49 protein-coding genes and 1 riboswitch (2 of these 50 cut by a window edge) are annotated in these 57,671 nt (G+C 38.6%); of the genes, 42 read left to right on the top strand and 7 right to left on the bottom strand.

Annotation, left to right across the window (positions count from 1 at the left end):
* The 10 genes from QDN89_RS19320 to QDN89_RS19275 all read left to right on the top strand — a co-directional run.
* Positions 1 to 1,602, top strand: the 3' portion of a protein-coding gene (locus QDN89_RS19320; protein WP_280771812.1) for a DUF3427 domain-containing protein. The gene continues 1,572 nt to the left of window position 1, outside the view; the window shows 1,602 of its 3,174 coding nt (coding positions 1,573-3,174); its start codon lies off the left edge, out of view; it ends in the stop codon at positions 1,600 to 1,602.
* A gap of 35 nt (positions 1,603 to 1,637) precedes the next feature.
* On the top strand, positions 1,638 to 2,036 hold the full coding sequence (locus tag QDN89_RS19315; protein ID WP_280771811.1) for a (deoxy)nucleoside triphosphate pyrophosphohydrolase: 399 nt from the start codon (positions 1,638 to 1,640) through the stop codon (positions 2,034 to 2,036).
* 500 nt (positions 2,037 to 2,536) lie between these two features.
* Complete coding sequence (locus QDN89_RS19310) at positions 2,537 to 3,370, top strand: NAD(P)-dependent oxidoreductase (RefSeq protein WP_280771810.1); 834 nt, start codon at positions 2,537 to 2,539, stop codon at positions 3,368 to 3,370.
* A 399-nt stretch (positions 3,371 to 3,769) separates the two neighbouring features.
* A complete protein-coding gene (locus QDN89_RS19305; protein WP_280771809.1) occupies positions 3,770 to 4,375 on the top strand; it encodes an endonuclease NucS domain-containing protein in 606 nt (201 codons plus the stop codon).
* Between the two features lie 595 nt (positions 4,376 to 4,970).
* Positions 4,971 to 5,423: a DoxX family protein gene (locus QDN89_RS19300; RefSeq protein ID WP_280771808.1), complete on the top strand. Its 453-nt coding sequence runs from the start codon at positions 4,971 to 4,973 to the stop codon at positions 5,421 to 5,423.
* Positions 5,424 to 5,948: 525 nt separating this feature from the next.
* Positions 5,949 to 6,767 (top strand): DUF899 domain-containing protein, encoded by an 819-nt coding sequence (locus QDN89_RS19295; RefSeq protein WP_280771807.1) that lies wholly within the window; start codon positions 5,949 to 5,951, stop codon positions 6,765 to 6,767.
* Between the two features lie 520 nt (positions 6,768 to 7,287).
* Positions 7,288 to 7,692: a (deoxy)nucleoside triphosphate pyrophosphohydrolase gene (locus QDN89_RS19290; RefSeq protein WP_280771806.1), complete on the top strand. Its 405-nt coding sequence runs from the start codon at positions 7,288 to 7,290 to the stop codon at positions 7,690 to 7,692.
* A 314-nt stretch (positions 7,693 to 8,006) separates the two neighbouring features.
* Positions 8,007 to 9,065, top strand: a complete 1,059-nt coding sequence (locus tag QDN89_RS19285) for a hypothetical protein (protein ID WP_280771805.1) — start codon at positions 8,007 to 8,009, stop codon at positions 9,063 to 9,065.
* Positions 9,058 to 10,107, top strand: a complete 1,050-nt coding sequence (locus tag QDN89_RS19280; protein ID WP_280771804.1) for an amidohydrolase family protein — start codon at positions 9,058 to 9,060, stop codon at positions 10,105 to 10,107. The genes QDN89_RS19285 and QDN89_RS19280 overlap by 8 nt, the downstream gene beginning before the upstream one ends.
* Positions 10,108 to 10,633: 526 nt before the next feature.
* Positions 10,634 to 11,881, top strand: a complete 1,248-nt coding sequence (locus QDN89_RS19275) for a DUF418 domain-containing protein (RefSeq protein ID WP_280771803.1) — start codon at positions 10,634 to 10,636, stop codon at positions 11,879 to 11,881.
* Between the two features lie 68 nt (positions 11,882 to 11,949).
* Here the strand turns inward: QDN89_RS19275 and QDN89_RS19270 are convergent, their stop codons facing one another.
* Positions 11,950 to 12,126 (bottom strand): hypothetical protein, encoded by a 177-nt coding sequence (locus tag QDN89_RS19270; protein WP_280771802.1) that lies wholly within the window; start codon positions 12,124 to 12,126, stop codon positions 11,950 to 11,952.
* 301 nt (positions 12,127 to 12,427) lie between these two features.
* Between QDN89_RS19270 and QDN89_RS19265 the strand changes: the two genes are divergently transcribed.
* From QDN89_RS19265 to QDN89_RS19240, 6 genes are all read left to right on the top strand, one after another.
* Positions 12,428 to 14,674, top strand: coding sequence for an McrB family protein (locus tag QDN89_RS19265; protein WP_280771801.1), 2,247 nt, complete (start codon positions 12,428 to 12,430; stop codon positions 14,672 to 14,674).
* Positions 14,649 to 16,121, top strand: coding sequence for a DUF2357 domain-containing protein (locus tag QDN89_RS19260; protein ID WP_280771800.1), 1,473 nt, complete (start codon positions 14,649 to 14,651; stop codon positions 16,119 to 16,121). Before QDN89_RS19265 ends, QDN89_RS19260 begins: the two co-directional genes overlap by 26 nt.
* 33 nt (positions 16,122 to 16,154) lie before the next feature.
* Positions 16,155 to 16,694 (top strand): NUDIX hydrolase, encoded by a 540-nt coding sequence (locus QDN89_RS19255; RefSeq protein ID WP_280771799.1) that lies wholly within the window; start codon positions 16,155 to 16,157, stop codon positions 16,692 to 16,694.
* A gap of 117 nt (positions 16,695 to 16,811) precedes the next feature.
* Positions 16,812 to 17,522 carry an SAM-dependent methyltransferase gene (locus tag QDN89_RS19250; RefSeq protein WP_280771798.1) on the top strand — a complete coding sequence of 237 codons (711 nt, stop codon included), beginning with the start codon at positions 16,812 to 16,814 and terminating at the stop codon, positions 17,520 to 17,522.
* Positions 17,523 to 17,613: 91 nt separating this feature from the next.
* Positions 17,614 to 17,877: a hypothetical protein gene (locus QDN89_RS19245; protein WP_280771797.1), complete on the top strand. Its 264-nt coding sequence runs from the start codon at positions 17,614 to 17,616 to the stop codon at positions 17,875 to 17,877.
* 942 nt (positions 17,878 to 18,819) lie between these two features.
* Entirely contained in the window at positions 18,820 to 19,626 is an 807-nt protein-coding gene (locus QDN89_RS19240) for an SEC-C metal-binding domain-containing protein (RefSeq protein ID WP_280771796.1), read from the top strand.
* A gap of 308 nt (positions 19,627 to 19,934) precedes the next feature.
* Here the strand turns inward: QDN89_RS19240 and QDN89_RS19235 are convergent, their stop codons facing one another.
* Entirely contained in the window at positions 19,935 to 20,924 is a 990-nt protein-coding gene (locus tag QDN89_RS19235; RefSeq protein ID WP_280771795.1) for a 4Fe-4S binding protein, read from the bottom strand.
* A 442-nt stretch (positions 20,925 to 21,366) separates the two neighbouring features.
* Here QDN89_RS19235 and QDN89_RS19230 point away from each other — a divergent pair, with 442 nt between their 5' ends.
* Positions 21,367 to 21,978: a TetR/AcrR family transcriptional regulator gene (locus QDN89_RS19230; protein ID WP_280771794.1), complete on the top strand. Its 612-nt coding sequence runs from the start codon at positions 21,367 to 21,369 to the stop codon at positions 21,976 to 21,978.
* 189 nt (positions 21,979 to 22,167) lie between these two features.
* On the opposite strand, the gene QDN89_RS19225 is transcribed toward QDN89_RS19230, so the two are convergent.
* On the bottom strand, positions 22,168 to 22,551 hold the full coding sequence (locus QDN89_RS19225) for a hypothetical protein (RefSeq protein ID WP_280771793.1): 384 nt from the start codon (positions 22,549 to 22,551) through the stop codon (positions 22,168 to 22,170).
* A 432-nt stretch (positions 22,552 to 22,983) separates the two neighbouring features.
* On the opposite strand from QDN89_RS19225, the gene QDN89_RS19220 reads away from it, so the two are divergent.
* The 10 genes from QDN89_RS19220 to QDN89_RS19175 all read left to right on the top strand — a co-directional run bounded on the left by QDN89_RS19220 (position 22,984) and on the right by QDN89_RS19175 (position 35,181).
* A complete protein-coding gene (locus QDN89_RS19220) occupies positions 22,984 to 24,597 on the top strand; it encodes a glutathione ABC transporter substrate-binding protein (protein ID WP_280771792.1) in 1,614 nt (537 codons plus the stop codon).
* Between the two features lie 376 nt (positions 24,598 to 24,973).
* Complete coding sequence (locus QDN89_RS19215) at positions 24,974 to 25,444, top strand: peptide-methionine (S)-S-oxide reductase (RefSeq protein WP_280771791.1); 471 nt, start codon at positions 24,974 to 24,976, stop codon at positions 25,442 to 25,444.
* A gap of 552 nt (positions 25,445 to 25,996) precedes the next feature.
* Positions 25,997 to 26,101: riboswitch (TPP riboswitch) on the top strand.
* Positions 26,102 to 26,241: 140 nt separating this feature from the next.
* The gene (locus QDN89_RS19210; RefSeq protein ID WP_280771790.1) at positions 26,242 to 26,844 is read left to right on the top strand and encodes a YkoF family thiamine/hydroxymethylpyrimidine-binding protein; all 603 of its coding nucleotides are present in this window, start codon (positions 26,242 to 26,244) and stop codon (positions 26,842 to 26,844) included.
* A gap of 18 nt (positions 26,845 to 26,862) precedes the next feature.
* Complete coding sequence (locus tag QDN89_RS19205; RefSeq protein ID WP_280771853.1) at positions 26,863 to 27,462, top strand: ECF transporter S component; 600 nt, start codon at positions 26,863 to 26,865, stop codon at positions 27,460 to 27,462.
* Complete coding sequence (locus QDN89_RS19200) at positions 27,446 to 29,074, top strand: ABC transporter ATP-binding protein (RefSeq protein WP_280771789.1); 1,629 nt, start codon at positions 27,446 to 27,448, stop codon at positions 29,072 to 29,074. The genes QDN89_RS19205 and QDN89_RS19200 overlap by 17 nt, the downstream gene beginning before the upstream one ends.
* Positions 29,058 to 29,837: an energy-coupling factor transporter transmembrane component T family protein gene (locus tag QDN89_RS19195; protein WP_280771852.1), complete on the top strand. Its 780-nt coding sequence runs from the start codon at positions 29,058 to 29,060 to the stop codon at positions 29,835 to 29,837. Before QDN89_RS19200 ends, QDN89_RS19195 begins: the two co-directional genes overlap by 17 nt.
* Before the next feature lie 330 nt (positions 29,838 to 30,167).
* The gene (locus QDN89_RS19190) at positions 30,168 to 32,564 is read left to right on the top strand and encodes an ABC transporter permease (RefSeq protein ID WP_280771851.1); all 2,397 of its coding nucleotides are present in this window, start codon (positions 30,168 to 30,170) and stop codon (positions 32,562 to 32,564) included.
* 19 nt (positions 32,565 to 32,583) lie between these two features.
* Positions 32,584 to 33,336 (top strand): ABC transporter ATP-binding protein, encoded by a 753-nt coding sequence (locus QDN89_RS19185; RefSeq protein WP_280771788.1) that lies wholly within the window; start codon positions 32,584 to 32,586, stop codon positions 33,334 to 33,336.
* 313 nt (positions 33,337 to 33,649) lie between these two features.
* Positions 33,650 to 33,925, top strand: a complete 276-nt coding sequence (locus QDN89_RS19180) for a hypothetical protein (protein WP_280771787.1) — start codon at positions 33,650 to 33,652, stop codon at positions 33,923 to 33,925.
* A 398-nt stretch (positions 33,926 to 34,323) separates the two neighbouring features.
* Positions 34,324 to 35,181: an alpha/beta fold hydrolase gene (locus tag QDN89_RS19175; protein ID WP_280771786.1), complete on the top strand. Its 858-nt coding sequence runs from the start codon at positions 34,324 to 34,326 to the stop codon at positions 35,179 to 35,181.
* Positions 35,182 to 35,509: 328 nt separating this feature from the next.
* Here QDN89_RS19175 and katG read toward each other — a convergent pair whose 3' ends face one another.
* On the bottom strand, positions 35,510 to 37,693 hold the full coding sequence (gene katG / locus QDN89_RS19170; protein WP_280771785.1) for a catalase/peroxidase HPI: 2,184 nt from the start codon (positions 37,691 to 37,693) through the stop codon (positions 35,510 to 35,512).
* Between the two features lie 532 nt (positions 37,694 to 38,225).
* Entirely contained in the window at positions 38,226 to 39,212 is a 987-nt protein-coding gene (locus QDN89_RS19165; protein WP_280771784.1) for an aldo/keto reductase, read from the bottom strand.
* Between the two features lie 658 nt (positions 39,213 to 39,870).
* On the opposite strand from QDN89_RS19165, the gene QDN89_RS19160 reads away from it, so the two are divergent.
* From QDN89_RS19160 to QDN89_RS19120, 9 genes are all read left to right on the top strand, one after another.
* Positions 39,871 to 40,206 carry a PadR family transcriptional regulator gene (locus QDN89_RS19160; RefSeq protein WP_280771783.1) on the top strand — a complete coding sequence of 112 codons (336 nt, stop codon included), beginning with the start codon at positions 39,871 to 39,873 and terminating at the stop codon, positions 40,204 to 40,206.
* 1 nt (position 40,207) lies between these two features.
* Positions 40,208 to 40,546, top strand: coding sequence for a DUF1048 domain-containing protein (locus QDN89_RS19155; RefSeq protein ID WP_280771782.1), 339 nt, complete (start codon positions 40,208 to 40,210; stop codon positions 40,544 to 40,546).
* Positions 40,547 to 40,993: 447 nt separating this feature from the next.
* Positions 40,994 to 41,371, top strand: coding sequence for a VOC family protein (locus QDN89_RS19150; RefSeq protein ID WP_280771781.1), 378 nt, complete (start codon positions 40,994 to 40,996; stop codon positions 41,369 to 41,371).
* Positions 41,372 to 41,673: 302 nt separating this feature from the next.
* Positions 41,674 to 42,225 carry an alpha/beta hydrolase gene (locus QDN89_RS19145; protein WP_280771780.1) on the top strand — a complete coding sequence of 184 codons (552 nt, stop codon included), beginning with the start codon at positions 41,674 to 41,676 and terminating at the stop codon, positions 42,223 to 42,225.
* 447 nt (positions 42,226 to 42,672) lie between these two features.
* Entirely contained in the window at positions 42,673 to 43,608 is a 936-nt protein-coding gene (locus QDN89_RS19140) for an aldo/keto reductase (RefSeq protein ID WP_280771779.1), read from the top strand.
* Between the two features lie 416 nt (positions 43,609 to 44,024).
* On the top strand, positions 44,025 to 45,449 hold the full coding sequence (locus tag QDN89_RS19135) for an aldehyde dehydrogenase family protein (protein ID WP_280771778.1): 1,425 nt from the start codon (positions 44,025 to 44,027) through the stop codon (positions 45,447 to 45,449).
* Between the two features lie 413 nt (positions 45,450 to 45,862).
* Positions 45,863 to 46,621 (top strand): TetR/AcrR family transcriptional regulator, encoded by a 759-nt coding sequence (locus QDN89_RS19130; protein ID WP_280771777.1) that lies wholly within the window; start codon positions 45,863 to 45,865, stop codon positions 46,619 to 46,621.
* Positions 46,622 to 46,712: 91 nt separating this feature from the next.
* Positions 46,713 to 49,334, top strand: a complete 2,622-nt coding sequence (locus QDN89_RS19125) for a PEP/pyruvate-binding domain-containing protein (protein ID WP_280771776.1) — start codon at positions 46,713 to 46,715, stop codon at positions 49,332 to 49,334.
* Positions 49,335 to 49,336: 2 nt separating this feature from the next.
* Positions 49,337 to 50,611, top strand: coding sequence for an MFS transporter (locus tag QDN89_RS19120; protein WP_280771775.1), 1,275 nt, complete (start codon positions 49,337 to 49,339; stop codon positions 50,609 to 50,611).
* Positions 50,612 to 50,773: 162 nt separating this feature from the next.
* Here QDN89_RS19120 and QDN89_RS19115 read toward each other — a convergent pair whose 3' ends face one another.
* Positions 50,774 to 51,226 carry a staygreen family protein gene (locus tag QDN89_RS19115; protein WP_280771774.1) on the bottom strand — a complete coding sequence of 151 codons (453 nt, stop codon included), beginning with the start codon at positions 51,224 to 51,226 and terminating at the stop codon, positions 50,774 to 50,776.
* Between the two features lie 265 nt (positions 51,227 to 51,491).
* Between QDN89_RS19115 and QDN89_RS19110 the strand changes: the two genes are divergently transcribed.
* From QDN89_RS19110 to QDN89_RS19095, 4 genes are all read left to right on the top strand, one after another.
* A complete protein-coding gene (locus QDN89_RS19110; protein WP_280771773.1) occupies positions 51,492 to 51,986 on the top strand; it encodes an RNA polymerase sigma factor in 495 nt (164 codons plus the stop codon).
* Entirely contained in the window at positions 51,976 to 53,139 is a 1,164-nt protein-coding gene (locus QDN89_RS19105; protein ID WP_280771772.1) for an anti-sigma factor, read from the top strand. The genes QDN89_RS19110 and QDN89_RS19105 overlap by 11 nt, the downstream gene beginning before the upstream one ends.
* A gap of 124 nt (positions 53,140 to 53,263) precedes the next feature.
* Positions 53,264 to 53,728, top strand: a complete 465-nt coding sequence (locus tag QDN89_RS19100) for a hypothetical protein (RefSeq protein WP_280771771.1) — start codon at positions 53,264 to 53,266, stop codon at positions 53,726 to 53,728.
* 404 nt (positions 53,729 to 54,132) lie between these two features.
* Entirely contained in the window at positions 54,133 to 54,687 is a 555-nt protein-coding gene (locus QDN89_RS19095; protein WP_280771770.1) for a GNAT family N-acetyltransferase, read from the top strand.
* Positions 54,688 to 55,229: 542 nt separating this feature from the next.
* Here the strand turns inward: QDN89_RS19095 and QDN89_RS19090 are convergent.
* Positions 55,230 to 56,006, bottom strand: a complete 777-nt coding sequence (locus tag QDN89_RS19090; protein WP_280771769.1) for a hypothetical protein — start codon at positions 56,004 to 56,006, stop codon at positions 55,230 to 55,232.
* A 352-nt stretch (positions 56,007 to 56,358) separates the two neighbouring features.
* Between QDN89_RS19090 and QDN89_RS19085 the strand changes: the two genes are divergently transcribed.
* Entirely contained in the window at positions 56,359 to 57,039 is a 681-nt protein-coding gene (locus QDN89_RS19085) for a class I SAM-dependent methyltransferase (RefSeq protein WP_280771768.1), read from the top strand.
* 253 nt (positions 57,040 to 57,292) lie between these two features.
* Positions 57,293 to 57,671 carry the start of an aminotransferase-like domain-containing protein gene (locus QDN89_RS19080; RefSeq protein WP_280771767.1) on the top strand. Its footprint extends 821 nt past the window's final position, so only the first 379 of its 1,200 coding nucleotides appear in the window; the start codon lies at positions 57,293 to 57,295; its stop codon lies off the right edge, out of view.

Raw genomic sequence — 57,671 nt, 5'->3', positions numbered from 1 at the left:
AAACTGCAGTGGAGTAAACGTGGGTATGACTTAAAAGAGTTGGAAAATGTTTATACGCACAACACGAGACGCAGCACCCAAGTGATTAAAAGTATCGAAACGTACGTGACGGATGTTGATGAAGTGAAAGGTCTTGGCTTTTGTGTCGGGATTGAACATGCCAAGTATATGGCTGACTTTTTTAACATGAAAGGGATTCCTTCTGTGGCTCTTTATGGCCAAACGGATAAAGAGACGAGAGATCAAGCAAAAGCCAAGTTAAAGTCTGGTGAGCTGCGTTTTATCTTTGTCGTCGATTTATATAATGAAGGTGTGGATATTCCTGAAGTAAATACCGTGTTATTTTTGAGGCCGACAGAGAGTTTAACCGTATTTATGCAGCAGTTAGGTCGTGGGCTTCGTTTAGCAGATGGGAAAGAATGCTTGACTGTGTTGGATTTCATCGGTCGAGCCCATAAAAACTACAAATTCGAGGACAAATTTCGTTCATTGATCGGAAAAACAAAGCATTCTGTGAAGCACTTTGTCGATCATGGCTTTTTCAATTTACCGAAGGGGTGTTTTATTCAGTTAGAGAAACAGGCTAAAGAGTATGTGTTGCAAAACATCAGTCAGTCGGCCAATACGAAGGCTCATTTGATCAGCAAATTGGTTCATTTTACTAACGATACAGGTTTAGCGTTGACGTTATCAAACTTTCTTTCATATGAAGGAATCTCTATCTTTGATTTTTATGGGAAAAGTCGAAATAGAACGTTTGAAAGAATGAAGGTTGAAGCAGGAGTGGGAGACGACTTTACGAGCAATCATGAAGACGTCGTTACGAAACGATTGTCTGGCCTTTTTCATCTTAATTCAGAAAGGTTTTTGGCATTTTTACTTGAGTATATGAAAGGGTTGCCAGGGCGAATGGTTAACGTTGATTCAGATGAAGAACGAAAAATGGAATTAATGCTTTACTATACTTTTTTTGACCGAGAATCGCCACTGAAAGCGGGCTATGATTCCGCTCATGACGCTCTTAAAACCATTTTTTCACATGAACGATTGATTAAGGAAGTCGTTCAAGTGTTGGAGTATTTGTATGAAACGTTAAAGACGGTGGAAAAGCGAAGTTATCTGCATGATCAAGACCCGTTAGGCGTGCATTCAACTTATTCCACGGCACAAGTGATGGCAGCGCTCGGACTTTATACAGAGGAAAGCTGTCCGAATTTCCGTGAAGGGGTGAAACACTTCCCTGAGAAAAACTTAGATATCTTTTTTATCACGTTAAATAAATCAGAAAAGGATTTCTCACCGTCCACACTCTATGAAGATTATGCGATTAACGATCGTTTGTTCCATTGGCAGTCGCAAAGTCGCGTTTCTGATACGAGCGACACAGCGAAACGATATCGGACGCATCGAAGTTCGGGGCATCAGATTGCTTTATTCGTGAGAGAATACAAGAAAGAACAGGGCTTAACGGCACCGTTTACTTTTCTTGGAACGTGTAACTATGTGAGCCATTCAGGAAGTAAACCTGTCAGCTTCATCTGGAAACTGGATGAACCGATCGCACCGTGGCTCGCTCCAAAGGCGAATAAGAGTATATTATAGGACATTGCTCGTGTTGAATGGAAGTGGAGGCTGTTATGAAAAAAGTGATTCATGTTGTAGGTGCTGTGATCATGGAAGATGGAAAAGTTCTTTGTGCACAACGAGGATCAGAAGATAAGATATTACCGTTGATGTGGGAGTTCCCAGGTGGAAAGGTAGAATCTGGTGAGAGCCCTGAAGTGGCCTTGAAAAGAGAAATTCATGAAGAGATGCGTTGTCACATAGATGTTGGCGACCAGCTAGAACGGACCGTTTATGAGTATGATTTCGGTATCGTTGATTTGACAACGTTTCACGCTACGTTGGTTGAAGGCGAACCAGTATTGACGGAACATGAAAGAATAGCGTGGCTTTCACCGGGAGAGTTGAAGACACTTGAGTGGGCACCGGCGGATATACCGGCTGTGGAGAAGTTGGTAAAGGTGATGCCGTGAGAATAGTATTGCAATTACAATGAAAAGAAGAGTTTTAACGTTGATGTTTTGTGGGGGGAGATTGTGGAATAACTCTTTTATTGGGGAAGTAGACCATTAATGTGCAAAAAATGGGCCATTACCTTGAAGACTTGAATTCGAGATAATTTCATAATAGATCTAAATTAATTTTGGACTAAAGAAACATTATTTCTGTAAGGCTAGAAGACTCGAACGGTTCACCGGGCTATTACAATCGAGTCAGGAACCATATCAATTGTTCCTTAAGCTGAATTCTTGATAATATTGAATAAAATAGCTGGGATCAGAATAAGTGTTACCCTGAGATTTCTATAGCCCTTGTTGTCGTCATGATTTCTTCTAGGGTTAGCTTAATAATTCCTAAGGTCATAACCTTAACACGATTGTGTCGACTTATCATACAAAAACAAAGCCAATCAACTTTTTATAGAGTTAATGATGTGATAGATTATAACTTTTTTGTAATAGGAGGAATTTTAATGAGTAAAAAAATTGGATTTGTTGGACTAGGAGCGATAGGCTTTCCAATGGCAGTTAATTTAAAGAAAGCCGGTTTTGAAGTGATAGGTTATGACGCTTTCAAAGGGGTATATGAAAAGGCAAATGGTGCTGGAATAAAAATGGTAGAAACTTTAAAAGAGGTAGCAGAACAAGCTGACGAAGCGATCATTTCAATGGTTCGTGACTATGAACAAAATGTTGACATCATTTTTGGAGAAGATGGTCTATTATCTGCCCAGCCAAAAGATAAAACAATTATTGTCATGAGTACTCTCGCCCCTGATAAAATGAATGATTTAAGTAAGAAAGTCGATGAAGAAAGTGAATTAAAAATAATTTCAGCTTCGGTAAGTGGTGGTATTTCAGGTGCTCAAGCTGGTACATTATCAATTATGACATCAGGTTCTAAGACAATCGTGGATAATTTAAAGGGATACTTTGATGTGATAGGGTCCCATACGTTCTACTACGGTAATAAGCCAGGTAACAGCGAGGCAGCAAAATTAATTAACAATATGATTTTGGGTATTAACATAAATGCAGTAGCTGAAGGACTTAAATTAGCGAATAAATATGACTTGCCTGAGGAAGAGATATTAAACTTACTTCAAGTAAGTACAGGTGATAGTTGGGTAGTTCGAAACTGGAACGATATTTCTGAATGGACTGCAGATACCGAATTAGGCGTTCTAATTACAGACTTAAAAGCATCTTACAACGAAGGACTTAAACACAATGTCACATTACCTTTCAATGATTTATCATCTAAACAGTTATTTGACTCTATGGGAAAAGAAAAACCAAAAGCCTAAGAGGGTTCACCTTTAACCCAGAGCTTTACGATTACTTATCTGCTTATGATAATTTACAAAATTTAGTTAGCAAGTGCCGTCCCCATTTACCTAAGGGTATTAATTATAAAGAAATAACAACTAACAAAACAAAGTCGTTTACTACTTAGTACAAGGGTACTGTGCAATGGTAAAGTAAAAAAAGATTTGTAAATAACATTTGCAGAAAAATATTTACTGTTTGTTCAATAAAATGAAACTTTAATATATTTTCCTAAGTAAGCCTTGAAGGACATGTTCTTCAGGGCTTATATTTTTAATGTTTTATTCTGATAAATAATCTACCATCTACCTCCCCTGATTTTTTGTTTTGTCTGTACTTATTAAGTGAGAAACAAAAATTAGAGGAGGATGAGAATAATGAATGAATTAGCACTACATGATCTACTGATTGCGAATCCATACTTAATTGAAGAAGGGTTAACGTTTGTGAAGCGAGAAGTGGATATAAAAGGAACAAAGTGTGATCTGCTTTTTCTGGACAAAAATGGAACCTATTTATATTGCGAAGTGAAAATTAAGGCAAATGAGCATGGAGTTGGGCAGTTGGTTAAGTATGATGGATTAGCAAATAATGCGGAGGCACGATTTATGCTCGTTGGGTTGTCCTTTAAAGAGGGAATAAAAGAAGGTTTACATAAAAAAGGCTACGAATATAAACTAATTGAGGAGACTGATATCCAGACATTTGATTTAGATGCAAAGACGAAAGTGAAAGTCGATCCCAAAATACATGTTCCGCTTACCAAACTAGAAAGTATGGAACAGCAGCATCAATTTATCTTGAATGAAAACGTGAAATTGAAAGCCAGAATGAGTAAACTTAAGAAGAGTTTAGAAGAAAATGTTGCGGCAATGTTTGGTTATATAAAAGACCAAAGGAATAACACTAAAGGCAATTCTTCAAGAAATGTAGCAGATCTAATCGATAGTATTATAAAGTTTAAAGAAGTAGGAATTATTTAGTAATCGTATAGATTCTTTGAAGTAGAGTTAACTAAATGTTTTAATCTTTAATCCTTGACATCATTGTTAGGGATTTTTTAGTGACCAACCACATCAAACCATAAGAGAATTTTTCGATTTCATCTAAACAATAATAAAGCACTCTTGTTGTCTTAGCTAATTTAGTCATAGGGTACAGGAAATGATGTAACTGGTGTTCAACCGGAAGAACCGTCCCCTTGGTTTAGGGTAAAGGAAATGATGTAACTGGTGTTTAACCGGAGGAACCGTCCCCTTGGTTTCGATGCTTTATTGCCAAAAATAGAATATTGTTATCGAAGAAGGTATATATATAGCAATTGAGAAGAAATGTTATCAAACCTTTCGTGATAAAATTTATTTTCTATCAACAGTTCATCGAAATTAATTCTTAACCTCAGTTGTCAGGTAAGTCAGGGTTTCGTGACTTGATATAATGTTTGAGTTTATTCCTGCTCGTTTCATTAGGAAATAACCTGCTTGTCATATAAAGATTTGCTGGTTGTTTATTGGTCTGTTGATTAAGCATACAAAAAATTAATCATCAACAAGATAGTTCAAAAGGAGAGATATAGAATTGATTACTATTATAGTTTTATTAGGCAGTTTTGCTTTATTTCTAATTTTATCTCGTTCAGGCCTTGCTTTTCGTCATCAATCAAAAAGGGAGTTAGCAGCCTATGCGATGGCTGTTTTCCTTGTTTTTTTCGGAACCAGTCACTTTTTCCTTCAAGAAGAATTGGTCGCAATGGTTCCTGACTTTTTACCTTACCCAGTATTTATCGTCTATCTGACTGGAATCATTGAGATTGTATTGGCAGCAGGTTTGATTATACCAGGAACGCGCAGGTGGTCAGGCATTTTGTTAGCAATTTACTTCGTTGCCGTTTTCCCTGCTAATGTAATTAAAGCGATGAGCGACATTGAAATTGGAGGCACTTTTAATTCCCCAGCCATGTCATGGGTCAGGTTACTTTTTCAGCCCATATTTATTGTATGGGCGCTGTATTGTAGTAAGGTGGATCGATGATTCCTCCGGAAACTGACGTGAAGGATAAAACATAAATCGTTATATCTAGGCTATTCCTTTAAGGAAGATAAAAGAGACTCGACTTATACCAACTGGGAAATGAGGGGAGAGATGTATGGACATCTTGACCATTATTAATGACAGAGTGACGGTTACAAAAATATAATATTCGAATTTGTAAAGTTAATACTCTTTACTTGTTGACTTCGGGATCCTTTCAGCTAGAGTGGCTCCATAAAGAGCCTTGTAAACAGTTGTGATGGTATAAAAAATAAGAGGTGGTGGGGATTAAAAAGATGATTTTTCGAACTGGATATGGTCTAGACATAACGACTAGTTCGAAACGCTGGAAAATCAGACAACGTCCCTGCTCGACTAGAAGCAGTTCCGGGTAGCAAGAACAGAAAAGCAGTCTTCATTGTTCTCCCTTTCGTCGAACTGATCTTCACAGCAGACGGCTGTATTCACGGTGCCTAGAACCAAATGGGACAAAAAAGCTTAAGAAAACAGAAAGGAGAAGATTATATGAAAAAAAACCATAATCATCTGCAACTACCAAATATTGTGTCACTAAACGAATGGCATATGGCTCGTAAGGAACTGCTGAGCAAAGAGAAGGAATTCACTAGGGCGCGTGATGTGCTGAATGCCGAGCGCCGCCGACTCCCAATGGTAGAGATTCATAAGGACTATGTATTAGATGGTCCGCATGGTAAGACCAGTCTGCTTGATCTGTTTGAAGGACGCCCTCAACTTATCGTGCATCACTTTATGTTCGATCCTGATTGGGAAGCGGGTTGTCCGGCTTGCTCGCTCGCGGTCGACAACATCGGCCATCTCGCTCACCTGCATGCACGAAACACGTCACTGGCACTGATATCCCGCGCTCCACTTCCCAAGCTTCAATGCTACAAGAAACGCATGGGGTGGAACATTCCTTGGTACTCGTCCTACGGTAGCGATTTTAACTATGACTTTCACGTTACACTGGACGAAACTGTAACCCCAATCGAATACAACTATTTGACCAAGGACGAGCTTGTTCAGAAAGGCGTACCCGTTGATTCTGGACAGTCGATGGAAGTGCCTGGCGTAAGCACCTTTCTTCGTGACGGAGAAAGAATTTTTCACACGTATACCACTTACGCCCGTGGAACTGACCTGATACTTGGTACCTTCAACTACCTCGATTTAACGGCTCTCGGCAGGCAGGAGGACTGGGAACAGCCACCTGGACGCAGTGACGGCAACGGCAAGACATGGCTCCGTCGTCATGATGAATATGATCATAATAAAGAATCGAACTCCTGTTGCAATTCAGGAAAGGATAACTTGCAATCATAGTTGTTCATCAATACTATTTAAACTAGCTAATAGATGTTCCAGAAATGGGCGTTTTAATGGAATAAAGAAGCTCCCTTTTAAATACATTGAATGATATGTATAACGTTTATTACTGGAATAATTCGATATTACCATTTCGAGGGGAGAGGTTGAATTGATATGGTATGGCTGAGAGTGAACGCGCGATCATTATGCGTCTCTAATACTTACAAACTCAATTAATGGGCTAACAGACATTAGTGCCTGGTGCCTAGTCACTCCTCGAAATATGTCGAATAAGTCGTTGATAATATATATGTAAGTAAAGAATATTAACGGCTGGCGCCTGGCACTTAACGAAAATTCTTGGATTTAAGTTTTTTTTGAGAGAGGCTTTTATATGACGCTTACTTTTTAAATTTATTACGCCAATAATGGAATTGATAGACGGTGATTACTTTTTGCTTGGAAGACCATTGTTCAATGTTTTCATCTGAAGCTTATATTGCTTTGCTCGTGTTGAATGGAAGTGGAGGATGTTATGAAAAAAGTGATTCATGTTGTAGGTACTGTGATCATGGAAGGTGGAAAAATCCTTTGTGCACATCGAGGATCAGAAGATAGGATATTACCGTTGATGTGGGAGTTCCCAGGTGGAAAGGTAGAATCTGAGGAGAGCCCTGAAGAAGCTTTGAAGAGAGAAATTTATGAAGAGATGCGTTGTCAAGTTGAGGTAGGAGATCAATTGAAACGGACGATATATGAGTATGACTTCGGTATCGTTGAATTGACAACGTTTTACGCTATGTTAATTGAAGGAGAGCCGACACTAACGGAACATGAGAAAATAGCGTGGCTTTCTCCGGGAGAGTTGAGGACAATTGAGTGGGCACCAGCAGATTTGCCGGCTGTGGAGAAGTTGGTAAATCTGATGCCGCGAGAATAGTATTGTTATAACAGTGATAGAAGTTGATATTAAGCGGGGAAATCGACGGATGTGATGTTATACACTCACCATATAGAAGCGGTGTTTTAAAAATACTCCTCAATCATGCCAGACTGAGGAGTAACTCTTCTAGTGCGTAGTAGACTAATACTGCGTCATAAGAAAATGAACTATGAAATAACCTAACGAGTTCTAAACGTGATATTTATGATAAAATATAATTGTATTTGTGAAATAGTGCACTTGAAGTAATGAGGCAGAATTAGCCAATAGTAATTGTTGATTAGTTCTGGAAAAGTTAAGGAGGGGGTATCTTGAATAAAATTTTATCCAACTTAGTAGAGTATACAGGTACTGAGTTTTTTAAAGCTATTAATAAAAAAAGAGCAATGGATGAAATTTTTCGTGATGTTAATGAAGTAGATGAGGAAAGTGTTCAAGCGATCTATTCAAATGTACAGATATTTAATAATAGTGAGAGTTTCACAGTACCTAAAGTCATTAATACTTGTTTCAAAAAGAACCTTCACATTCAAACGCTGACTATGCCTTCTAGCTACAAACCTATCAAAGAGCTCCAATCCTTTTATGAATCTTTTCCAGATAATAATCAAATTGTTTATGAACATGTTAGTGATCGTAGTTCTAAAATACCTCCACAGAATAGTTTTATCTATCTCCACGGTTTTTCGGAGAGAAGCTATGAAAATGAAATAAAATACTTATTCCCAAGAATTTTGAGGAAGTTTCCGAATTTAGAAATTATTGCGGTTCACTTACCTTATCATATGTTGAGGAGCCCCAAAAACCAGCCCTATTCAGGCTGTTATTTGTTTGATTCATCTCCGCTTATAACTATTGAAGGGATAAGACAAGCGGTTCATGATGTTTCTCAAGTATTATCTTATGTAAAAGAAAGAGATAAAAAGGTTATGGTGGGCGGATTTAGCTTAGGTGGATTTATCACCTCCTTCTTAGGAGTATGTGATGCTAGAGCCAATTTATATATTATTGGGCAGGCAGGAGCTAGACTTCCAAGAACGTTAAAGGAACTTACGATATGTCCTGGTTTAGCAGAAAAAAGAGAGAAATGGATAAAAAAAGGACTTGATTTTGAACGTCTGTATTCTCCTATACAACTAACGCACTACCATCCGCTTGTTTCACCAGAACAGACTGTTTCTATAGGGGGAATTTATGATAAGTTAGTGAAATTTGATACAGTAAAAGAATTGCGAGAAAAATTTAACTGTGTGTATGAGATAGATTATGAGGCTGGACATATAGGGCTTATTTCCGAAATGAATGCAGTAAAAGATAAGGTTATATATATCATGGAAAAAGTAATGGATGGAGGGGAACAAAATGTATAAAACGAAGCAGGAGGTCCTTGATGAGTATCCAGAGCTAGAGATATCGGAATTTGGTGATTTCGTCATGAACGAAAAATATGTAAAGTCTTACGAAATCATTGATTTTCACTGCCATATGTTTGCGGGGTTAAAGGCTCTTTTTCCTGCATTATTAAAAAAAGAGAAGCAGGATATGAATGCATCCTTTTTTAAGGAAAGCTGCTTTCCATTTTCATTAAAGATGTTTGACTTAACTCAAATTTCTTTTACCCGTTATCCAGCAACACTAGCAAGTTCTGACGGTATTCAAGCTAGAAAAATGCTTCAGTTAGGCGGATTGGTTGTTAGAAAAGCCACCCCTGAAAGAACCTGGAGAGATATGCAGCGAAATAATATTAGCAAAGCGGTTGTGATGCAAATTAATCCACCAAATAAAAATTCAGCAGCGGAAATGAATGATATTATTCAACAGAATAAACAATTCCTGACGTTTGGAGCCATTCATCCTCAAGATGAAAATATTGAGGATAAGATTGGACAATATTTAAATTTAGACATAAAAGGGTGGAAGCTTAATCCGCATGTTGCAAATTATCCAATTGATGATCGTGCTACAATCCAATTAATTAAGCGATTGGCGGAAACAAACTTACCGATCCTATCTTGTAGTGGTGTGTTAAAAGAGGAGTTTATGGCTACTAGAGTTTTAACTAAAAAACAAAAAATGGAGCAGCAATTGCAACAGGTTTCAAAATTTTACGCAGTATTAAAAGAAATTCCTAAAACCCCTTTTATTTTTGCTCATGCTGCGATGTTTGAAATAGAGGACTTAATTGCTCTTATGAAAAAGCATCCCAACACCTACACCGATATAAGTACACAACCCGCCCAAAATATCAAAAGGTTAATTACAGAGATTGGGAGTAGTAGACTTTTGTTTGGTACGGATTATCCGTTTTTTAATCATGCCTTTTCTATACTTTCTGTATTGCGATCAAGTACAAATGAGGAAGATAGAACAAATATATTTTCTCGTAATGCAAAGACACTATTGAATATTTAACTAAAATTCTAGTTTTAAAGAAAGGACTTCTAAAAATATTAGAACCAGCACGTGGTTCCATCGCCTGGAAAGAGCGATGCTTAAAATTTAATGAAACAACGTGATAATAGCGTTGTTAGTAGCGAAAGCAGCTAGACTCCTGCCGGAAAAACAACAAAAGCTCTTCATGCGACGAGTAACCGCAGGAGCAGCAGAAGACCCCGCAGGAACGAGGAGGCTGAAGCGTTGCCCGCGAAAAGCGAGCATCCTGAAGCGAAAATCAACACCAAAGTTAATAAATCAATTCTTTAAAAGGTATAACTGTTATTCTGAAAGTGTTTGCTTTGTTAAAAAGTGAATGATGAAAATGATTGATTTTATCATATAACTCTTCTTCGTTTTTTTTTAATACCCCAATGCTCCAAAAGTTGCCGTGTCAGGCTTTGCAGCTCTTATTCTGTCATATAAAAGACTTATTTCCTCCCTTTTTGCTATATCAAATTATAGTAAAATTGTCTTGAAAAGTATTTCGAGAGGGGGAAACACTATGCAGCAACCGAAACAGCATCATTTTGTTCCTACTGCAGCAGATGAGCGAATTGTCACCCTTGATATTATTAGGGCTTTCGCACTTTTTGGTATTTTACTTGTCAACATGAGATTTTTCTCCACACCTGCCATTCAAGCGGAAATGCTCGGTAGCTCTTTTAGTAGCAATAATCTGCTCGACACCGTAAGCACATGGTTTATCTTTATTTTTGCAGAAGTTAAATTCGTTTCTATGTTTTCCATGTTATTCGGTATTGGGTTCCTTTTGTTTATGGAACGGGGAGAAGAAAAGGGGATTGACGTAAAGAAGTTTTTTAAACGTCGTCTTCTCGTACTACTCATGTTTGGTCTTATTCATATTTTCTTTTTCTGGTATGGGGATATTTTGACTTTCTATGCCGTGCTTGGCTTTCTTTTATTTTTTATGAAGGGGAAACAGCCTCGTTCCTTAAAGAAGGCAGCGATTATTACTTGGAGTATTATTGTCACTTTCTTTATGCTCATGGCTTCTTTCATGTTTTTTGCTCAAATAGAGACCAACTCAGAGCAACAGGCATTAATGGAAAACGAAGTTAATCGCATCGCAGAAGTATATAGTCAAGGTACGTTCGTTGAAATTCTACAGCAACGAATCAATGATATTTCAATCATTGCTGTTGGCAATATTTTTCTTTTCGGCGTTATTCTAACGATGTTTTTCTTTGGAATGTATTTTTGGAAAACTGGAATTTTTACGAATACGGTAGACAATCTTGGCAGAATCCGTCGAATTGCAAAAAGAATGTTAATGGTAGGTGTGCTAGGCTTAATCCTTGCAAGCTTAGGAAAGCTTTTCATTGATGGGGCTGATTCTCCATGGTATTTCGTCAAGTATGGAGGGCTTTTCATCAGTGGACCTTCGATTAGTATCTTCTATGTCATGAGTATTTTGTTACTTCTCCAAAACAAAAACCGTTTGGTAAAAGCAACGACATTTTTACAGCCAGTCGGTAAAATGGCGCTGACGAACTATCTCATGCAGACACTCCTTTGCACGACGATTTTCTACGGCTACGGGCTCGGCTTATTCGGAAGTATTGGGCCTTTCGGAGGCATTTTAATGACAGTAGGTATCTACTCCCTGCAAATTGTCTACAGTTATTATTGGATGAAGCGATTCCGGTTTGGACCGATGGAGTGGCTATGGAGAAGGCTGACCTATGGGAAAAATGCAGTGAAAGTCCAAGGCCTGCAGAAAGCGCAATAGCATATCGCTAAATCGAGACCATACAAAAAACGGTTGTACTCCTATGAGTGCAGCCGTTTCTAATACTCTTACTTTATGTGGGTCATTAGTTTAGAATAGAACCCATTCTCGTAAAGGGATGATAATTCTCCCTTTCTAGAAGCCACTTGTTCACTGGACCTCATTTGTTTATGAGAATTGGTCGCTCTTTGCTTTTGTTCAGGCTTTACATTTTTCTTCTTCTTGAAAATATCAAATAACCCCATACATTCCTCCTAATTTGTCTTTATTAGTTATTATAACAAAGGTATATTTTTTAGTGAGACCAAATTTCTATGTAGATCATTTCTTCTTTTCATTTATTAAGATCTTACGAAATGTCAGAAGGATAAGATCTATTTTTTTCATTCGTTGTAAATTGACGAGGAAAAGGTTAGAAATTTTACAATAGAGTTTACTATTAATTAAGTTTTTTCTTAGGACTAGTTTACTAATATTATAGCAATCTTTTTCATGTACTAGTAAAATATTCCTTAAGGCAAAAGTTTACTAATGGAGGGAAAATTTATGAAACTTGATCGGTATCAAGAGTTATTTAATATTGATGATACGACAGAACGTTGTCGGAAAGTATTGGATCATATTGAGCCTCACATGCAAGAGCTTTTCAGTAGATTGAAAGAAGAATTTGAACAAAATAGAGATGTGAATGATGTTTATGAAATAAAAAGTTATGGTGTCACATTAAGAACAACGTACCATGATTCGCAAAACCCCAAATACGCCGAATCTAAAAAAGATACGAATATTGGTCGAAAGTATTTTATTAAATTGCAAAAGAAGGTTTACGAGGACGAAGTGAATGTCCTCACTCTCGAATTCAATGGAATAGACCACTCTTACAGAATGTATGTGGAAACAGCATTTTATCCTCTTTGGGCAGCTTTACAGAGTAAAAAGCTTGACCAGTTGATTATTCAATTACCGAAATCTATTCATACATATGTTAAACAACCTAATAACGGAAAAACGGAAATCCCTAAAGACGAATTGTCTAAAACGGTTCAATCATATGTAAAACCAGCTAAAAGACCACCGTTTTATTTTGGTATCGATCGTCCACTTACGGGAGAGCTAACCGAAGAGGTCTTGATGGAGGAACTAAAAGATTTATTTGATCAGTTATCGCCTATTTACCGTTTTATTGATGAAGAGCGATCTGTATCATTCCAAACGAACAATATCTTTTCCTTACTAATGAAAGAGAATGAGAGCAAGGAAGTCTCTTTATTAGGACACGCCTACAAAATTGAGTATGGAGAAATGGAACGTAATAAAAATGAAGGCCATAAACAGTCTTTTTATCTGTATGATCAGGAACAACTGGTCGTGAAAGGGATCATGAGCTTTCATGCCTTTTCTGATAAATATAACACCGTATACCCACATCGACTAGCTGTCATCATCGATGGTCATAATCATATGTGGGCAAAAATACGTGATCTAGTCGGGGATGGGAAAACGACATGGTGGATTCATAAAACGTTTGCTACTCATACATTAAATAATCAACAAATTTTAAAAAAGGCCTTCCAACATTTGAATGAGCTTGGCATTGAAACATCCGATAGTCGCTATTCACCAGGTACGTATGACAATGACCGTGAACGATTTGAAGAAGAAGCAGATCTTGTAAAGTCAAGGTTAGCAATGGCGGCACTAATTTTTGCTCATGTGAGTGAGAAATTAGTTTTGCCAGAAGGAGAAAAGGAAGGCACCTTGACTGAAGGAGAAGACGAAGAAGGTGAGCAATCCACTCAACTTGAAAGTAACTTTGATTTTTCTGCGATTATTGAACACGTTAAAACGTCTAAGTTAACTTTTCAGACGTCCGTCATTCGAGATTTCCACCTAAATTTAACGGCTTTAGAGGACAAGCACTTTGTGATTTTGAGTGGAATATCTGGAACGGGTAAAACGCAGTTAGCTAAGTTGTACGCCAATGCGGTGTTTGATCTTTCAATAGAAGAGACCAATCCTTATTTAACGATTATCCCTGTGAGACCAGATTGGATGGATGCTACGGCGTTGTTCGGTTATTATAGTTCTTTTGACAAAAGGTACGTTATGCCTGAATTTTTGCGAATGATTCTTAAAGCCCGTCAGGAAAGAGATAAGCCCCACTTCATTCTTTTGGATGAGATGAATTTAGCTCGGGTGGAATATTACTTAAGTGACTATTTAAGCGCCGTCGAATCACAAAAATCGATCCCTCTTCATGACAGGAACGATGTTGTTGACGTTCCTCAAACGATTACGATTCCTCCGAATGTGTATATTGTTGGAACGATCAATGTGGATGAAACAACGCACTCTATATCAGATAAAGTGTTGGATAGAGCCTTTGTGATGACATTATCTGATGTGAACTTTGATCCATATTGGCAGTCTGTTAGTCAGACAACTCGAGAAAAGCTTCAGGGTGAATTCAGTCTGCTTAAGGAGATCCATCATGTACTATTACCTTATGATCTTCATTTCGGTTATCGTTCTATGAATGAAATGGTCCGAAAGCTGATGAGAAATATGGAGTTAGACTTTGACTATCAGATGGGTCGTGAAGAGGCATTAGATGTTGTCATTAGAGAGAAAGTTCTTCCGAAAATCAAAGGAGATGAACGAATAGCCCCACTTTTCCAAGAATTGATAGATTTAATTCGAAAAAAACTAGGAAATGAGGCAGGATCGTTAGTGGATTTAACGAGAATGCAGAAGGAGTTAGACCGTTATGGCGCAACGCAGTATTGGCGATGATGTCATGATCCGAGTTCCGGGAGAAGAATGGATTCCTCTTAATGAATCTTATCTCATGGAAGGAGCAACGTACGAATGGCACCTATCTAGGAAAAGAGCGAATGATCTTCGTTTTGCTAACATACCACTTACGTATCAAATGGTGGATGATGGATTGACAGGAAGCATCGTCACCCCTTTTCAATCAGGAGAAATTACTTTCTCAGTCGATGATGAAGAGTATAGGATGTATCTTTATCCTGATTCGAGAAAGATGACCGAAACGCAATATGATCAAATGCTCATCGAGATTCTCCAAGAAGCTGCTGTTTGTTTCCAATATGCAGGATCTACCAGAACACTAGAGCATTCTGGTTTCCAGCGAGATATGTCGTGGTCTCAATGGCAATATATTATCACGACGTTTTCCAATTTAAGCTTATTGATGGGGAAGCTCGTTCAACGTCCCTTACGCGTTCTTCATAATCGTACGGAATTCGTTCGAAGAGAGACGGTCAAAAGTTTGTCTCCACAGACAGAAAGATGGTTAGAACAGACATATGGGAAAGGTAACCAGGAGGGCGTTCCAGAGCAACTTAAGACATCCATTCGAGAAGAAAATATTGATGTCTATGAAAACAGGCTGATTAAAAGTCAGTTAAGGCAATTAGAGCAACTTTTACTTCGTTACTATGAGTGTGGTTATAAAGAGGTTGAAACAGAAGCAAATCGTTTGTTAGCAAGAGTCAGATATTGGTTAAGCCATACCTTTCTTAGAGAAGTAAGTGAATTAACAGGGAGTCGAGTAATTACACAAGTCTTTAGAAAACATCCAACATACAAGTTAATCTATCAATGGTTTGAAAGGTTATTTCGACATGGCCAACTTCATGTTGGATTTGGATATTCTATACCCTTGAAGAATACGTTCGACCTCTATGAAATGTGGTGTTACTTCCAAGTGATGAAATCTTGTCGTAAGTCAGGCTTATTGCAAGACACATCTTCCTTATACCGCATAGAAAATGATGGGATTTTTCTTGATTTATCGGTGAATCATCAAAGCAAAGTTTCACTTAATAATGGATGGAAACTTTATTTTCAGCGAGTATATCAAGGAAATTCTCCTTTGTTCTTTACATATACTCATCGGATGATTCCTGATATTGTCCTTGAAGGATCGAAGGAGATGGTTGTCTTTGACCCTAAGTATCGAGTCCCTGCGAACTTGTCGAACGCAATTGGAGAAATGCACAAGTATAGAGATGGCATTTTGTCAAAGAAATCGGGTAGTCGAGCAGTGCGGGAAGTTTATGTTATGACTCCTTGGCAAGATGGTCAATACATCCCGAAATTTTTTAATGAGGACTATCAAGAACAACACCGAATGGGAGCTATTGTGATGAACCCAGGTGAACAGCAAGAGTGGCTTGATGAATGGATTCGTAAAAAAATGACGGAATTATAATTTTGATGATTTGGAAAAGGGAAGGGTGATCCAATGGTTTTAAATGAAGTACTCGGAACGAAGAACATCAATGAAAAGCAATGGAAAATGAACTATCGAGAAGCAGTCAGAGCTGTGATTGTTCAAAATGATCATATTCTTCTCATTCAATCGAATATGGGAGACTATAAATTTCCTGGCGGTGGAGTGGAAAAGAATGAGAGTCACATAGATGGACTACTCCGTGAAGTCACTGAGGAATCCGGATATAAGAACTGTGCAGTCAAGGAAAAACTAGGCATAGTGATAGAACGTAGTAAAGATGAATACGATGACGATGCGTATTTCCAAATGAACTCTCATTATTATCTATGTGAATTGATCAATGACGAGACAGTTGCTCAACGATTAGATGATTATGAGGCTGACCAAGAATTTACGCCTCACTGGCTGTCCATCGATGAGGCGGTTCACGCCAACGAAAAATGTCTGCAGAAGTATGAGCAAAATCGATGGATCCATTGTGAAAATTTTGTATTAAACGAACTGAAAAAGTATTATGTTGAACGAGAAAGTGAAAATAGTAGTGCATGACACATTCTGATGGTTACTTCCGCAAAGAAGAGACCGTGAATTCGAAAGAAAGAAAGCTTGAGCGAATGTCTGTTCCGGGGCTAAATTTTAATAATGAAGTGGAGGGTTAATTATATAATGAATCAGTATGTTAAAACTGAAAAGTACGATAAAAATTTTGTAGCTAAAAATTTGATGGGTCCTAATTCGATGATCATTCTTGAAGAACTTTTGGAAAATATACCACTAAAAAAAGGTATGCGAGTGTTGGATTTAGGTTGTGGTAATGCTTTGACTTCTATTTTTTTGGCTAAAGAATGTGATGTGCAAGTCTTTGCTGTGGACTTATGGGTTTCAGCTACCGACAATGATAAGCGTTTGCAACAAATGAAAGTTGATGATTTAGTGATACCTATCCATGCAGATGCTCATGAACTTCCATTTGCTGATGAGTATTTCGATGCTGTGATAAGCGTTGATGCTTATCATTATTTTGGGAATAATGATAAATACTTCGACAAATACCTCAGACCTCTCCTGAAAAAAGATGCTTTTGTAGCCTTTGCATTTCCTGGAATGAAATACGAAGTGCATAACAATATCCCTAATGAAATGAAGGAGCTTTGGGATAGTGAAGCGCTTGAGATGTGGCACTCTATTGGCTGGTGGAAAGAAAAATTTGCAGGGAAGTTAAAAGATTTTGAAATAAAAGAAATGCAGTGTTTTGATAAAGCATGGAGTGATTGGTTATCTACGGACAACCCATATGCTATTGGAGATAGAGAAATGATGGCAACGGATAATGGAAGGTATATGAATATTATCTCGCTAACGGGAAAAGTCATTTAACTGTTATTTAAAATCTATTTAATAGATGAAAGTGGATAAATGAACTTATAACAAAATCTACCCAGGGCTTAGACCGCAAAGGAGAAGGTATATGGAGAATGTCATGTCAAGAAATATGAATGAGCGAAAAGGTGTCTTTGGTTTAATCATTTCTATTGCGTTACTTTCAATAGGATTTGCTTCAGGATCGCCATTTTTATTCATATTATTTACGATATCTATTTTAACTTTTTCGGGTGTAGAAAAAAGTAAAACTAAGACTATTAAAGTTGTGGCAGCAATTCTATATGCCATTATGGTAGTATGGTTAATTTATGCAGCAGTTAGTTGGTTTTATGATGTATTAATCATTTAAATAATTTTCAGTGTTTTCAACTAAACAGGCGGACAAAAGTGCATTATAGAATGATGGAAGTGCATTATAGTGTGGCGGAAGTGCATTATAGAAAGGCGTAAATGCATTATAGAAAGGCGTAAATGCATTATAGAATAGCGGAAGTGCATTATAGAAAGACACGTATTTGTGGTTCCTGACTCCCAGTGTGGTATAACTTTAAAGTGTCGGGTTCCAAAAACGATTTCGAGCTTGTTGATAAAAGACATAGATTCCACGTAAAATAAGCCCTCTCAAAGTGGAGGGCTTATTACTGATGTTATTATAAACTGTGCCAGACACTGGTCGTAAAAGTTGTGAATTATCTTTTGAGGCTAAGGATGCACTTAATAAGTCTCTTAACGGGCGATTAGTTAAAGGATTTAGAAGAGTTTAATCTGTATTGTAAGAGTCTCCTAATTAATTGCATACTAAAAGAGAGTGAGACAGTTGATCACTCTCTTTGCTCATTGTTAATTTCTCATGCCTAGTTAATCAATCTATTTTACGTATAATTTCTTTTACTTTAGCTGTGGAAGTGTATAACAAGAAAATTATTATCAAGGCGATTGCTTCTGTCATTATCTCTCCTCCTTAAATAACAAAAAAAGGTTTTCTCTAGTGAAACAAAGTTGCTCTCAGGAAACTTATTTTATGTATTATATACATTTGATTAAGTTAATGGAACAGTTATCTCTTACCGATCACCACTCTGTTTTTGTAGATTTATGACAATAAAAAGAGAGATAGGTGTTACGGTGGATATTGAGGCACTATCAATGGCGATAATTCAAAGAGAAGGGAAACAACAGTTTTTGTGGTGGTGAAACCCAGTGCATATAAATCTAAACTGCTAGGAATCATTGAAGGAACGCCGACTTAGCTTTAAAATAAGGCTAAGTCATTTTTTAGGGAGTGTTAGAAATGGCGACTTTACCAAAAGACGTAAACGATCATATTGATGCTCAAATGCAGAAGGGCTATAAGCTTAAAGCTAACGGGAGAGAGGAAGAGGTTGTGGACGTTTGGCTCGCTTTATGGGAAGACATAAAGGCGGCTATGAAGGATCAAAGCATTCCATACATAGAGGAATTAGAAGAGCTTTTTCAAGGAAATGAAATGATATTTAATTGGGCGCAGGATGTTGAAATGTTCTTCGGAAGTGCTGCCGTTAAATACAATCAACTGTATCAGAAGCGGCTTGATTTCTTGTCTGAATTTATCGTGCGTATGAAAAAGAAACATAGCCATAACGCCTTAGTAATGAAACGGGTGATTGCAGAATCATACTTCCTGATAGGTGAGGAAGAAGAGGGAGAGAGACTTTTCAAGAAGTATACGAAAATGTATCCCACATCAGGTTTCGGGTGGATTAACTGGTCGGATATGTACTTTATCTTTGCCAGAGAAAAGAATATGGATAAAGATAAAGCGATCCGAATCCTTAAACAAGGATTGCAAATCGATAACGTGAATGACAGAGACGTTTTCTATGAGAGGCTCATTGGGATTTATGAGGAGTGCAACATGATAGACGAAAAGGCTGAGGCAGAAGAGAAATTTAGAGAAGAGACTGAGAAGCAGCGTCCTTCCTTCGTTCAGCCACCTCCAAGTACAAAACCGTTTATAAAGCCAGCAAAAAAAACAGAATCAAAGCCACAGAAGGTTGGCAGAAACGATCCGTGTCCTTGCGGCAGTGGGAAAAAATTTAAAAAGTGCTGCGGTGCTTAAAGGGTTGTTGAGGCCATAGGGGCGGTTCTAGTGGTTGAATAGAGCACCATTGGTTGTGAATCTTGAAAATGTGTACATAGAGGGGAAAGTTATATACGCAATAAGCACCTGATTTAACATGTATCAAATCAAGTGCTGTGCTATCATTATGCCTGCTTTTTTAAGTCATAAATATCACGTTCATTTTTCCCAATCTTCATATCGAAAAACTCCAGATCCTCTTTGGTTGCCATATTATCAAGGTGTACCATTATTGTATTTTTGGAATGCCACTCTTCAGTATACTGCTAAACTAAATTAGTTTCTACTTAACTATTATTACTCTCTTTTACAGTCTTTTTCTTTAAATAGCCCTTTTGTATTTTATGATAACCAGCTGTACTAAAAGGGCATGCTTTAATGCAAATCGCACAACCGTAGTTTGCCGAGAAATATTTAACACACGTTTTGTAATCGATACACTGCATATCTCCATTTTCATTCACTTGTGGTTCATTGTTGATTGCTTGGACTGGGCAACTTCGAACACATTTTCTACAGTATGAGCAAAACTCTCGGACCCATAGGTGGGGATTCTCTGTCTCGACAGGAAACGTATCGATATTCGTATATATGGTACTTATTCGAACTCGAGACCCGGCATCAGGTGTGATTAAAAGTCCATGATATCCGATTGCTCCCAAGCCCGCTAATTCACCAATTGCAACATAATCCATTTGCCCACCCATCGCAGTGCTTGGGTATGCAGAGAACCCTTTTTTTCGAATAAAATCACACACTTTATTTGAAATTACAGCCAAATCACCGTATCCTTTTGCTACTTCAGCAAAGCATTCAAAACTAGGGGCAGTTTGGATTTTTTCATTGTCCATTTCAACAGTGAACACGATTGCGTTTTTGTGAGGAATAGATTTTCCTTTAAATACTTGCTTGGAAGGTAAATCCTTTATAAATTTTACATCAATCGCTCCTAATTTTTGAGCGAATTGTTTAATTTCCTCAAAACCTTCCATTGGAGCTTTTGTCTGTTTGGATGTAACTCTTTTACTATAATATCGTTTCCCTTTCCACATTCCTTTCATTACTCTAGCCATTCTAGGCGCAACTTTCATTTTTTGTGACAACGTAAATTTTTTAATCGATGTCTCGTTTTTGGGAATTAATGGAGCAAAAGACCGGCGTGGCTTAGAATTAGCTGCTGAGTGAATAAGTCCTCCAAAGTTACTAGGCTTCTTTTCCATAAAATCTATGAGATCATCTAAATTTCTTTCATTTTTCCTTTGTGATAACTCTGCCATTTCCAATCACCCCTCATTTATGTTTACTTTAAAGCTGCCTTGCTCATTTTTGGTGCCTTTCCATTACCTTGTCTCTATCTGAAATAGATATTAATTAATAGTAGATTCTTCATCAGAGTCTTCTTTGGACATAGATTGAACTTTTTCAACAAGTTTATTCCCCCTATTCAATTTCATGCTTCGGAGTAGGGTTAAGTGAAAAATAAGAGCAACTTTAAGGAGAAGTAATGGTGAGATGATTACTAATTTTTGTTTGAAGCATTTCATAAAACTTTTGACACTACCTTTTAATTAACGCTGTGTTGATTAATGATCATAGTATCTATTATAATTTGTATATCAGAGAATTCAATAATCAGTAATTGGATTATTGTTGTGAAATCAACACTTTAAAGGTCTTCTGTTCATAATCTCAAAAAAATTTTAAAAGTGGGTGTATAAAATGTCAGTTCAAAAGGTTGACCGTCGAATTGCTCGTACGAAAAGAATGATTAGGGAGGCGCTAGCAGCATTAATAGAGGAAAAGGGGTTTGAATCGATTACAGTAAGAGATATTACCTCCGAAGCAGATATAAATCGTGGTACCTTTTATTTACATTATCAGGATAAGTTTGATTTATTAAAGAAATGTGAAAACGAATTTTTCCAAGAAATCGAAGACATTGCAAAAGATATTAAAGTTAATGATATAAGGAAATTCAGCGAAAATCAGCAACCGCTTGCGTATTCAGTGAAGCTACTCGAGTACATTAAAAACAATGCAGCTTTTATGAGAGCAGTCCTTGGACCGAATGGAAATGTTGCCTTTCAAATTAAGCTTAAGGAATATATTAAAACAAACATCGGGAAAGTATTTTTAAAGGAAGCAGAAGGAAATAAAGATCGCATGAAAGTTCCTAGAGAATATTTGCTCTCTTATATAGTTTCAGCCCACTTAGGTGTCATACAACAATGGCTACAAAATGAGTTAAAGGAATCTCCACAAGAGATTGCTCGATATATTGGGATTATCACGGTAGAGGGACCGTTTCAAGCAAGTGGTTTTAAAAAATAGTAATTTTTGATTATTTGAAATAATTTAGATCATATGAAGAACAACAAAAATAAGCATGGAAGGACTCTCTCAACCGAAGTAACCGCCCCCTTGGTTGTGAGTCTTGAAAGTGGTGTACATAAAGAGAAAGTTATATACGCAATAAAAGCACCTGATTTAACGTGTATCAAATCAGGTGCTTTTCTATCATTATGCCTGCTTTTTTAATTTATAAATTTCACGTTCATGTTTGCCTATTTTCATGTCGAAATACTCCAGGTCGTTTTTTGTTACCATATTATCAAGACGCGCCATTTTAGTTTGGTACTGCTCAATAAGTTTACCAGTCTGCTCATTCGTTGCATCTAACTTTTTTTCCATTCTTGCAGTTGTTTCTTTGAGACTGGAGATGTCATCTTTTATAAGAGCCTGAGACTCCTTGAGACTGGAAATGTCGTCTTTCATTACTGACATTTCGTCTTTCAAGCCAGATACATCACTCTTCAAGCCAGAAATATCACCTTTCATTTCCGAAATATCCCCTTGCACAACTTTTAACGTATTGATTATTTGATGAAGCAATTTTTCGCTCATGCATTTTCCTCCTCGAAAGGGTTCCTTTTGCATCGACATTTTTTAATTATGGCTAGTTTACCTGAGATAAATTTTGCTAGAAAGAGAATCTCGAACGATATTTCGGCACAGCTCACCACCTTAATCGTTGGATTTGGCATTTGAGAGTATTTCTTGGGATGACTGGTACCAATGGAAGGTTATATAAGGGGCGCATAGTACTGCTTATAGGAGGGGGCTATCTAAGCCCAGCAGCACTTAATCAGATTGTGAAAAGGTAAGGCAGTCTTATAGAAGACCTGTATCTATTATATAATAAGAACGTGCGTTTGTACATTGTAATGAGTAAAAGTTGTTTCCTAGAAACTGAAAAAACCTGAGTAAAAATACTTGCATAAATCCGACTTATCAGATAGGGTTAAGGAATTATGAAAATAGGAGGATTGATTTTTTATGAAAAAGTGGTTTGTAATTGCAGGAGCAACGACGGTATTAGCAGGCTGCGCAGGGGATGGAGAGCCTTTAAATTCAGAAGATCCGGCGAATGTGCCGAACAATAGCAATTCTAGTAATGAAGAAGTTGACGCAGATCCTGACGCATTAGTTGTCAATATGCAATCGGATGTTAATGCCCTCGACCCTCATTTCGGGAACGATCACGCATCTCTTAACGTGAAGCGAACAATTTATGATACGCTCGTTCGCACGGATGAGGATTTGGATTTACATATGAGTCTGGCTGAGTCGTTTGAACAGGAGGAGCCTGATTTATGGGAGGTGTCGTTGAAAGAAGGGGTTACGTTCCATGACGGAGTTGAGTTTAATGCAGAGGCAGTCAAAGTAAATGTGGAACGGATGCTTGATCCGGAGGTTGGTTCTTCCGTAGCATTCATGTTCAACATGATTGAAGAGGTGGAGATTGTCGATGATTACACGGTACGCTTCCACACGGAGTATCCATTTGCGCCTCTGAAAACGCATTTCGCCCATCCAGCAGGTCAGATGATCAGTCCTGATCTGATTGAAGAGGACCAGCAAGCCTTTGCAGATGGGGAGGAACCAGGATCAGTCATTAACGATCATCCTATCGGAACAGGTTTCTACAAGTTCGAAAGTCAAACGCCAGGGGAGGAAATTCGTCTTGTAAAAAACGAGGATTATTTCGATGGCGAAGCAGGATCGGATACTCTTACTTTTCGAATAGTACCGGAAGATCTGACACGGGTTGGAGAGCTTGAGACAGATTCAGCGCAAATTATTGGTCATTTAAATGCAAACGACATCTCACGATTGGAAGAAAATGAAGACACGAAGGTAGCGCGTTATGACAGTGCGTCTCTTGCCTATTTTGGGTTCAATACTGATACTGAACCGTTTGACGATCCAGATGTGCGCCGAGCAATTGCCATGGCGATTAATAAAGAAGATATTATTGAAGGGGTATTGAATGGTGCTGCGTTGAAAGCAGATGGGCCACTTGCGCCGCCGGTTTTAGGGGCGTCAGACAATTTAGATCCGATTGTAGAGGATGTGGACGCTGCCAGAGAATTACTGGCGGAAGCCGGATTTGAAGACGGTCTTGAGACTGAATTATGGATTGACGACTCTAGGGTAAGACTGGATACAGCTGAACTGATTCAAAGCCAGCTTGCTCAAATTGATGTGAACGCGGAGATTGTATCGATGGAAAGTGGCGTACACCGTGAACTAGTCTCTGAAGGAGAGCATGAATTGTTCCTTGGAGCATGGGGAACCGTTACGGGAGACGCTGATTACGGATTGTATCCCGTCTTTCATTCCGACAGCCACGGGATGACAGGTAACCGTATGTTTTACAGTAATGATGAGGTAGATGACTTGCTTGAAGCAGCCCGTCAGGAAATGGATGGCGAAGAGCGTAACGCCCTATACCACGACGCCCAGCAGATTATCATCAATGAAGCGCCTATGGTTCCACTCTACCACGTAGAACACCTAGCCGGCCTGCGTTCAGACATCGAAAATTTCTATATTCACCCGAGCAGTCTCTACGAAATGGTCGATGTGACAAGGACAGTGGAAGAATAGTAGGCTGGTCGTCTTTTACAAATTTACATCATAAGTCAAACAAACCCATTCATAAGTGAAAACTCATGTGATTAGATGGTAACACCCCAAAAAAAGTTAAAGCGAAAAAACTAATTTTCGGGATGTTGAACAGATCCATACAAGAAAACGCTCAGATTGAGCGTTTTTTGTATGGAAATAACGGTCAAAGAAAGAACAATTGTGGAGCTTTAGGACTATAAATGTTCAGCTCTCCATTTTAAAGTAGTCATTCTTTATCAGTTTTGCAGGAGTTGAATAAATTTTCGTCGAAGTTTGATCTAGAATATAAATCAGTGTTTTTAATAAATGCTAGGAATAGAATTGTTGGTGTTTTAAACAAAGAGGGAGAGTCAATATGGAAGTAGTATATTTTGCAGGTGGATGTTTATGGGGAGTACAAGCTTTTATAAAAACTTTACCTGGAGTTAAGTTTACAGAAGCGGGAAGAGTTAATGGAACCAGTCATACACTTGAGGGTGATTATGATGGCTACGCCGAATGTGTAAAAATCGAATTTGATCCGAAGGTTGTAACAATCAGGGAATTGATGGGATATTTGTTTGAAATCATTGATCCATACAGTTTGAATAAACAAGGACAAGATGTTGGCGAGAAATACAGAACAGGAGTATATAGTGAAAAGCCTGAACACTTGCAAGAGGCGGAGGCGTTTCTAAGTGAGAGAAATGATTATGACCTTATCGTTGTTGAAGTATTACCTCTCACAAACTATGTGAGAAGTGCAGAAGAACATCAAGATAGGTTAGCTAGATATCCAAATGATTATTGCCATATTCCAGACGAAATATTAAGTAGATATAAGTAAGGGAGAATAATCAAGTACCCCAGTCTGAACCGAATCGGAGCAATGAAAACAGGTAGTGTTGTCAAATGAATGCTTTTGGCTGGGTGCGGAAGTGCATTATAGAGTAGCGAAAGTGCATTATAGAGAGGGGAAAGTGCATTATAGAATGGCGGAAGTGCATTATAGAAAGACGGAAGTGCATTATAGAATGGAGAAAGTGCATTATAGAAAGACGGAAGTGCATTATAGAATGGAGAAAGTGCATTATAGTGGAGAAAGTGCATTATAGAATGGCGGAAGTGCATTATAGAATGGCGGAAGTGCATTATAGAATGGAGAAAGTGCATTATAGAATGGCGGAAGTGCATTATAGAATACCGAAAGTGCATTATAGTGGAGAAAGTGCATTATAGAATGGAGAAAGTGCATTATAGTGGAGAAAGTGCATTATAGAATGGCGGAAGTGCATTATAGAATGACAGAAGTGCATTATAGAACGAGACGGAAGTGAAATAAGGGTGTTTACAAACGTTGCTCGTTGCCGTTACAATGAAATCAACAATATGATATTCGTGATCGCACTAGGGGTGCTATAAGCTGAGAGACAGGTGAAATTCCTGTTAACCCTTTGAACCCGAACTAGGTAATACTAGCGTGGGGAAGTGCAGGTAAGCTACATGTAGCCTGTTTGATTTACATGAACTTTCACTGCATCTTCCTTATGGGAGGTGCAGTTTTTTATATTTTTTCCCACCCCTTCTGGGCGAGTCACTGATAGTCATATTGATTTACATATCGATCATAGAGGAGGATGTTGCATGCAAGGATTAAGTTGTGGAACAAGTCGAATTGTCGGGTGCCGTTTCTCGGTGTACCCGATGACAGATAATTTTGTGGATGTGATTAAAGGCGCATTGAAAGAGGTGGATACATCAAAAGTGTGGCAACATACAGATGATGTGAGCACGTGTATTCGTGGTCGAAGTGAACATGTATTTGATGTGACAAAAGCAATCTTTATTCACGCGGCGAAAACCGGTGTCCACGTTGTTTTTAACGGGACGTTTTCGATTGGGTGTCCAGGTGACTCAGAGGCGGACACGTATATGTCAGAAGATGATCATCGTTTGAACGAAGAGGGCTCGATAAATGAAAAAGTGGAGGTAGCGTCTCAGTTTGCTTTATATCCGCTTAACAATCCCGATTACATGCAAGTCATTGCTGATCAAAAAGAAGTGGCTGATAAGCACGGTACGTTTACAAAAGGGGTTCATTACGCGTCTCGTTTAGATGGTGATACGAATGATGTTTTCAAAACGTTAGAAGAAGCATTTGTGAATGCATCTAGTACAAATAAACATAGTCATGTCACAATGACGGCGGCGATTTCGGCCAACAGTCCATCGAAGAAAGATAAATAGGAGGCGAATGTAACCATGATGAGACAATGGAAACTGAAAGAAATTGTGTTAATGTCCATTTTCGGTGTCGTTTTCGCCGTTATTTACTTAATGTTTTATTTTTTTGGCCAAGGGCTGCGTAATTTTCTTACACCATTCGGGCTAGCTCCATTTGGTTATGAAGTCATTTTCGGCATTTGGTTTATTGTCTCGATCATTGCGGCATATGTGATCCGTAAACGAGGCGCAGCGTTTTGGTCAGAGCTAATTGCAGGAACTGTGCAAGTATTAATCGGAAGTCCTGCTGGACCTCAATTAATTATTTCTGCGGCCATTCAAGGACTTGGAGCTGAGGTGGTCTTCTTAGCGACAAGGTATCGAAACTTTTCTCTCTATGTACTGATGATGGCTGGGATGTCCGCCGCAGTTTTCAGCTACGCATGGGGTTGGTTCCAATCAGGATTGGCAGCTCTTACGCCAGGATTAATTATTGCGACGCTGACCGTTCGAGTGATCAGTGGTGCACTATTGGCAGGGTTACTTGGAAAATATATCAGTGATCAGCTTGCGCAAACAGGCGTACTTCGTGGCTATGCATTAGGAAAGGAGTGGGAGGAGAAACGTGATAAATCAGCCTGATTTGAATCGGCAGCAACTTGAGCCACTCATTCGCGTAGAGAACCTATCGTTTGATTATGAAAAAAAAGCGGGATCATCGTTGATTGATGATGTAAGTTTCTCTCTTTTACAAGGGGAAGTGACGCTTCTTTTAGGGGCCAGTGGATCCGGTAAGAGTACGATTTCTCTTTGTTTAAATGGTCTTTATCCTGAAGCGGTTGAGGGCTATAAAAAAGGGGACGTGTTTTTTCGTGGCCGGGAGATCCGCCAGTTTGAAAAAGGAGAACTTAATCAAAAGATCGGCATTGTGTTTCAAGACCCGGAAAGTCAATTTTGTATGATGACAGTGGAAAATGAATTAGCCTTTACGATGGAAAATATCCGTATTCCGCAAAAGGATATGTCGTCAAAAATAGATCGTATTCTTGAAGCGGTGGGGTTAAAAGACTTCCAAAAACGACCGATTCACCAACTTTCAGGAGGGCAAAAACAAAAGGTTGCATTAGCATCCGTGCTATTGTTGGAGCCTGAATTGCTCATCCTAGATGAACCAACAGCGAACTTGGATCCTGTTTCTAGTATGGAGTTTATCAAGTTGGTATCCGAGTTACAGAAAGAACGAGGCATGTCTGTGTTCGTGATCGAACATCAGCTCGACGACTGGGTTCTGTTCACAGACCACGTTCTTGCGTTAAGTCAAGAAGGAAAACTCATTGCTGACGGTCGACCTGATCTCGTATTTAAGGAACAATTGGCAATGTTAGGTGCGGAAGGAATTCATTTACCGAAAGATATCACTAAATTTCCAGCAGAGAAGCATAAAAGATTGGCAGACAAGGCCCCTAGGTTTTTGGAACGAACGATTTCAATAAGTCATTTGTCATTTAAACGGAAGGGGAACGTGATTTTAGATGAGATCGATCTAGCTCTTCACAAAGGAGAGTTTGTCGCTATTGTCGGTGAAAATGGAGCAGGGAAGTCGACGCTTCTTCAGCTCATGGCTGGAATTCTAACGCCGTATAAAGGGAAGATTGATTTCCTCAATAAGTCACTGAAACAATGGCGTGAACAGGAATTACGGCAGAAAATGGGCTTTGTTTTCCAAAATCCTGAGCATCAATTTATTACTGACACTGTCTATGATGAATTGGCTTTTGGCATGAAATTGAACGGGACTGGTGAACGGAAAATGAAAGCAAGGATAGACGTTCTTTTGGATCACTTCCAGTTACAAAATCACCAATGGAGCAATCCATTTTCAATTAGTGGTGGTCAAAAGCGTCGTCTCAGTGTGGCAACGATGCTCGATGAAACACCGGAACTTCTCCTGTTTGATGAACCGACTTTTGGGCAAGATGCAAAAACGACAGAAGAGCTGATGACTATCATTCTGGAATTAAAAGAACAAGGAACAACGGTAGTGTTCGTTACGCACGATATGGATTTAGTCGATCAGTATTGTGAACGGACATTTGTTTTAGATTCGGGGCGGATCGTTTTTCATGGCCACCCCGAGAAGTTGTGGAAAAACGAAGAGCTGCTTCATACAGCTAGGCTAAGACAACCTTATCGGATTCGAAAACAGAATTTGAAACAGCAGAAAGCTGGTGAAACGTATGATCTCGTCCGTTAATCCAGCGTTGAAAATGGTAGCCATTCTTATCCCCGGGGTGTTATTGAGCTTTAGCTTTGACATATTTACACCACTTATCTATCTTATATTTGTTGTCGCGTTCACGTTTATGTTCAGCAAAATCTCTATCAAAAAATGGTTGCTGTTATTTTCACCATTTGTCTTTCTAGCGATAGGTTTTGCGTGGATGACCGTTCTTTATACGAGTGATAGTTTCGCAGGCGGACGTGTTCTTTTCGAATTTTGGTGGTTTGAAGTGACGACGGGAGGAGTCATGGTCGGAATCAGCCTTGCGCTCCGATCACTCTGCTTTGTCGCTCTGTCGCTCATGTTTATCTTAACGACAGACTCAACTAAATTCATGCTTAGTCTTATGCAACAGTTCAAGCTCCCACCAAAGCTCACTTACGGTATTCTTGCAGGCTATCGATTTCTGCCGACGTTTAAACATGAATTTGAAGTGCTAAGACAGGCGCATCGGATTCGTGGAATTGGTCGTGCGAAAGGGTTGAAAGGTCGAATTCACCAGTTCCGTCGCTATGCGATTCCGTTAATGGCCAATGCTATTCGCAAAGCGGAGCGCGTGGCGATTGCGATGGAGTCGAAAGGGTTCACAGGTGAGACAGACCGAACTCATTATCATCAGATGTCTATCGGTAGAAAAGACTGGGCGTTTTTCACAAGTATCGTAGGCGCGTTCTGCTTAGTGATTATCGCTTCTTATCAGTTAGGCTATTTGAATATCTTTGGAGTGCAATTTTGATAAAAGCATCGTATTTAACTCGAATTAGTTTCTCGTTCCTGCTCTTATTCGCTTAAAATGTTAACTCGATGGGGCACACGTTTTTTATCGTCGTGGTTTTGTGAAGAATTGTAAAAGAAAGGTATAATACGGTAAACGAAGTTAAGTCAGATTATCTGACTTAGCTTTTTTTGTGTGTGGTGAAGAAAGTGCCGGAGACAGGACCTTTTCCTCGCTGATACTTCACATAAACTACTTTATTTACAAATCAACCCCCTTTTTTAAGTGATAAAATTTATCTATAGAGTATGCCTTGTTTCTTTATCTTTTAAGCATGCAAAATTGGCTCCAATGACACCATTAAAGAAATGGAAAGGAGTTTGGGAAAAGCCTATGAACTGGTTAATAGTTAAAAATGATCTTAAAAGAAATAAAGTCATAAATCTGGCATTAGTTTTGTTTATGATGTTGTCTACTGGACTTGCAGCTTTGTCAATGTTAATTGCAGTTCAAACCTTTACATCAATTTCTGAATTATATAAGACAGCACAACCGCCTCATTTTCTTCAGATGCATAAAGGAGAAATCAATCAAGAGGAAATAGATAAGTTTATGTCAGATTATAAGGGAATAACAGATTGGCAGACTATAACAATGGTTAATATCTATGGTAATAGTCTTACAGTCATTGGTAATGAAAAGACGTACGATCTTTCAGATAGCCGTCTTGATATTGGTTTAGTAAAGCAGAACGAAGCTAAGGATTTACTGCTAAATTCTACACATGAAAAAGTAACCCTTCATAAGGGGGAAATTGGAATCCCTGTACTTCTAAAGGATAGGTATAATATGAAAATCGGCGATCATATTATTTTAGCCGATAATGAGATTAAGAGGGATTTTGTCATTAAAGAATTCATTTTGGATTCTCAGATGAACTCACCATTGGTTTCTTCTACAAGAATATTATTAAGCGATGAAGATTTTGCGATGCTTCAAGGTAAGTTTGGAGAGAAAGAGTATCTAATTGAAGCTTATTTTACTGATTCAAAAGAGGCTTCAGATTTTCAGACAGCCTACGAAAATGCAGGACTTCCACAGAATGGTCAAGCAGTGACTTATACAATGATTTTCTTGCTGAGTGCTATAACGGATATCATTACAGTATTTGTTATGCTTCTAGTTAGTGTATTGTTAATTTTTGTTTCTTTTATCAGTGTTAAGTATACGATCATGGCAGCTTTAGAAGAAGATATTGCTGAAATTGGTACAATGAAAGCTATTGGAATTCCATTTGGCGATATCAGAGAACTTTATCTTAACAAGTATAGGGTACTTGCTGTGGTAGGTGTTATTGCTGGATATTTATTAGCATTATTGATTAGCGGTCTATTCATAAAGCAGATCAACGCTACATTTGGTGAGATGAGGCTAACTCCTTTGGCTTTAATATTATCTCTTGTAATTAGTTTCCTTGTTTACCTTCTTATAAACAATTATTGTAAAAGGATATTAAAGAAAATAAAAAAGGTTACGGTTGTTGATGCGTTGGTTAGTGGAAAGGGATTTGATAAAGCCAACGGTGGCATAAAGGACGGCCTATATAAATCCAAGAAACTTTCTGTTAACTGGCTTATAGGAATACGTGAAGTTTTTTACAAGTTTAAAAACTGGACGATTGTTTTTGCAATTGTATTAATTACAACACTGATGGTTCTAGTTCCTGCTAATCTAATGAATACCTTTGAGGCACCTGAATTTATTACCTATATGGGGAGCTCTCTAGAGGATATCCTGATCGAAGTGGAAGAGGGGGAAAATCTCGAAACTAGCTATGTAAAGGTAAAAGAGGTTTTAGAAAACGATAATTCTATTGAAAATTACTTTGAATATCGAAGGGTACGTGTGAAAACTACTGATTCTGAAAATCAACTTATGAATTTAAATATAGATTGTGGAGAAAACGCGGGGAACGACTTAAAGTATCTAAGTGGAAAGGCACCTGAAGAAGAAAGCGAGATAGTTATTTCCTACCTTAACGCAAATGAAATCGGGAAAGAGGTCGGAGAAACAATGGTGCTTTTCTTTGATGACAAGGAGCAGGAATTTACTATTTCAGGAATCTACCAGGATGTTACTAGTGGTGGATATACAGCGAAGTCAAAATACATTTTTTCAGATATTGATGCTGGAAAATATACATTTTCAGTTAATTTAAATGATAATGTTGACGAAGAACAAAAGGCTGAAGAATGGTCTGAACTCCTTGGAGCAGGGATTACGGTAGATCCTATGGAGGAATTTATCAACCAGACTTTGGGTGGGGTTGTTAACCAGCTCAAGACTGTTGTATTTGGGATTATACTCATTGGAGCATCTTTGGTGATCCTATTTACGATTCTATTTTTAAAACTGCGCATAGCAAAGGATTTATCGGAAATTGCAGTCTTGAAAGCTATAGGTTTTTCTGAACATGATATAAAACAGCAGTACATGATAAAAATAGGATTCGTTTCGATAACTGGCATCCTAGTAGGAATTATTTTAACAGATTTCTTAGGTGACAGGCTTGTCAATGTTGCATTAAGTATTTCAGGACTTGGGATTAAGAAAGTTGAGCTTATTGCAAACCCTGTGATTCAGTATATTGTGTTTCCATTGTTTTTGCTAATGCTAATACTGTTTGTAACTTGGTTTGTTATGAGAACAATTAAAAAATACAATATTGTTTCTATTATTAATGAATAGGAAATGAAGGAGGTGCAATGTGAAAACAATTTTAGAAGTGCAAAATTTATGTAAAAACTATGAAGATACAAAGGTTTTAAATAATATAAATTTCAAGGTTGACGAAGGCGAGTTCATTGCTATCATGGGCCAGTCTGGTTCTGGGAAATCCACTTTACTTTATAGTATAAGTGGAATGGACAGACCTACTAAAGGCAACGTATTGCTTAGTGGTAAAGATATTTCAAATCTGGAAGATGAAAAAATGGCCGAAGTAAGGCTTAATAAAATGGGATTTATTTTTCAAAACTCCCATCTACTAAAAAATTTATCTATTCGAGATAATATTGTCCTTCCAGGATTTAAGTCTGCAAAGCTATTGAGAGACGAAATAAATCAACATGCTGACAAGCTGATGGAAAAGACAGGAATCACTAGTGTTGCAACTCATGATATAAAAAAGGTATCAGGTGGTCAGCTACAGCGTGCTGCAATTTGCAGAGCATTGGTCAATCAGCCGGATATTTTATTTGGGGATGAACCTACCGGGTCACTAAACAGCAGTACCACAAAAGAAGTAATGGATATTATCAATGCTATTAATAGAGAAGGTACCACCGTCATGATTGTTACTCATGATGTGAAAGTCGCAACAAGGGCAGGCAGAGTAATTTTCCTTCTGGATGGAAATATCCATGATGAACTATTATTAGGGAAATATAACGAAGACGAAAATAAAAGTTCATCTCGTGAGAAACGATTGTTTGAGTGGTTAGAAAAACAGGGGTTTTAGGTTTTTACCATAGGGACGGTTCTTGTGGTTAAAAAAAATTTCTTCTAGTTAGACATCACGCACTAAGGAAAATGCTTTTTTTCTGGTGCAAATACCAGAAAATGCTTGAAATTCTGGTATTTAGTTTTGTCTGAAAAGCATATAGGTGTGAGTTTTTTAGTTGCGACTGCCATTCTTAGTTTTAAAAGGATTTAAATAATACTCTTGTGTTTTGTTCCAGAACTTTTCTTACTTCAGAATTTTTAATGAAAGCTTTATAATAAAGGGGAATCAGTTAAATAATAACTATAGTTTTTTTTAGGAGGGGAAATGAATGGACAATAAAAAAGAAGAACTAATTAACGTTTTAAAAAAGCAATTAAAGGATGGAGAGAAAGTTTATTTTGAATTAAATGCTTTTGAATATAGAGATTTAGGGTCTAATAAATATTTTCTACTAAAAGATGGTTATTTGTGTGAATATATTAATGATCATTTTAATAGGAGAGTAGAAGTGAAAGAAGTAGAAAAAATTTTAGATGAGATTGCTGAGAACAAGATAAAGAACAAAGAACAATTAGATGATGTGAAGAAGTTTTTAGATATTTAAGGAGCAGGCTTTTACTATTGTGGCACCTATTGTGGTACCTGACCCCCAGTGCAGTAAAACTTTACCGCACTGGGGGTCAGTTTTTATTTTTTATTCAGGCACCTTTTATTATAAATGACATTGACTCTCCTGTTAGGTGGTCATTAAAAAAGCTATCCCTGTAATGGAGGATTTTTTGCATCAATTTCTTATTTAAATTATATCATATATTGGAATAAATTTACAGACTATAATTGTTTGGTTTTTATATGTATAATCACTTTACTATAGATTATAAAGAGCATTTTGGACGTTTATCAGTTGAGTGAGAATCTAATCCAGCAGGGAATACATCAGCATGCATCAAGTCACCAAAGTATGTTTGAAAGATATAACAATTAGAAGGGGTGATTTTACAAATGAATGGGAAGCTTGTTTATAAGTCACCAGAAGGTAGAGGTGCAATTTTAAATTATTACGACACTTTACTTGAACAATGGCCTCAGCCAAATGAAATGTTTTATGTAAATTCAAGTTTTGGATCCACTTTTATCATTGCAAGCGGCAATGTTGATTCCCCTCCCCTTATTTTGCTTCATGGCAGTGCAATGAACTCGACAATGTGGATGAAAGATGCACAAGATTTTTCGAAGAAGTATCGTGTATATGCAATTGATATACCTGGTGAACCTGGAAAAAGTAGTGAAAACCAAATTCCTTACAAAAGTACTGCATTTGCAGATTGGCTTAACGAAGTATTTAGCGCACTTGCCATTGACAAAGCAAGCATCATCGGAAGTTCTTTAGGCGGGTGGTTGGCAATTAAATTTTCTACGCATTATCCCGAAAAGGTAAATAAGCTTGTGCTGATTTCTCCTGGCGGAATAGGCGCACAAAGAACTTCATTCTTTATTAAATCTTTAGTCTATATGCTTTTTGGAGAAAAAGGAATGAAGAGGCTGTACAAAAAGATAAATGGAAACATATCCCTACCTGAATCGGTGTTTAAATACCAAATGCTTGTTAGTAAACATCATAATTACCGCAGAGAGGTCTTACCTTTATTTGACGATAATGATTTAAGGGAACTAACTATGCCTTTGACCCTTTTTGTAGGAGAAAAGGATATGTTAATACATTCAGTACAGACGGCACATCGAATAAGTAGTATTCTCTTACATGCTAAATTACATGTTCTTCCAGGGGAAGGGCATATCCTTAAAAACCTCACAGGAAGGATCGATGATTTTTTACAAGCTGAGGATTACAGACAATGAATAAAATAGGTGATTTAACTTAACTAGAAAAAAGTGTCCAATTTAATTAAGGAGGGTTTATATGTCGGTATTTTTAAATCTTGTTGTAATTCAATTAATTTGTGGTTCCTGACCCCCAATACGGTATCTTACGCCGATTAAAAACTTACAGAAGCCTTCTCTTTTAAAAAGAAAAAACACCTTAGTCATGCTCCTGAACTAACAGCACGTTAATGCGTTGCCATTATCAGAAACTTCGTAAGGTGTTTTAGAACTGGGGTCTTATCCAACAATAGGATCTTGTAAACGAGCCCCAATTTTTAATTTTGCATAGTCGTGCCAAGTTCTTTTATTTAACGTCAAAGCGATCTGCGTCCATGATCTTAACCCAAGCAGCGATAAAGTCATGAACAAATTTCTCTTTGCTGTCGTCTTGAGCGTATACTTCTGAAAGGGCACGGAGAATGGAATGCGAACCAAAAACAAGGTCTACTCTCGTTGCGGTAGATACGAGTTCGTCAGTCTTAGGGTCACGTCCTTCATAAATACCACTGTCAGTAGGCTTCCAAACAAGTCCCATGTCAAGCAAGTTCACGAAAAAGTCGTTTGAGAGTACTCCGACACGATCTGTGAAGACGCCGTGTTGTGTACCACCGTGGTTGGTACCTAGCACACGCATACCACCAATAAGTACAGTCATTTCATGAGCAGATAGGCCAAGTAACTGAGCTTTGTCTACCATGAGATCTTCTGGACTTACACTATATTGTTTCTTTTGATAGTTACGGAAAGCATCGGCTACTGGTTCCAATACTTCAAAGTTTTCTACGTCTGTCTGATCTTGTGTTGCATCACCACGTCCTGGTGTAAATGGAACCGTAGCATCAACCCCTGCGTCTTTAGCAGCTTTTTCAATAGCTGCACTTCCACCAAGGACAATCAAATCAGCTAAGCTGACTTTTTTAGTGAGATCGTTTTGAATGTTTTCGTAAACCGATAACACTTTCGAAAGCTGTTCTGGCTCATTCGCATCCCAGTCTTTCTGTGGAGCTAGTTGGATGCGGGCACCGTTAGCCCCTCCACGCATATCTGAGCCACGGAATGTGCTAGCGGAAGCCCAGGCAGTTTTGACGAGCTCACCAACTGTTAGTCCGGAATCTAAAATTTTTGCTTTTAGTTCTTTTACTTCAGCATCTGTTAAGTCATAATCAACCGCTGGGATAGGGTCTTGCCAGATGAACTCTTCTTCAGGCACTTCTGGACCTAGATATCGGTCTCGAGGACCCATGTCACGGTGAAGTAGCTTGAACCATGCGCGAGCAAAGGCATCAGCAAATTCATCAGGATTATTATGGAAACGACGTGAAATTTTTTCGTAATCTGGATCCATACGCATAGCCATGTCTGCTGTCGTCATCATCGTCGGAACTTGTTTCGAGGCATCAGCCGCATCTGGAGCAAGATGGTTCTCATCAGGATTTACAGGTTCCCACTGATATGCTCCCGCAGGACTCTTCGTCAATTCCCATTCATATCCAAATAATAGATCAAAGTAACTCATATCCCATGTGGTTGGAGTTGGAGTCCAAGCGCCTTCGATTCCACTTGTGATGGTGAAAGGACCATGCCCTGTTTCGTGAGTGCTCTTCCAGCCGAAACCTTGATGTTCGATTGGAGATCCTTCTGGTTCTTCCCCTACATGAGAAGCTTCTCCTGCACCGTGTGCCTTACCAAAAGTGTGGCCACCGGCTGTAAGGGCAACGGTTTCTTCATCGTTCATACCCATACGCTTAAAGGTGTCACGAATATCTCTAGCACTTCCAAGTGGATCTGGTTCGCCATTTGGACCTTCTGGATTTACGTAAATTAAGCCCATTTGAACGGCAGCGAGAGGGTTCTCTAGGTCTCGTTCGCCAGAGTAACGATTGTCTCCTAACCATTCTTCTTCTGGACCCCAGTTGACATCTTCCTCCGGATGCCAAATGTCTTCACGTCCTCCGCCAAATCCAATTGTCTTTCCACCCATGGATTCAATCGCTACATTTCCTGTTATAAGGAGCAAGTCTGCCCAAGATAATTTATAGCCATATTTCTGTTTAATTGGCCAAAGAAGACGTCGGGCCTTGTCTAGGTTTCCGTTATCAGGCCAGCTATTAAGAGGAGCAAAACGTTGAGAGCCACTTCCACCGCCACCGCGGCCATCTTGCATGCGGTATGTACCTGCTGCGTGCCAAGACATACGAATAAAGAAGGGACCATAATGACCGTAGTCTGCAGGCCACCACTCTTGACTGTCTGTCATGAGGTGATGAAGATCCTTTTTTAATGCGTCGTAATCAAGCTTTTTAAATTCTTCTGCGTAATTAAAATCTTCCCCAAGTGGGTTCGTTTTCGTATCATGCTGATGAAGAACATGCAAGTCCAGTTGGGTTGGCCACCAGTCCTTGTTTTTTGTTCCTCCGGAAGGTTGACTAGTTGCACCTCCACCTGTAAACGGGCACTTTCCAGCGTTCTCATTGTCTTTCATGTCCATACGTTCATTCCCCTTTCTGATTTGAAACTATAGGCGATAACTAATATTACCATTCATTGTAAGAAATATACAATATGAACAATATTAATTATTATATTATAATTATAATAAATAACTAATGAAATAAAAAGTAAAACGCATTAAAATAGAGAAAATTGTAAAAAGTCTTAAGTGAATAATTAGTTTCGAGCCAATTTTAAAGGTGGTATTAAGAAAATCAATTTAGTAGTTAACAGGTATTTATTTGAGAAGGTTGGAGGTGATTTTTTTTAAGAGCGTTATAATTGTAATAAAAAAAGAGGGGTTAAGGTTTTAAGTTTTAAGTTTTAAGTTCAGTCATTGAGGAATGGCACGATATTCATTTTAAGTATTTAATTTGGAATTCTAGAATTTTCCACTTCTTCTCACCATTGTTTATGGTGTCCTATTTTCCTCGATAAAACCTCCGAGCCACATGCTAACCACATTTCGTGTTGTTAGCATGTGTACTTGAAGGGGATTCAATCCGATGTTCGGTTGTTGTAAGAATTAATTATTCGTTTATTGGCAACGGTGCTTCAGGAGAGATTAATTTTTGTTCTCTCATTTCCTGCCAGAAGGCTACAGGAATATCTGCATTCATGGCAATGATATTCTCTAGAATGCGCTCAGGACGAGTGGTACCTGGAATGACTGCCGCTACTGCCGGATGGGCCGCAGAGAATTGAAGAGCAGCTGAAATTAAGCTGACCTGATGACGCTTAGCGATCTCATTCATGCGCTCTACCCTTGAATTAATTTCTGATGATGCATTTTGATATGCGTAATGAGAGCCGCCAGCGATGACACCTGATCCAAAAGGAGCACCGACAACGATTTTGATTTCTTTTTCTTCAGAACCGGGCATTAACCGCTGCAGAGCATACTCATGATCTAGTAGGGTGTAATGGGTAGCCTGAACATGAATATCTGGCTTTGTTTCTTCTAACTCATTTGCCAGCTCAATGGGTTCTGTTTTGTTAACGCCTAATCCCCAACCTTTAATAACACCTTCGTCACGAAGTTTGTTCAGCTCACGGAAAGCTCCAGTTCTTGCTTCTTCAAATTTCGAAAGCCATTCGTCTCCAAGAAAATCCTGTGAGATATCATGAACATAAACAAAGTCCAGTCGATCGGTTTTCAATCGTTTCAAGCTATCCTCAATGGAGTGGCGAGTACCTTCTGCAGTATAATCATTGACAATTTTATTCTTCCGGCCAAATTCAAACAGACCTTCTTTTTCTTCTTCTTCGTCTAAGATGAGTCGTCCGACTTTGGTACTTAACACATAGTCGTCGCGATTGTAATTAGACAAGACTTTCCCTAATCTCATTTCAGCGAGACCGGCACCGTAAAATGGCGCAGTGTCAAAATAGCGAATTCCCTTATCCCAAGCACACTTGACTGTTTCAAGTGCTTCTTCCTCTGGTACGTCTCGGAACATATTTCCTAAAGGCGCTGTGCCAAAGCCAAGTTTTCCATTCTGTTTCAAGTCTATCATGTTGATTTTTCCTCCCTTTAATTTATATAGCATCTATTGTAGGTGTATTTAAGGTGTTCTTTTGTCCGTTACCGAAAAACTTGAAAAATAAACACATGGAAGAGGGAGAGTATAGGCGATAGACCGCAGGGACGGTTCTAGTGGTTGAGTAAAGGTTTTTCGTCCAGTGAGATAGTCATAGAATTTTTTCCTTTGATAAGAAGTCCGATGGAATATTAACACACGCCAGTTCTTCGTTTTCGGTTTCAACTAGGCATTGAAACACTCTCTCAACCGAACGAACCGTCCCCCTGGTTGACGGGAAGGAAAGGATGCGTATAGTGCCCGAAGCGAGAGAGCGTCGACGATGAAAGAAAGTAAGAAAGTTGAAAAGATCCTTTCAGTTGCTACCCGCAACGTTTTCGGGAAGTAAAGGATGAGAGAAAGTAACCGTAGGGACGGTTGCTTTTTGTAAAATCAGACTAAATTATGGAACGGTCAAACTTGATAAAATCCTTGTGATGACTGTGATAAGGGAATTTTTGATTTTTGACGAAAAATTTCATTCTTGACAAATGATGCTAATAAGCGATACTATATACTAGTAGTAAGTAATACTAAATACAGGTGATGAAGAGCACTGAAAATTATAGGTAAATAAAAATGGGGAGGGAGAAATTTGGAAAATAACACAGAAATGTTGAAAGGGGTTCTTGAGGGTTGTGTGCTTGAGATCATCAACCGTGGCGAAACTTACGGTTATGAAATCACACAACAGTTGCGAGAACTTGGCTTCACTGATGTGGTTGAAGGCACAGTTTATGCGATTACCATTCGGCTTGAGAAAAACAATTTGGTTAACATCAAGAAAAAGGCATCCACTAAGGGTCCTCCGAGAAAATTTTACACACTCAACGCAGCAGGTAAAGAGCATCTTAGAACTTTTTGGGGTAAATGGGAATCCATATCAAGCAAATTGAACGAACTAAAAACTAAAAAAAATGAGGAGAATTAATATGAGTATTGTCGAAAAAATTATCGGGAATCTGGATGACAAGCGAGAATGGAAGGCGATGGAGGCACGTGCAAAAACACTCCCTAGTGAGTACCGTAACGCATACAGCGCCATCAAAAAATATATATGGACTTCTGGTGGTCCTTCCGATTGGAAAGAGATACGCCTTATCTTTGGCGGCATTCTCGACCTCTTTGAGGAAGGTGCAGCGGAAGGCAAGAAAGTGACTGACCTTACTGGTGAAAACGTGGCAGCTTTTTGTGACGAACTAGTGAAGGACACGAAAACTTGGAGGGACAAATATCGAACGGAGTTGAACGATAAGATTGGTCGTGATTAACAGTGAAATTCAGTGGATGTTCGACTAGCCTCGACACGAAACAAACCTAAATTATCGTACGAGTTTGCTCGTGCTATTCTATTATTGAGACCGCAGGGACGGTTCTAGTGGTTGAGAAATGAGATTTCACCCCGTGAGGTGAGCATAAAATTCGTTCCATTCATAAGGCACCTAATACGTGTAACTGGGTTCAACCGTAAGAACACCCCTCGGTTGCTGAAGTTATAAAAGGAGTTCTGTCTAGTTAAATGACATATTTTATCAATAATTATATTTTATTCCTGATTTGGTTTCAAGGATCAGGATTTTTTGTTATAATTATTAGAATATTTAAAATATTAATCGCATCGGTAAAATTCATTTATGTAGTGGCGTTGTCCTATTGTCAGAAGAAGAAATTTAAAAAGGTCGATTAGTAATTACTTACACAAAGGAGTGGGAAAAAATATGATTAGTAAAGTTGGTCAAATTATGTTGTATGTAAATAACCAAGATGAAGCAATGGATTTTTGGACTGACAAAATAGGTTTTAGTGTAATTTCTGAAGAAAACAAAGGTGAAATGAGATGGATTGAAATTGCTCCAACAAAGGATTCAGAAACAAGCATCATTCTACACAATAAGGAATTGGTTGCTAAAATGGCACCTGAATTAAATCTTGGTACACCTTCGCTAATGTTTTTCTCGGAAAGATTTGATGAATTATATACCGATTTAACTAATAAAAATATCAAAGTAGGTGAAATTGCCAAAATGCCTTCTGGTAGGGTATTTAACTTTGCCGATAATGAAGAAAATTACTTTGCAGTCATGGATAAAAAGTAAACCACAGCTGGCTATTGAAATCAGGCCCAAGTATTTAGCCGAGATATCAGATTCGTTGAGCTTACCGAAAAACATGCTCGCGCAAGGATGCAGAAACAGAACATCCTAGAAGAACATATCGAGATGGTCATAAAATGATTCACTGATCCTCCTAAGATGGCCTACACGGTTGTCGCAACTGTTAAGCAGATCACAGGGGGATTCTCCCCGAACCTTTGAGCAGTGGGTGAGAGAGCACATACACGAATGGGAGTACACAAACAATGACAACAGAGAATCATCATAAGAAGGGGAGTGAAAATATGAAAAAACAGATATTATTCATTCATAGTGCGGGACCACAGGACCTTCACCAAGGGAGCAGCGGTCTGAAGGCATATTTACAAAAGGTACTTGGTGATGAATACACATTATTAGACCCGGAAATGCCTGATCCAGAAAAACCAAAATATACGAATTGGGAAGCTCAACTAGAAAAAGAGTTCGCTTCATTTGACGAGGAGATAATTCTTATCGGTCATTCTTTGGGCGGTTCGGTTTTGTTGAAATATCTTTCGGAGCAAGCATTCAAACAACCCATTTCCGGTTTGTTTATGATTGCATCCCCATACTGGGGATTGGACGATGATTGGCGGATTGAGGATTTTATTTTGACTAAGAATTTTGCTTCAAAACTCCCGCACATACCGCAGATTTTCCTTTATCATAGCCATAACGATGAAATAGTACCGTCTGCACACGTTGAACACTATGAGGCAAACCTTCCACATGCAAAGACTCGAATACTCGATGGAACGGAACATCTTTTCAGTGATGGATTGCCTGAACTTGTCAATGATATCAAAGAATTATAATGAGTCGTTTTGCACAGTTGAGCTGGCTACATAAACTAATACCTTGTCCTGTCCACGAAAGACCGTAGGGACGGTTCTTGTGGTTAAAAAATTGATATTTCTTCTAGTGAGAAAGGAATAAAATTAGTTTGATTGAGAAGCACTCCAATAGAAACTATAACAAACACCTCGTAACTATTTTCTGTTAAGCAATAAATCATTCTCTTTCTAAAGAAATTCTGATGTTTTTGTAGCTGATGTAACTAGGAGGCAACCGAAGGAACCGTCCCCTTGGTTACCGGTTACCTTGTTTAGCGGCGGCCCTCTATTCCATTTTTCAATGAAAAATATGATATTTTTATGCTAAAATAAGGTTAAGATGATCCGGGAAAGCAATCATTTAATTATTGCCTTTTACGAAACCGATTTCGTAAAAGACATTATAAATGGAAATGAGGAGGAAGAATCATGGAAAAACGGTCGTTCGGAAACACGGGTAAGTTCGTATCAGAAATTGGATTAGGGGCATGGCAGCTCGGTAATGGGAAAAATGAAAATGAGATGACGGAAAGTGAAGGAATAGAGATTGTAAATAAAGCGCTTGAATTAGGCTGCAATTTCTTCGATACAGCACCCAATTATGCGCTAGGGAAAAGCGAGAAAATTCTCGGTAAAGCACTAAAAGGTAAGAGAGATCAGGTGATTATCAGTAGTAAATTCGGTCATCACGCCAGTGGTGAGATTGACTTCGATTCAACTAAAATAGAAAATTCCGTTGACGAAAGCCTCAGCCGTCTCCAAACCGATTATCTTGATTGTGTTCTGTTGCATAATCCACCATTTGAATACCTGAATGGCTCGAGTAAACATTTCGAGGAATTGGAGAAATTAAAAGAGAAAGGAAAAATCGGTGCTTATGGTGCATCTGTCGATTCGAGTGAAGAGATGTTTGAGGTGATAAATAAAACAGACAGTCAAGTGATTGAAGTCATGTTCAATATTTTTCACCAGGATCCTGCGAAAGCTTTTCAAGCAGCTCATGAAAAAGGAATTGGACTTATCATCAAAGTGCCTCTTGATTCTGGCTGGTTATCAGGAAAATATAATGCTCAGAGTTCCTTTAACGATATTAGAAGCCGCTGGACTCCGGATATTATACAAAGACGAACGAAAATGTTAGAAGAGACGAAAAAATATGTGAACGCAAATCAAAGTCTCGTAAAAAAAGCACTGCAATTTATTTTAGCTTATGAGGAAGTATCAACGGTTATCCCAGGAGCTAAGAGCGTTCAGCAATTAAAAGAGAATTTTTCTGCGAGTCAAGGGTCGATGGATGAGCAGACATTTCAGCAATTACAGAAAATGTGGGAAAGTCATTTAAAAGACAGTTCCCTTCCGTGGTAAGTTTCTTTAACTCATAAGTGCAACTATGTGACGGTTGACAGGGAATTCAGACCCCGGCAACCGTCTTTTTTGCTTGCAATACAGGGACAGTTCTAGTGGTTAGAAAATGATATTTCGTCTAGTTAGGAATGCGTAAAATTCGTTCTATTAATAAGAAATCCTAGAGAAACTAACACACATCACATAACCATTATCGGTTTCAACTAAGCAATGAAGCACTCAAAAAATAAGGGTGTTTCTCGTAGTTAAACTAATTATAGGTTAAGAACGGGAATAATGTAACTGGAGGCAACCGAAGGAACCGTCCCCTTGGTTGCTAATTGTTTTAGCCTGAGCTTTGCTGGGAAAAGGAGTGCTGTAAACTCATTTTGGAAAAATAAGAGAATGACAGCATAAACGAAAAGGAGAGGTTTCTTATGCGAAAGCAGATCAAACATTATATTAATGGTGAATGGGTGGAGTCAACAGGCTCTGAAACGATAGACGTCATCAACCCGGCAACGGAAGAAGTGATGGGCAAAATCAGCTCAGGTACAGAGGAAGATTTAGATAAAGCGGTGAAGGCTGCAAGAGCAGCGTTCCCTGCTTTTTCCCGTTCAACGAAAGAGGAACGGATTCAATGGCTCAATAATATTGTAGAAGGTTATGAGAAAAGGAAGGAGGAGTTTATCGACGTCATGACTGATGAACTAGGTTCGCCTCTTACCGTGTCAGAAGAAGTTCATTATCCGATGGGTCTGGGACACTTTAAACAGGCGGTCGATTCCCTCGCAGAATTTTCCTTTTCAGAAGACAGGGGCGGCCATACGCTATTAAAAGAATCGATCGGAGTGAGTGGTCTTATTACACCGTGGAATTTCCCGACCAATCAGGCCTCCACGAAAATTGCCAGCGCAATAGCGGCTGGAAGTCCGGTCATCTTGAAGCCAGCGTCTAAGACACCGTTCGCTGCTATGATGCTAGCCGAGATCATTGACGAAGCTGGTTTGCCGAAAGGGGCGTTTAATCTTGTGAACGGCTCCGGATCAGACATTGGAAATGGGATCAGCTCCCACCCTGGTATTGATTTCGTATCCTTTACGGGTTCAGGTGCTGTCGGTGAAAAAATTATGAAAAACGGCGCAGAAACGATTAAGAAAGTAGCATTGGAACTGGGAGGAAAATCCCCTATCGTCGTACTTGGCGATGCGGACGTGAAAGATGCAGCCAAAACAGCCCTTTCCAATATGATGACAAACACTGGTCAGGTGTGTTCTGCAGGGACGAGGGTGTTTATACCTCAGTCAATGAAACAATCATTTGAGGAAATGATTCTTGACCTGCTTCCAACCTTTCCGGTAGGTGACCCGTGGAAGGAAGGAATTGCTACTGGTCCACTTGTGTCAGAGGATCAGTGGGATACTGTTCAATCGTATATTGAAAAAGGGAAAAAAGAAGCGACTCTCCTCGTCGGGGGAACCGGAAAGCCGGAAGGGCTGGACACAGGGTATTATGCAAAGCCGACTATTTTTACAGATGTGTCTAACGATTCGGTGATTGCCCAGGAGGAAATATTCGGACCGGTCACGACGATTATCACTTACGATGACTTAGAAGATGCCATTGAAATGGCAAACGATAATGTCTACGGACTTGCAGGATATGTGGTTGGAAAAGACCCGGAAACACTGCGGTATGTGGCGTCGAACATTCGCGCTGGCCGCATCAAAGTGAATGGCGCAGAAACTGATTTCAACGGGCCATTTGGCGGTTACAAGCAATCTGGAATCGGCCGTGAATGGGGTGACTTCGGAATTGAAGAATACCTCGAAATCAAGTCCGTCCACGGCATGCCGAAATGATAAATTAAACCGTACCAGCATATAAGCGTGCTGGTGCGGTTTTTAATGTGTGAGGTGCCCGGGTCTTAATTGGCTGTTTGGCTGGATTTGCCCAAGACTCATTGAATAGCATCTGCGAGAAAGGCAACACCGGTTTATAGAAGGGAAGGCCGCGCAATAATGTGCGGCCTTCCATGATGATCGGAACGAAAATTTAATACCCTCACGAAAAATGATACGGCTCAGTCCATCGATGGATTTGTGTCCCTGATGACCAATATTTATGCTGGCTTAAAGTCTGAAACCTTTTTCCCTTTCATCCATTTCGTTTCAAAGGGATATAGAAGATATACTTTTTATTTTTTACATAATTTTGTCACAATTAAGAGAGGTTAGAAGCATGATTTAACGGTGTTTTTCGATTTGTGGAGGTATTGACTTCTTTAAAAAGACAGGATAAAATTAATTTACAAACCGGCGGTCGGTATTTTAAAGAGAGGGTGAAAGCAATGAGAGATGGAAAAGAGCGGCAAGACAGAAAACAGGAATTTCTGGATACGGCGTTAGAATTGTTTTACGAAAAAGGATACGAAAAAACGACTATTAAAGACATCATTAACCAAGTTGGTCTTTCAAAAGGCGCCTTTTATCATTATTTTGAATCAAAAGAGGACGTTATTGAACAAATTTCTGAAACTTTTGCTGAAGAGGTCATTTATCAAGTTAGAAAATTATCTGAGCGAACGGACATGGATGCTGTGGAAAAGATAAACTATTCCATTAAAGTTATTCAGCAGCATAAGAAACAGTTTAAAGACAAACGTAAAAAAATCAAAAGTGCGTTCAACAGTGAAGAAAATTTAAAGCTCCAGAAAAAAATAATAGATAAGCTGAAAGCAAGTATTCTTCCGTATTATAAAAAGATGCTGGATGAGGGGTTAAAAGACAACTTATTCGATATACCTGATTCCTCAGAAATGGCTGAGTTTTTACTGTTTATATTCGATAATTTAAGCAAATCAATTGACGTACTGGAAGAGGACATGCTGGAAAATAAGACATTAAATGAGCAGGAATTTAAAATAGCCTTGGAACAAAAATTGGAGTTTTATGAAGAGGTAGTAGAGAGATTTTTTAAAGTAGATAAAAATACGTTTAAGATCAAAAAAACCTTTATGGAAAGATATTTTTGATTTTTTTTACACATGAACATACCAACCGTTGGTATACTGCCTAAATCAATTAACGGTTTCAGGTCAAAATAATTAAAAGGAGGGTACATCTATGGGGTACGAATATGTGAGGTTTTTAAAGGAGATAGGAGGTAAAGATTTTCAGTCGGTGGGTGGAAAAGCCGCTAATCTTGGGGATATGTTAGAGGCTCAACTGCCTGTGCCGGAAGGATTTGTTGTGTTAACAGATGCTTATAAATTATTCATAAAAGAGAATAACTTGGAAGAAAAAATCCGAAAAATTTTAGATGCTACTGTTGGCAACGATATTGAGTTAATTGAGAAGGCGGCATCCGAAATACAGAACTTCATTAAAGAGGGAGTTATACCACATCAGATCAATCATGAGATTAAAGCTGCGTTCAACTTATCAGGTGCACAGGAGGTTGCTGTGAGGTCGTCAGCTACAGCAGAAGATTTACCTGGCACATCATTTGCGGGACAGTATGATACGTTCTTAAACGTAAAAGGAGAGGACGAGCTTTTCCACAGCATTCAAGCGTGCTGGGCTTCGTTATGGAACAGCAGAGCCATCTCTTATCGGCTTGAACAAAGGATTGAGAATACTGAATTGGCGCATGGCGTCGTTGTTCAGCGTATGGTCAATGCAGAAAAGTCAGGCATTCTTTTTACAGCAAATCCTGTAAACGGAAGACGGGATCAGATTTTAATTAATTCATCATGGGGCCTGGGGGAGGCTATTGTCAGCGGTGAAGTCACTCCTGACCAATGGGTCGTTGACAAAAAAACCGGAGAAATTTTGGAGGAATTGATTGGCCGGAAGCAGCTGATGACTGTAAGAAAGGTAAAAGGTATTGATACGGTTAAAATTCCAGATGAAAAACAAAATGTAGCTACCTTAACTCACCAGGAAGTGAAGGAGCTCCTGAAGCTTTCTGTACTGGCGGAAAATTATTTCGGTTCGCCGCAGGATCTGGAATGGGCTTACCGAGATGAACGCTTTTATCTCGTCCAATCAAGGCCAATCACCTCTCTTTATCCTTTACCGGAGAAACAATCCGGTAAAGACGGTCTCAGAATTCACTTGAATTTAAATAATTATTCGCAGGCAATGAAAGAGCCATTTACTCCTATGGGTGAAGATATTATAAGAGTAATGGTACTGGACACAGCGAGAGTGTTTGGTGCTGAAAATAGAAAAGGAAGCGATCTAGATCTTTGGTGGTATCAGGTTGTTGGGGGCCGAATCTTTATCGATATAACAGACTTTCTAAGAAAAGAGAAAAGCTGGGATAAATTCAGAAAGAATGATACAGCCGACAAAGATCCGATGACCACGAAAGCTTTACTTCAACTGGCAGAAAGAAATAAAGCAGATCTTATAAATCATAAAGAAGCAGTTAACTTGCTTCGTTTCATTAATCTCCGTCTTGTAAAATATTTAACAGGGGCAGGTTTGAAGTACAGCAGAGGCATCTTCTCACCAAAAGCTGCGAGAAACAAGGCGATTCATATTGCAAAAGAGACCGTTAAAGAGTTTAAGGAAGAGACGGATAAGCTAAAAACGCCGGAGGAAATTTTCCGTTTTATTCGTCAAAACAGTCATAAGCTTATTCAGAACTGTGGGAATTTGCTCTTCTATGTTGCTGTTTCTTCCACTTATATTGAGAAAGCTAAAAAGATATTGGGGAATCGCTTGGATGACCTGTCGGATTTATACGAGGTAGAAAAGTCAGTTCCGTACAGTGTTACCACACAGATGGGCATAGAAATTTTAAAGCTTGCGGAACAATATGATCAAAAAGGTAAAAAGCCTGATCCCGCAGATGAGGAGATGACGTCGTTCCTTAAGAAGTATGGACACAGGTCTTCTGTCGAGCTTGATGTTGGCGTGTCGGAATGGAGAGAAGAACCGGAATATGTAATAGATCTGATAAATGCCTATATTGACAATCAAAACTACCAGGAAGGTATCAATAAATTTTTTGAAGGTGAAAAAGAAGCCGAAGCTGCTATTGAAAGAATAAAGACGAATCTGAGACAAAAGGGTTACAAAAAAGATGCAAGAAAAGTTGAAAAATTATTAAGGGATTTCCGGGAAATGTTTGGCATTAGAGAGCTTTCTAAATTTGTCATAACCGAAGTTTTCAGCAATTACAGAGATAAACTGATTGAGGTCGGTACGCACTTAGAGGAGGAAGGCAAGTTAACGGATAAATTAGATATATTTTTTGTCACGATAGATGATATTTTATCCGAAGAAGATCTGCGTCAGCTCGCAGCTGAAAACAAAGAAAAGTACCACAGAGAATTAAAAATGAACGCTCCGAGGCTCCTGACGAGTACAGGAGAAAGTATATATTCTGCATTCCAGGAGTCAAGCGATAATTCTCTTGTGGGTGTAGCGGTTTCCCCCGGAATTTATGAAGGGAAAGTTAAGGTGTTAGAAACGCCGGAAGAAGGTCGAAAACTGGATAAGGGCGACATTCTCGTAACTGCCGGAACAAATCCTTCATGGACGCCGCTATTCTTAAAGATCGGCGCACTCATTATGGAAACCGGCGGACCAATCTCCCATGGTTCTGTCGTAGCCAGAGAATATGGGGTACCTGCAGTGGCAGGGGTGGGCCATGCAAGGTTGGTACTGAAAGACGGTCAAATAGTCAAAGTCAATGGGGAAACAGGGGTCGTAGAATTGGTAGAGCAGGAATAAGTATGATATTACAGGTGGAGAAATTCCACCTGTATTTACCTCATATACATACCGACGGTCGGTATAATTATGAAACTATTAAGAAAGAAGGATCACTTATGAATAGAAAAAAATTAATTATCTTATTCACCAGTATCGCCATCGCCATGACAGGTTACGGGATCGCTTTACCTTTATTTCCTTTTCTAATAGAGAAATACGGAGGGGGTGGATTACAAGTTGGACTGCTTATCGCAAGCTATGGAGCCATGCAGCTAATTTTTGCACCGATTTGGGGAAGCCTTTCCGATAAGTATGGGAGAAAGCCGATGCTGCTTATAGGTATGGGCGGCTTGGGAGCAGCTATGATTTTCTTTGGATTTTCAACCCATCTCTGGATGCTGTATGCGGCGCAATTATTTTCAGGCGCTTTATCTTCTGCCGTTTTTCCGGTGGCGATGGCTTATACAAGTGATGTAACGGAAGATGAAGACAGGGGAGGCGCCATAGGTAAAATCGGGGCGGCGGCAGGACTTGGTATCATCTTAGGTCCTGCCATTGGAGGGCTCCTTGGAGCAGAATCGCTATATCTTCCATTTTTTTTGGCTGCGGGGTTTGCATTGTCTACATGCATCATTATTTGGTTTGGGCTTCCTGAATCCCTGCCGGAAAATAAAAGAGCCGTTGAAAAGGAAAATATAAAACTTTTTCGTATGTCTGGGCTATGGCAAGCCTTACTGACACCTATGGCCTTTGGACTAATCACTGCTTTTGCTGTTAATTTCGGTAAATCAAATTTTTCAAGCGTCTATGGACTTTACGTATTAGAAAGGTTTGGATATGGCCCTAGAGAAGTAGGTATTATATTAATGGTTATGAGTTTTATCTATTTAATTGCCCAAGGCGCTTTAGTAGGGCCTTTAACTAAAAAGTTCGGGGAAGAAAACGTAATTAAAGGTGCTTTAATCGGCAATGGTGCAGGTTTTATTCTCATCATGAACGCTGAAACGTTCCCTATGATTATTTTGTCCGTCAGTTTTTTTATTTTACTAAATGCTCTTTTAAAACCTTCAGCATTAGCTTATGTGTCTAAAAGGTCTGTATACAGTCAGGGCAGGACGATGGGAATCACGGAATCTTTTATGAGTTTAGGAAGAATCCTGGGACCATTATGGGCAGGCAGCTTGTTTGATGTTAATTATTCCTTTCCGTTTATGAGTGGAGCCGTTTTTTTTCTTGTTATGTTCGGTTTGAGCATGAGTGTTAAAAGAGGAAAAAGCGGATCCGCTGCTCTTTAAAGTGAAGGTTGTAAAATGAATGACTTTATTGAATAACATGTTTCCCATCACATTTACGTTTAAAATACCTCTGAAAAAATATTAAAAAAACTGTTCTCGGGCCTTTTGGGACAGCCCTTTATTAGGGTCTACACTTCTACTAAAACATCTCCAGAATTTATATTAAACTAAGTACTGCCGCGGCGTGCCTTCATACGAAACCTGATGAAATTGCGGAAAAACGGAAACGTATTGTATGAAGATCGGAGAATCAAGGAGGGTGGGATGGCAGCTAAAAAAAGCAGAGTCGCCGTTGACCATTCCCATTAATGCCAAGGATATTTCTCTTTTGAAAATGGCATATCTTCTCCTTGCCGTCTGTTCATCGAATATTCCCGCGTCAACGAATGCGCAGCCCTTCAATGCCACACTGCCGTCACTATTTTTTTGCCACTCAGCGATTACTTCATCACGCATGGTCATGTCAATGGCATTCGTATCGTAGATTAGTCCCGCACTCAAAAATAACTCACCTGTCTCGTCAGAGTGGGTTAGCGTGTATTTTCGCCCGAGGACGGGATCACAGACAGAGGCAGGGGGGATGAACGTAACAGAGAGTTTGTTTTTGGAAAACAATCATCACACCTCCAGTCAAGATAGCGGGTACATTTTAAACTAATGTATGTAAAAATGAAACCCGATGTGCAGGCAAGCAAAGCTGATCCTAACATTTATGGTTCAGAAATTGGTTTACAGAATCTACCTCTGTGTCTGTATAATTAGTTTGTATAGAATCATAAAACTCAATCAGGAGTAGCTAATGATAAAATAAATTAATTTTTTTCTAATCTCGTGTTACATTTTTCAATCTTATCCGTGTTATTAATGAAGGGAGGAGAAAATGAGAGAAAATATTGACAGCATTTATAATGATTATTTCCATGATATTTACCGTTTTCTCCTTTCCCTTTGTCATGACCATCACACCGCAGAGGATTTAGTGCAAGAAACTTTTTTTCGTGCTCATTTATTTGTGGAGAATTATGAAGGAGAAAATATTAAAACATGGCTTTTTACCGTTGCACATCACGCATTTATTGATCATTACCGTAAACACAAAAGAATGATAGTGAAAGAAAAGAACTTTTTTATGCAGTATTTTGATAAGAGAAAGGATCCAGAAGAATTATACGTTGTTCAAGAAGAAATTCATGCAGTCATCCATATGTTATCTGGATTATCAGAGAAGCAGCGATATGCCGTGCTTTTACATGATTTTCATGAGTTATCATACAAGGAAGCAGCACAAGTAATGAATGTCCCTGTCACACATTTCAAAGTATTATTGTTCCGTGGCAGACAAGCGATAAGAAAGGCGGGAGAAAATGAGCGATGAATTTAAAAGAAAACTTGCAGCTTATGAAAAAGGGGAACTATCAGATGCTGAGCTTGATGCATTCGAACAAGAATTAGAAAAACTTGAAATGTATCAGGAACATTTGGAAGAAAACGAATCACCTGGATCAAACGGTTCTAAAATCAACGAAAAGAAACAGCAGAAAATCTTAAAGCGAAGCAAATGGAAAGCAAGGTTACAAACGGCATTCTTCGCTATTACGATGATTCTTGCTTTGACAATAGTTTCCTCTATTCTTACCTCAGTCTACTATTCGTGGGGAACTCCAGATCGCGTGGATGTTTTTAGAAATGTGATCGATCATACCTTAACCATTACGGATCCTCATCAAACTTTTGGTGGAACGAGCACCAATACGACACCTTTTTTTGGTTTAAAGGCAACAAGAGATTTGCAAAAAAATGTAGGACATGAAACGGTGAAAGTCGGAGAAATGGAAGTGAATTTTCTATTCTCAATGATGAGTCATCCAGAACGAGAATATTCAGGAGAGAGAACTCAAAACAGAGCTGTTTTTGCTTATCCGGACGGCGAGTTTGATCTCGACAGTGCTAGCGAATGGAATAAGTTAGATAAACTACCTGAAGGAACGGTTGTTTCTGCGTATGTTTCCTTTGAAGAACTATTAGAAACGGAAGATGTATTTGAGAGATTCGAGAACATGGAGATGGATTTGACTTGGTTAGCCGTTGATACGGGTGTAGAAGCAACAGAAGAATGGAATCAAGGGATCGTCGATAACCCAATAGGTTTTCCTAGTTTTCCGATTTGGCACGAAGATGACATGATTTTGGATTCAAGAGAGCAGGAACAAGGGTTATTTGGTAGTAGGACTGTATCGGAAACACGTTCGTCACCAGATTACACGGTAGGGGAGGGAGAAGTCCTTCATGAGCAATTCATGAAAACGTTATTTTTTTTAGAAGATCATGAAACGAAAGCGAATAATCTCGTTTCTGGAGGGTTGAAGCTTTCAGAAAGAATCTCTTACTTAGAAAACAACGGCTTCTTTCATTATGGCGCTGTCATAACAGGACCAACAAAGGAAGTTTTGACCTTACAAGAAGAGGCATGGGTCGAAGCTTTACAAGTGGATGAGGTAAGTTTATGGAATTGGAACGAGTATGATTGAACTACCTACCACTTATCTCCCTTTACCAGACCAAAGTGAAGTTCTAGTGATTGAGAAAACAGAAAGAACAGCTTCTTAGTTATATGGTTGAGATTTGGAAAAGCTATAAAGAGAAAGAGGGTTAATGAAAACACTTGAACGTTCGGTCTTAGCTCTCCAAGAACTTGAAGACCGTGAGACGAGAACAGCATACTTTCAAATATTGATACATTATATTTTTAACGTACGAAAAGACTTGACGAAAAATGAAGTCAATGAGTTTAGTGAACGAATCGAACAAACTTATCCTGAAGGGAGTGAGGTTATTATGAGTTTAAGGGAAGAATTTATAAAAGAAGGCAAGCAACAAGGTCAGCAAGAAGGGATACAAGAAGGAAGAAAAGAAGGGAGGCTAGAAGGAAGACTTTTGCAGAGTCATGAAGACATTTATCATTTATTAGAAGATCGCATTGGCGAAGAAGTTGGAGATCTTTCCGATGTGGTGTCTTCAATTGATGATTTGGAACGCCTTAGTCAGTTGAAGCGGAAATTATATCGTGCTAAGTCAACGGCAGAAATAAAGAAACTGTTCATGGAAGTGAGTGAATAACAGAAGGCTACCTAGTTCCTGTACAGAGAAGTATTGCAGGGGGGGACTAGGTGTTTTTTCTTTGATTTAAGACCTGCACGTAATTCAGATACAAGGTCAAACTCTTAGAGAAAGGCAAGATAATGACAGTTTTCTCTCAATACTGTAAACTTAAATGTGTTTTTTACGGTTTTATTATATAGCTCCAAACAAGTATACACGAACAAAACGGAGGCTTGGTATCGCCCCCTAAAGCGAGAGTGAAAAACAAACTTTCGATGTAGTTTTTTGATATACCAATGATTTTCCTTATCATACTTATTAAGTTTTATTTGGATATTTATGTTAAAATAAACGGATAAAATATTCAAATTTTGTGAAGAAGTAACTTAAATAAAACCGTACAAGAGGAGAAAATTTTTATTATGGATATAATTATTGGAAATAAAGTTGTATTAAAAGAGGCAACTGAGGATGATATTGATGAATTATATTTTTGGAAATATGAAGAAGAGGAACAAGAAGCAAAGAAGTGGAACGGTCCTTATATTTTCGAAAAGAAAATAACGAGGGAAGAATACCATAAACAATGGGATGAAGAAATATTTTCATGTATTCCTGCTTCGCTCGTTTTAAAAGGTGATGGGAAAGTCATAGGGTACGTTGGTTCATATTGGGTAGATATGAACACGAACTGGATTGAAACTGGTATTGTTATTTACGATAATAATTTCTGGAATGGTGGATATGGCTCCGAAGCTTATAAACGATGGATTGACTACCTTTTTACGGAAACTGACTTACATAGAATAGGCATGTCGACTTGGTCTGGCAATAAAAGAATGATGAAGGTAGCTAAAAGGCTTGGAATGAAAGAGGAAGCACGAATAAGAAAAGCAAGAATTATAAATGGTGAGTATTTTGATGCAATTAAAATGGGAATGTTGCGGGAAGAATGGGAAGAATTGAATAGGAATTAAAGGATGGACCATTCTAACAGTCAAAACTTGTCTTAACATGTTTCTGAAATCATGCAAATGAAAAGATACATAGGTTTATATTAAATTATTGTTTTTTTCTTACAGATAATCATGGATATATATACTTAATGATGCAAGTTAAAATAGTTTCAATCTGTATTTCTTAGGATAATAAAACCACTTCAGCATTTAAAGTAAGTTGAGTGTGAAAGTGGAATGAACGATCGCACTTGATGTGATTCTATCGGGGGATGTAGAGCTGAATAAGAGGAATACAATAAAATAGTAAAAAATGAACTTGGGGGAAATTATGATAGCACTTGTATACATATTTGCTACTTTATTAACAGTTTCGTTTGTTGGAACATTGGCTCCTTTAGTTGGTCTTGTAATTGGCTTTTTTGTTCATATTATAGTATTACTTACTAAAATATCGAATACTTTAAATGAGATATCTAACAAGGAGTAACCGTAAGAATTATATTATATAATTTGACGCCACAACTAGTGTTAAGGCGTCTTTCTTTTTTCTATGAAAATCGTTAGTCCTGCTGTTTCTTACTGAATTCTTGTAGCCACTGAATCACATCTTCGGTTTCACTAGTTGTCGTCATTTCTCCATCTTTTGCGACAATTAAGTATGTAGGAAGTGAGCTGAAATCAAGTTCCTCTAAACGTAAATAACTACTATGAAAACTGTGTGCGAAGATATCATAATCCCTTGCTGACAAATCTATTTCTCTCCTTTCTCTTAAGGAATCTAATTCATTTCTTAACTCATTTTCAACGTTTGTTAGCTGGAAATCTTCTTGCAAAACTGTGATCGATACGTTTGCTTCCCTAGGAGTATGTAGGTGTTTAACATCTTCTAGCGACATTGGCTGTATATGAATTTCTTCTGCAGTATAGGCAGGGTTAAAGACATACAAATCCGAATAATCAGAGTTCTTATTTTGCATCAAAGAGGTGAAATCTTCTTCAAAAGAGACGCCAATTGTATCCCCGTAATAAATAAGATCTTCGGGGAGATCTGCATATTTCTGAGGTGTATCAAATTCCGGATGGTAAATCTCTGTGTCTTCTGTTAAAGAAATGGCATACAATTCTACTTCATAATCACTATCTATATTTTGGAAGTTACGTAGATTAAGGTGATCACTGGAGGAATCTTTCACGAATAAGGTGAAGAATCCACTAGATATGTCCAATGTTAATGTCTGACCTCTTACGTCTTCTTCAAATGATTCCTCAGATTCAACCCCTTGGCACCCTACTGTTAGGAAAGCAATAAGTATGAACCACGCCCATAACTTTTGCATGAGTTAATCCACCTCTCTTTCTTAAAAATAATCAATCACTTCTTCCCAGTCGTTGATTAGAATTTCTATTCCTTCATTAGAAAGAACTAATAAATATTTCTCACATTTCATAAAGTCAAAACCTTTCTATATGTAAAATTCTAGCATATGTAAAAGAAGGGATCTATAAAAATAAAACAAGAGGGACGGTTTGGGACTGCTGAAAAAATCAATTTACCGATATTAAAATGCATGATAACACCATTTGACTTATTACAGAGGCAGTTTATGAGACTGGAGAATTGCTCTTCACCGCGATCCCCCCGGTTGCCATGTTAAACTAGATAGAGATCTTTATGAAGGAAGTGGGAGAATGAGTTCTTTTGATTGGCATCAAGAAGCGGAAAATCTATGGGATGACAAGGCTGATTTTTGGAATCAAAGCAGTCAAGGAATGTGGGAAACAGGTAGCAGAAAGAAGATTGTTCCCTTTATCGAAAAGCATATCCCTAAAGGCAGTATCATCGCTGATTTAGGTTGTGGAGATGGATATGGCTCGTATAAGTTAGACCAGGCAGGATATCGCGTGACGGGGATAGATTTATCGAAAGAAATGATTGAAACAGCAAAAGGAGAAGGTAGAAATAAGCGTGTCACCTTTATCCAAGGTGATTTAACAAACTTGCCGTTTGAAGACGACACCTTCTCCGGGTTAATGGTCATTAATTCGATTGAGTGGACAGAACATCCTCTAAAAGCGTTAGATGAGATGCACAGAATTTTAAAAAAAGGTCATTTCATGTGCTTAGGAATACTCGGGCCAACAGCAGGACCGCGAGCGAACAGTTATAACCGACTTTACGGGGAATCTGTCATATGCAATACGATGATGCCTTGGGAATTCGAACAGCTAGCACAAGAAAACGGCTGGGAAATCATTGATGGGAAAGGGGTTTACAAACGCGGTGTCCCCGAAGATATGGTTTCCCGTTTACCGAAAGAATTACAACAATCACTGACATTTATGTGGTTAGTTATGTTAAAGAAATTATAATTCAACCACAGGGACGGTTCTAGTGGTTGACAAAAGATATTTCAATTAGTGACAAATGCAAAATTTTCACTCTACCTCATAACCATATTCGGTTTCACCTAGGCAATGAAGTACTCTCTTTCCATGTGGATGTTTGTTGTTACTAATCTAATAATAGGTGGTTATAGGTAATCATGTAACTGGGTTAACCGAAGGAACCGTCCCCTTGGTTAGTCCCCTTGGTTAGTCGAATGAACGGAAAGGAATGATAGAAGTGAATGCTGAATCTTATTTTTCCGAAAACATAAAATCTGCACTTAAAAATGACCCTCCAGGGGAATGGATGCCAAAGCTTCCAGATAAGTGTATTCGTCTAAGTTCTGGTTTTCCAGCACCCTCTCTCGTACCTGTTGAACAGCTGAAAGATGCCGTTGCCAGCTTACTTGAAGAAGAGAATGACTTACCGTTGCATTATATTGGAAGTCCTAAAGTGGCGAAACTAAAGGAGCAGATTCAAGAAAGGCTGCAAGAACATGACATTCAAGCTTCTCGTGACGAGCTTTTAATCACGTCTGGCGCGTGTCAGGCAATTGATCTAATTGCTCGCATTCTTATGGATGAGAGCACAGTCATTGCGATAGAATCGCCAACCT

The organism is Salipaludibacillus daqingensis, assembly GCF_029891575.1.
Lineage (GTDB): Bacteria > Bacillota > Bacilli > Bacillales > Salisediminibacteriaceae > Salipaludibacillus > Salipaludibacillus daqingensis.
The sequence above is the reverse complement of the archived record's forward strand: the minus strand, read 5'-3'. Positions and strand labels throughout refer to the sequence as shown.

Bases quoted from the DNA above. Each gene is read 5' to 3' on its own strand.
- QDN89_RS19220 (WP_280771792.1), top strand. From the start codon at position 22,984: ATGAAAAAGTGGTTTGTAATTGCAGGAGCAACGACGGTATTAGCAGGC.
- QDN89_RS19180 (WP_280771787.1), top strand. From the start codon at position 33,650: ATGGACAATAAAAAAGAAGAACTAATTAACGTTTTAAAAAAGCAATTA.
- QDN89_RS19120 (WP_280771775.1), top strand. From the start codon at position 49,337: ATGATATTACAGGTGGAGAAATTCCACCTGTATTTACCTCATATACAT.
- QDN89_RS19290 (WP_280771806.1), top strand. From the start codon at position 7,288: ATGAAAAAAGTGATTCATGTTGTAGGTACTGTGATCATGGAAGGTGGA.
- QDN89_RS19105 (WP_280771772.1), top strand. From the start codon at position 51,976: ATGAGCGATGAATTTAAAAGAAAACTTGCAGCTTATGAAAAAGGGGAA.
- QDN89_RS19140 (WP_280771779.1), top strand. From the start codon at position 42,673: ATGGAAAAACGGTCGTTCGGAAACACGGGTAAGTTCGTATCAGAAATT.
- QDN89_RS19125 (WP_280771776.1), top strand. From the start codon at position 46,713: ATGGGGTACGAATATGTGAGGTTTTTAAAGGAGATAGGAGGTAAAGAT.
- QDN89_RS19110 (WP_280771773.1), top strand. From the start codon at position 51,492: ATGAGAGAAAATATTGACAGCATTTATAATGATTATTTCCATGATATT.
- QDN89_RS19190 (WP_280771851.1), top strand. From the start codon at position 30,168: ATGACACCATTAAAGAAATGGAAAGGAGTTTGGGAAAAGCCTATGAAC.
- QDN89_RS19260 (WP_280771800.1), top strand. From the start codon at position 14,649: ATGGCGCAACGCAGTATTGGCGATGATGTCATGATCCGAGTTCCGGGA.
- QDN89_RS19250 (WP_280771798.1), top strand. From the start codon at position 16,812: ATGAATCAGTATGTTAAAACTGAAAAGTACGATAAAAATTTTGTAGCT.
- QDN89_RS19195 (WP_280771852.1), top strand. From the start codon at position 29,058: ATGATCTCGTCCGTTAATCCAGCGTTGAAAATGGTAGCCATTCTTATC.
- QDN89_RS19245 (WP_280771797.1), top strand. From the start codon at position 17,614: ATGGAGAATGTCATGTCAAGAAATATGAATGAGCGAAAAGGTGTCTTT.
- QDN89_RS19305 (WP_280771809.1), top strand. From the start codon at position 3,770: ATGAATGAATTAGCACTACATGATCTACTGATTGCGAATCCATACTTA.
- QDN89_RS19085 (WP_280771768.1), top strand. From the start codon at position 56,359: ATGAGTTCTTTTGATTGGCATCAAGAAGCGGAAAATCTATGGGATGAC.
- QDN89_RS19150 (WP_280771781.1), top strand. From the start codon at position 40,994: ATGATTAGTAAAGTTGGTCAAATTATGTTGTATGTAAATAACCAAGAT.
- QDN89_RS19225 (WP_280771793.1), bottom strand. From the start codon at position 22,551: ATGAGCGAAAAATTGCTTCATCAAATAATCAATACGTTAAAAGTTGTG.
- katG (WP_280771785.1), bottom strand. From the start codon at position 37,693: ATGGACATGAAAGACAATGAGAACGCTGGAAAGTGCCCGTTTACAGGT.
- QDN89_RS19165 (WP_280771784.1), bottom strand. From the start codon at position 39,212: ATGATAGACTTGAAACAGAATGGAAAACTTGGCTTTGGCACAGCGCCT.
- QDN89_RS19230 (WP_280771794.1), top strand. From the start codon at position 21,367: ATGTCAGTTCAAAAGGTTGACCGTCGAATTGCTCGTACGAAAAGAATG.
- QDN89_RS19235 (WP_280771795.1), bottom strand. From the start codon at position 20,924: ATGGCAGAGTTATCACAAAGGAAAAATGAAAGAAATTTAGATGATCTC.
- QDN89_RS19310 (WP_280771810.1), top strand. From the start codon at position 2,537: ATGAGTAAAAAAATTGGATTTGTTGGACTAGGAGCGATAGGCTTTCCA.
- QDN89_RS19315 (WP_280771811.1), top strand. From the start codon at position 1,638: ATGAAAAAAGTGATTCATGTTGTAGGTGCTGTGATCATGGAAGATGGA.
- QDN89_RS19135 (WP_280771778.1), top strand. From the start codon at position 44,025: ATGCGAAAGCAGATCAAACATTATATTAATGGTGAATGGGTGGAGTCA.
- QDN89_RS19240 (WP_280771796.1), top strand. From the start codon at position 18,820: ATGGCGACTTTACCAAAAGACGTAAACGATCATATTGATGCTCAAATG.
- QDN89_RS19265 (WP_280771801.1), top strand. From the start codon at position 12,428: ATGAAACTTGATCGGTATCAAGAGTTATTTAATATTGATGATACGACA.
- QDN89_RS19295 (WP_280771807.1), top strand. From the start codon at position 5,949: ATGAAAAAAAACCATAATCATCTGCAACTACCAAATATTGTGTCACTA.
- QDN89_RS19155 (WP_280771782.1), top strand. From the start codon at position 40,208: ATGAGTATTGTCGAAAAAATTATCGGGAATCTGGATGACAAGCGAGAA.
- QDN89_RS19175 (WP_280771786.1), top strand. From the start codon at position 34,324: ATGAATGGGAAGCTTGTTTATAAGTCACCAGAAGGTAGAGGTGCAATT.
- QDN89_RS19145 (WP_280771780.1), top strand. From the start codon at position 41,674: ATGAAAAAACAGATATTATTCATTCATAGTGCGGGACCACAGGACCTT.
- QDN89_RS19270 (WP_280771802.1), bottom strand. From the start codon at position 12,126: ATGGGGTTATTTGATATTTTCAAGAAGAAGAAAAATGTAAAGCCTGAA.
- QDN89_RS19205 (WP_280771853.1), top strand. From the start codon at position 26,863: ATGAGACAATGGAAACTGAAAGAAATTGTGTTAATGTCCATTTTCGGT.
- QDN89_RS19215 (WP_280771791.1), top strand. From the start codon at position 24,974: ATGGAAGTAGTATATTTTGCAGGTGGATGTTTATGGGGAGTACAAGCT.
- QDN89_RS19095 (WP_280771770.1), top strand. From the start codon at position 54,133: ATGGATATAATTATTGGAAATAAAGTTGTATTAAAAGAGGCAACTGAG.
- QDN89_RS19255 (WP_280771799.1), top strand. From the start codon at position 16,155: ATGGTTTTAAATGAAGTACTCGGAACGAAGAACATCAATGAAAAGCAA.
- QDN89_RS19100 (WP_280771771.1), top strand. From the start codon at position 53,264: ATGAAAACACTTGAACGTTCGGTCTTAGCTCTCCAAGAACTTGAAGAC.
- QDN89_RS19280 (WP_280771804.1), top strand. From the start codon at position 9,058: ATGTATAAAACGAAGCAGGAGGTCCTTGATGAGTATCCAGAGCTAGAG.
- QDN89_RS19275 (WP_280771803.1), top strand. From the start codon at position 10,634: ATGCAGCAACCGAAACAGCATCATTTTGTTCCTACTGCAGCAGATGAG.
- QDN89_RS19090 (WP_280771769.1), bottom strand. From the start codon at position 56,006: ATGCAAAAGTTATGGGCGTGGTTCATACTTATTGCTTTCCTAACAGTA.
- QDN89_RS19210 (WP_280771790.1), top strand. From the start codon at position 26,242: ATGCAAGGATTAAGTTGTGGAACAAGTCGAATTGTCGGGTGCCGTTTC.